Source organism: Acidobacteriota bacterium (assembly GCA_026707545.1).
In the GTDB taxonomy this organism is placed as follows: Bacteria; Acidobacteriota; Thermoanaerobaculia; order Multivoradales; family Multivoraceae; genus Multivorans.
Window position 1 is genome coordinate 344,728 of the sequence record JAPOWR010000002.1, and the last position, 56,776, is coordinate 401,503.

Here is a 56,776-nt window from a genome sequence, read left to right on the forward strand (position 1 = left end):
TGCTGTGGGTCTCGCGATCGCCGACGGGGTTCCAGCCGTGGTTGCGGAGGTCGAAGAGAACGACATCGAACCGGTCGGTGAGCCGCGACCAGAACGGGTAGTAGGCATCGGCGGCGAAGCCGTTGCAGTGACTGACGACGAGGCGTGGTCCGCTGGGGTTGCCATGCCGCCTGAGGATGATGCGGTTGCCATCGGCCATGCGGGCCTCGGCCGTCGCCAGGGGCGCTCCGTCGGTCATCGCGCCGGACTACCCGTCTCGCTGCGACTCTTGCCGCAGGAAGCTCCTCACCAGGCCGGTGGCCGCGGCCGCTCCCGCTACAACAGCAGCGAAGACGAAGAGCCAGGGGAAGGCGCTAGACGGATACTCCTCGACCAGTTCGACTGCCCCTCTGAGAAGGACGACCAGCATGGCAATCCCGCCCGGAATGCTGAACCACGGATCGACGAATGGCTGCTCCGCCCCGTGTTCGCTTCGCTCCGAGAGCCGTGGGTAGTTGCGCGAAGTCCGGCCCCAGTTCGGTTGAGGCCTCGAGATCGCGAGGAGAAGCGCGAGAACGGCCGCTGTTGCCACGGTCCAGAGCAGCCAGACTCCTGCCGCTGACTGGGGCGGTTCGGCCGCCAGGTCCGCTACCAGGTCGAGCACCAGAACGAACACACAGAAGACAGCCGGACCCTGAAACAGCGGATCGGTGAACGTACGGTAGACATGCCAGGCTGGCTCGGGACGGGCTTCCGGCTGTCCCGGAGCCTGCCTGTTGCCCCAGGTCCGCCCGAGCGAGATGGCGATGGATGCCACCATCACAACCAGACCGGCCAGATACGCCATGGCCAGGGCCGACGTGCGGATGGTCTCAGGCGTGAGCACACCCGAGCTGAAGCCGGCGATGAGGAGCAGCGCTACGAGCGACAGCTTGGCCCAGGGACCGCTTTCGTCCCTCTCTTCTTTCGCCTTTCGTTTACCGGTTTGCTTCATCGCCCGCGTCGCCGGCCGGCTGCTCCCGCTGATCGCGTCACGGCGACTCCGACCCCGAGCCGACGGCATCGACCGAGACGTCAGAGGCCCCCGGCTCTTGGGTGTTGTCCAGCTTCCGCCGTCGGTGGAGCTGATCGATTGACGGCATGATGGTGGCCATTGCCATCGCCGCGAGCGGCGCGATGAACCATAGCGTCGCCGCGATCGAAGAGGGGTCCTCTTCGATCGCCTCCATGCCGTACCTTGCGAGGTGGACAGCCCCGACCGCCATCGCAGGAAGGGTGAACCAGGGATCGCGGAACGTCTCCGCGACCGTCGGCTTTTCGCCGCGGCGCCGGCCAGGCACACCGTCCAGGTCGGCTCTCTCGAGGCTCACTCGTCTGCTGATGCTGAGCGGCAGGACGACGGACAGAAAGGCCACGAACACGAGGTACCACACGGTCCGTTCGGAAGCCGGCGGTTCGATGATCAGGTCCGTGATCAGTCGGACGATCAACACGAACGCGCAGTAGATGGCGGGAACCTGGTACCACGGGTCCGTGAAGAGTCTCGCCTCGTGCCAGACCGGCCCCGTCTGGACCTCCGGCGGAGCTTCAGCCGGATTCAGGTAGTTGCGGCCCTGGCGCAGCAGCGACATGACGACGCTCAGTGCCATTGCGACGAGAGCGACGACGTAGGACATCGCCAAAGCAGAGGTGCGCAGGTTGTCCATCGACAGCAGGCCGTCCAGCTCTCCGGACATCAGGAGGCCCATGAGCATGGTGAACCGGGCCGACAGCTTGGAGTCGTCGTACTTCTTGGCCAGGGAGGTCATGGATTCTCAAGGTCCCTGGGTGTGCCGCGGAACACCTGCTTCCGGTGCCAGCCGACGAAGTTTGGGTCTGGGCGTTGCCGGGCGCTTTGAGGGTTGCGAATCCGCTTACCGTGACAGTCGAGGAGTTGGTGAAACGCCGGACTCTGGCCGTTTGCCTCGTCCGACACGACGAGCCTATAGCCCTTGGTCGCCCGCTCCAGGCCGATTGCTCCGCGGTCAAAGGTCTGATGGTGGAGGATGCAAAGAGCGAGACCGTTGCGGACCTGGTCGGGCCCTCCGTGAGAGTGCCACCTGATGTGTGCCGCCTCCAACGCGACGAGTTCGTCGTTGAGTCGGACATCGAAGCCGCACACAACGCAGCGTCGTTCGTACGCTCGCAGGACGGCATGGCGGAAACTGCGATCGCGGGTGGTGGGAGCCTTCGGCTGAAGCACTTGCTCAACGGGCCTCGCGAGCCTGACCGCGTCGCGGATCGAGTCGTGCAAGGAGGGTGGAAAGTGCTTGCCGAGGAGCTTTCGCGCTGCCTGCTCGATGAGTTCGGGATCGGCTAAGAGCATCCGCTGATCGGCCTCTTTGAAGCCTCCGGCCGCCGCGTGGTCGACCAGCTGCCGATGACTGATCTCGCCCTTGCCCCTGATCCGATCCAGGTCAGTGTCGGCGATGACTTCCCACAGATCGTCTCCACGCAGCCGGGCAAATGGAGCCTCGAGGTGGACAACTACCGGCCGTGACCGGCCACCGTGGTTGATCGAGCGTTCATCCTGAGGGCGGCCAGCTGCTCTATCAGCCGAACGACCTGGGCTCGAAGTCCTCGGCGTTGAGAATGCTGGCGCTGCTGCCGGTGGCCCGGATGACGAAGAGTCCCTTGCGCTCCGCGTAGGTCGTCACGGCGCCGTCGCTCTTGAGGTAGGCCACGGCGCCCAGAACCCGTTTGCCCCGGTACTCGCGTGCGAAGTCGGTGAACTTCGACAGCTTGGCAAGGAACCGGGTCACGTCCTCTGATCGCAGGGTCGTCTTGACCTCGACCACCACGACCTCCCACCGGTTCACGGCCACGATGTCGAACTCGAAGTGCTCGCCGTTTCGTCGTCCCTCGCGCCGCTGGTGGGTGTGCTCGACGGCGATTCCCCTGCCGTTGAGCAGGGGCACGAGGTCGCCATCGACCAGGCTTTCCATCAGCTTTCCCCACTGGGACGTGAAGTAGCTCTCCGTCTTCTTGAGCTGGCGGCCGGTTTCGGCTATCTGGCGGTCCGTTGCCTCCTGCCTCTTTCGGAGTGCCTCCATCTCCCTCTCGGCCTTGGCTTCTCTCTTCTTGGCCGTGGCCTCGTGCTCGGCCATGAGCGCGGCGATCTCCCGGTTCTTTCGGCCCACGTCGGCGAAGATCTCCCGAATCTCGGCGAAGGTCGGCGGCTCGCTGGGCTTGGCTGTCTCTTGCGTCGTCATGTTCTACGCTTGTCTCCTTGTCGCGGCAGGAGTTTGGACGCGTCCGGAGCGGGGCAGGACGCCGAAGGCGCCGCCGTCAGGCGGCCGCCGGGCCGGGTCGGCAAGGGACTGCAAGCATACGCGAAGGGAGGTGGCCTTCCCTGCGCCCCGGATGAGGCCTCAGAACCGATACCGCAACCCCACCGACACACCCACATACCCGTTCCCATCGAATCCCAGGTCGCTCGTGAACGGGGTCGTCCCGTCCGCCTGGACGGGTTCGTGGCTCCGGACCACCTTCCACAGGTCGCTTCCGCCGAACTCCTCGAACCGGGCCCATCGCGCCTTGATCGTGAACGATGCGTTGTCGCCGAGGGTGTGGTCCAGACCGGCCAGGACCTGGTAGCCGGAGAGGGTGTCGCTGAACTCGCTGTCGAAGAGGCTGATCGTGCCGGCGCCCGCCGCCGGACGATCGGCGAGGGTAAGTGGCGGGTCGACGTCCTGGTAGCCCTGCGCGAGCGTCTTGCGCAGGAGGCGGGCGCCGTAGCGGAGGCTCACGCGGGCCTGGCCGACCCCCAGGCCGACGAAGGGGGTCCAGGACGTGGAGTTGTCGAAGTCCCAGTAGGCGTTGACGAAGAGCTCGCGCGAGTCGAAGTCCGAGACCGTCACGGTGGGAGGATCGACTGGACTCCACTCGGTCATCTTGTTGTCGAAGGTCGGGTCGCCGGTCGTCGACAGGAAGTGGATCGTGCCGCCGTCGTGCTGCCGGGCCGTGTGCTCCACTTCGACGCGCAACCTGCCCAGGTCGTAGCCGATACCGAGGCTGCCGGTGAAGCGGGAACCGAGGTCGAAACGATTGGTGACTTCGGGCGACGAACCCGGTCCGCTGCACGCGGGGTCTCCCGTCGGCGCCATGGCCGGATCTGCGTAGAGCAGGACGTCGCACCTCGTCGGATGGTCGGCGCCCGAGATGGCGGCCTCCAGGGTGGAGGCTTCCACGAGGCCGGCCTCGAAGGCGACGTAGAAGCCGCGGTCCTCGGCGCCCGCCCAGCCGGCGATGCCGAAGACGCAAACGCTGAGCGAAACGGCGAGGAATGGGCGGGTTCGCGAACGGTTCTTGGTCAAAGCTGTCCCTCCTGACGGTTGGGGACTATACGGGTCGTCCGGGAGGCGACGTCAGAGCGGAAACGAAGAAGCCGTCGGGGACCTCTGTTACCCGAGGGACGGACGCCGGCAGACGAACAATTCGTACTCCCCCGGTTCGATCTCCGAGTGGTCGCAGGGCACGGCTTCTGCCTCGAATCCCACGTCGGCCAGCAGGTCGAGCCAGTCGGTGCGGCGAAAGAGGCCCGTGACGTGCCGGTCGTGCACAACCTCGACGCTGCCGTCCTGTGAGCGGAGTACGAAGGCGTAGTCCGTGGTGATCATCGTGTCCGTGGGGTCGGGGTCCCAGGTGTTCTCGAGGTAGTGGGCGCTCCGGTCCTCTCCGTCGCAACCGCCGCAGTCGGTACTGGGCCGGAAGTTCTCGCGCAGGTGGTCGGGCGCGAAGAGAGCGGCGCCTCCGGGCCGGCAGTGGACCCATGCGGTCTCGATGGCGGCGCGGAGATCGTCGAGCGTCGTCATGTAGTCGATCGCGTCGTGGACGAAGACGCAGTCGAACGTCTGGTCGAGGCGGACTGTCCGCATATCGCCCTCGACGTGCCGGCACTCGGGGTTGAGCTGCCGGCTCATCGCCAGCATCCCGGGCGAGAGGTCGACCAAGGTCATCTCGAAATGCGCCTTGAGGTGGGAGGCGTTGTGGCCGCCACCGCTGCCGAGTTCGAGGACGGTCCGGGGGGTGACGTCGGCCTCTTCGAGCAGGTGCCGGAGGTAGATGCCGGCTTCCTCTTCGTACTCCTCGGGCGGCGAGATCAGCGGCCACCAGGGGGCGATCTCAGCGTAGAGCCTGGGCAAGGTCAGCCGGAGTTCGAGGAGGTCGAGGCGGCGATGATGGCGGGCATGACGGCAGCCGCGGCGATGGCGGCCTGCGCCGCTTCGACGGCGTTCGCGGTGGCGCGGCCGATGACGTCTCCCTTCACGAGGCTCTTCAGACGCTGCTTTCGGGGCCTCAGTTCCCCGCGGCCGAAGGTCGGGTTGAGCAGACCCACCGCGTGGGCGAGCGCGGTCAGGACGACCGTCCGCGGCTCGACCTCCCGGTCGTCAGTGAAGATCGCGGCCCGCAGGCGCTCGATGATCTCGCGTTCGGGGCCAGGGTCGATCTCCGGGAACACCCGCCGCTTGAAGATGAGCAGGATCTCCTGCTCATCCGCCCGCAGGATACTCCGCGCGCAGAGTTGTTCGGCGACCCGGTGGTGGAGCTTCCCCATGGAGGAGAAGCGTGTGATCCACGTCTGGACCGAGGCCCGCCGTTTGGCGGATCGGATTCTCTTCAGGCACTCGTTGAGGATGGCGTCGTCGGTTCGGCTGATGTCGCGGACCTCGACCAGCTTGCGCCAGCGGCGCGATTCGTCGATGCGGATGCGTTCCTGAAGCAGCAACTCGGCGGCGATCGCGCCGCCGAGTCCGATGGTCGTGTGGGCGCCGCCCAGGGTGCCCTTCGTGTCGTGCAGGGCGAGGAGCAGCAATTCCTCGTGGAGGTGGAGTCGGTCGGCGTTCATGAGTCGAGTCTAGAAGGCCTCGCTCCAGGGCCGGCTGAGCCGTAGCGCGGAGTTGATCAGGCCGACCATGGAGTAGGTCTGGGGGAAGTTGCCCCAGAGTTCGCCGGTCTCGGGATCGAGGTCCTCGGACAGCAGGCCGACCGGGTTGCGGTGATCGAGCATCTGTTCGAACAGCTCGCGGGCCTCCTCGCCGCGGCCGAGGGCGTTGATCGCGTCGATGTACCAGAAGCTGCAGACGGCGAAGGAGGTCGTGGGGGCGCCGAACTCGTCCTCGCGGTAGCGGAAGAAGTGGCCGCCGGAACGCAGCGGCTCGAGCGACTCGACCGTGGCCGCGAAGCAGGGGTCGGCGGCGTCGAGGAAGCCCAGATCGTGGAGCAGGAGCAGGCTGGCGTCGATGCCAACGCCGTCCAGGGTGGCGGCCAGGCCGCCGCCCTGGGTTTCGGCGTGCTGGAGGACGTGCGAGCGAATCGCTTCGGCCCGGTTCGTCCAGTGTCTCTGGCGATCGGTCAGGCGGAGCGCTCTCGCGATGCGAGCCAGACGGTCGCAGGCGGCCCAGCACATGACGCTCGAGAAGGTGTGGACGGCGCTGCGCTGCCGGAACTCCCAGAGGCCGGCATCCGGCTGGTCGAATAGCGCGACGGCCTGGCTGCCGAGTTGTTCCAGCCAGCCGAACACGCGCGGATTGCCGGGTTTGACGAGACGGCGGTCGAAGAAACTCTGGGTCACGGCGAGGATCGCGCTGCCATAGCTGTCGTTCTGGAGCTGGCGCCAGGCGTCGTTGCCGACTCGCACGGGCCCCATGCCGCGATAGCCGCCCAGTGCGTCGATCGTCCGCTCGGTCAGCTCCCGTTCGAACTTGATGCCATAGACCGGCTGCAGCACGCCGCCCTCGGCGGCCGCGGCGAGGTTCGTGATGTAGCCGAGGTAGCCCTCCATTGTCCGCGTTGCGCCCAACCGGTTGAGCGCCTGAACGACGAAGTGGGAATCCCGCAGCCAGCAGAAGCGGTAGTCCCAGTTGCGCCCGGTGCCCGGCGCTTCGGGGATCGAGGTCGTCATCGCCGCGAGCACCGCTCCGGTCTCCTCGAAGCTGCACAACTGAAGCGTGATCGCGGCCCGGATCACCGCTTCCTGCCACTCGAACGGTACGGCCAGGTGGCGCACGAACTCGCGCCAGTAGTTCTCCGTCCGGCTCTGGAACTCGCGTGCCACGGAGTCGACCGGCTCGGTCAGGCTCTCATCGGGTCCGAGCAGTAGCGTGAGGGGCTGCTCGAGGACGAACGAGATCTCATCGGTGACGAAGGAGACGGGGGCGTCCGTCGTCAGCCGCAGGGTCAGACCGGGGCCGACGTAGCGAATGTGGTTGCTGCCCCGGGTCACCTCGGGGCGGCGGGAGCCGTAGTCGAACCGCGGTCGCAGCCGAATGCGGATCCGCGGCTCGCCGGAGAGCCGCTCGACGGTGCGGGCGATCATCGTCGGCCGGAAGGAACGTCCGAACTGCTCGAACCGGGGCGCGAAGTCGGTGATCCGGATCGCGGCGCCATTCCCGTCGCGCAATGTCGTCAGCAGGATCGCCGTGTTCTCGAGGTAGTGCTGCTCACTCTCGCGGAACCCCTCGAGCAGGACGTCGAAGAAACCGCCGGCCTCCGGGTCCTGCTCGTCCGTACGACCCAGAAGCGAGTGGAACACGGGATCGCCGTCGAAGTGGGGCAGGCAGGTCCAGCAGATGCGGCCGCGCGGATCGATCAGGGCGCCAAAGCCGCAATTCCCGATCACGCCCCCGTCGAGCGGCCTGGACGCCCCGCCCGTCATCGGACTTCGAGACGTCTGCACAGAGCTTCCAGCCAGTGATGTAGCTCGGGCACGCCGCCGAGGCCGTATCTCGCGGCGCTGGTGCGGCCGCTCCCTTGGTCCAGGCCGACGACGATCGCGGCGCCCCCGGCCCTCTGCACGGCTTCGAATCCTTCCTCGTCGGTGATGTCGTCGCCGATGAACAGCGGCACCCGGCCGCGAAACGGCGCTTCGGTCATGAAGTCCTCGACCACGGTGCGCTTGTTCGGGCGATGGGGCTTGAGCTCCAGCACCATCTTGCCCTCCTGGACCCGGTAGCCGGAACCGAGCGCGGTGCGCACGTGTGCCATCGCCTCGCGCGCCGCGGCCTCGGCGCCGGCTGCACGCCGGTAGTGGAGCGCTAGGGTCGCCGACTTGTCCTCGAGCAGCGTGCCGGGGTGCCCGGCGACAAAGCGTTCCAGCTCTGTCCGTGCCGGCCCGAGTGCGGCCGAACCGTCGCTCCGGCTGACCTTGCCGGTTGCCGACCGCCGCTCCAGGCCGTGCAGCCCTGCCGCCGGCAGCAGGAGCGGTTCGAAAAAACGGTCGAGGACTTCGAGCGACCGCCCGCTGGCTAGAGCCAGGGCACCGTCGAGGCCCTCCCTGACGCGCGCCAGCAGGCTGCCGATCCCGTCGTCGACGTGGACCGCGTCGGGCGCCTCGGCGATCTCGATCAGAGTGCCGTCGACATCCAGGAACAGGGCCCAAGTGTGCGGCGGTGGCGCCTCAGCATCTGTATCCAGGAGGGCCCAGGCCGCGTGTGGAGGATGCGCTCTCTGCTTCACGTGGCCTCCACCGAGATCCCTTACGATACAGAAACCGATGGCCCTTCAGGACTTGCCGGCTGCTCGGCAGTCGGAGCTCGTGATCGTCGCGAACACCCTCCCGGTGCGTCGCGAGGAAGTCGACGGCGAACTGCGCTGGACGCAGAGTCCCGGCGGCCTGGTCAGCGCCCTGTCGCCGATCGTCCGTGAGGCCGGCGGCTGCTGGGTGGGTTGGACCGGCGGCGCCGACGACGCGCCGGAACCGTTCCGGCACGAGGACATCCTGAACGTGGCGGTGCCGGTGTCGGAGGCCGAAGTCTCCGGCTCCTACCAGGGGATGTGCAACTCGACCCTGTGGCCGCTCTACCACGACGCGGTGCGGCCGCCCGAGTACCACCGGCACTGGTGGAACCCGTACGTGGCGGTCAACCGGCGCTTCGCGGAAGAGGCCGCGCGCCGCACCGCGCCCGGTGGCCGGGTGTGGATCCAGGACTACCACCTGCAACTCGTGCCGCGGATGCTCCGCGAGTTGCGGCCGGACATCAGCTCCGGCTTCTTCCTGCACATCCCGTTCCCGCCAATCGAACTGTTCCTGCGCCTGCCGTGGCGGCGGGCGGTATTGGAGGGCCTGCTCGGCGCCGACGTGATCGGCTTCCAGACCCCGGCGGGCGCCTACAACTTCACGCGGCTCGCCGACCGGCTGATCGAGGCGGAGCCTCAAGGCGAGACGATCCGCTATCAGGGGCGCGACATCCGGGTCGGCGCCTTTCCGATCTCGATCGACACGGACCGTTACGCGAACGCCGCGCTTGCGCCCGAGATCCGTGAGCGGGCCGAACAGCTCCAGCAGCTTCGGCGCGGCCGGAAGATCATCCTCTCCGTCGACCGCCTCGACTACACGAAGGGCATCGACCTTCGGCTCAAGGCGTTCCTCGAGTGGCTGGGCCGCAAGGACCGGTCGATTCGCGATGCCGTGATGGTCCAGGTCGCGGTGCCGAGCCGGGAGCGCATCTCGGAGTACCAGATCCTGAGGCGCGACGTCGAGGAACTGGTCGGCCAGATCAATGGCGAGTACGGCGAGCTCGGCGTGGTCCCGGTCCAGTACTTCCGGCGCAGCCTGCCGTTCGAGGAACTGATCGCCTTCTACCTGGTCGCCGACGTGATGCTCGTGACGCCGCTCTGCGACGGCATGAATCTGGTCGCCAAGGAGTACGTCGCCACCCGGCTCGAGGACGACGGCGTGCTCGTGCTGAGCGAGTTCGCCGGTGCGGCGGCCGAGCTGCCGGACGCGCTGCTGGTCAATCCCCACGACGTGAATGCGATGGCGGCCACGATCGAACGGGCGATCACGCTCGACCCGGACGACGGGGCGCGGCGGATGAAGGCGATGCGCGAGGTCGTGCGGCGGCATTCCGTCCACGAATGGGCGGCGCAGTTCATCGAGGCCCTGGTCTGACGCGCATGGAACGCCCTGTCAGCGATGCCGAAGCGGGGTTCGAGGTAGGGGAGGACTTCGAGCGCTTCTCGCAGAAGGACGACGTCTTCTGCCGTTCGTTCTGGGATCCCGAGGTGAGGACCTCCCGCTCGGACATGTTCTATGAGACGTACCGCACCTCGGAGCTGCGCTGGCGCCCGGTCGAGGGGTTCACGCGGCGCGACTACGCGCTTCGCAACGCTTCCTGGCACGTCACCGATCTGTTCGCGGAGTTCCGGGAAGGCGCCGACCGTCGCGAGGGCTTCCTCGACCCCTACACGGTGCTCCGGGACGGTCCGGGTCCGCCGGACGAAAGCGACGAACCGGAGGAGGTCCTCGCCGCTCGACTCGCCGTCGACCTCAAGACGGCCGCCCGCGCACTGGGCGCCGACCTGATCGGCATCACCGGCTATGACGAGCGCTGGGTGTACACGCACGCCTACTCGAGGGAAACAGAGACGGAGAAGCCTCAGGAGCTTCCGGGCGAACTCGGCAACGTCGTCGTCATTGCGCAGGCGATGGACCGGAGGCTGGTACAGACCGTGCCGTCGGCCCTCAGCGGTACGGCAACGGGCGTCGGCTACAGCAGCGACACGGTCGTGCTGCTCGCGATCGCCCAGTACATCCGGAACATGGGCTACGAGGCGGTGCCGACGATGAACGACACGGCCCTGGCGATTCCTCTCGCGATCAAGGCCGGGCTGGGCGAGTACGGCCGTCACGGCCTGCTGATCACCAGGGAGTTCGGTCCCAGGGTGCGGCTCGGGAAGATCTTCACCGACATGCCCCTGGCTCACGACCGTCCGCGGCGCTTCGGCGTGCGCGAGACCTGCGAAGTGTGCCGCGCATGTTCCGATGCGTGCCCGCCGAAGGCCATCGCGATGGACGCGCCGTCGGACCGCATCTACAACATCTCCAACATCCGTGGCGTCAGGAAGTGGACGACGGACGCCGAGAAGTGCTTCCGGTTCTGGTCGAACCAGAACACCGACTGCTCGATCTGCGTCAGGGTCTGCCCCTACAACCGGGACTACTCCAGGCGCCTCAGCCGGATCTGGCGGTGGATGGCGGGCACCCCCTTGCGCCGGCTCGCCCTCTGGCTCGACCGCCTGAGCGGGCGCGGGCGGCGGATGGCGCCCCAGACGTGGTGGGGAGGTGCCCTGTCCGGCTGGTAGGCTTGAGCGTAGCGCCCGGCCGCGGAGCGCAGGAGAACAGGAGGAAGCTCCGAACGGAATAGCGACTCTGGCCGTCCCGTTCGGATCCAGCACGATGTGGATCAAGAAGTACGACCCCGCCCGCTACCTCCCGTCCGACGCCGGAGTACGGCTGCCGAGCCTCGAACCGACGCCGCGGGACGTCTACATGAACCGGCGCAAGTTCGTGGCCGCAGCCGCGGCCACAATCGGCATTGCCGGCGCGTCGCCTCTGGCATCCCAGTTCCGTCTCCGCCGGCAGGTGCCGGCGCCGCCACCGGCGCCGCCCATCGAGGAGATGCTCAAGCCGGCGCTCGAGCGGCCCGACGTCTACGGCGCCGAGCCGAGCGCAAGGCCGAAGCGCAACTCGAAGTTCGCGGGTCCGCCGGCGAGCGTCGGCGGCGAGCTGACTCCGCGCGAGGCGGCCGGCATCCACAACAACTTCTATGAGTTCTTCCCGGGCCGCGCCGGTCCGGTGTGGAAGTTCGCCGGCAAGTTCACCGTGGAGCCGTGGAAGGTGGAGGTCACGGGCCTGTGCGACAACCCGATGACGCTCGACCTCGACGACATCTTCGCCTTCGCCCATGAGGAGCGCTTCTACCACTTCCGCTGCGTCGAACGCTGGGCGATGAACGTGCCCTGGAGCGGTTTTCCGCTCAGCAAGTTGATCGAGAAGGCTGCGCCCAAGTCGTCGGCCAGGCATGTGCGCTTCTTCACGGCTCTCAAGAGGGATCAGATGCCGGGCGTCAGGGAGGCGCACTGGTACGGGTGGCCCTACTTCGAAGCCCTGCGGATGGATGAAGCGATGAACGAACTGGCCTTCGTCGCCACCGGCATTTACGGCGAGCCCTTGGTCAAGCAGCACGGTGCGCCGCTGCGCATCGTGGTGCCGTGGAAGTACGGTTACAAGAGCGCCAAGTCGATCGTGAAGATCGAGTTCGTGGCCGAGGAGCCGAAGATCTTCTGGCAGATCCAGCCCCACGAGTACGGCTACCTCTCGAACGTGAACCCGAACATTCCGCATCCACGCTGGAGCCAGGCGACCTCGCACTGGCTGCACAACAGCCAGCCGTTCGACACGCCGATCTTCAACGGCTACGGCGAGTACGTCGCCAAGCTCTATCCCGACGAGCCGACGACGATGCAGCGCGCGCTGCGGATGGGCCAGGTGGCTCGGTAGCCCTACGGCTCGTTACTAGCCGCCGCCCGTGCGGCTCCAGCTCCATGGCGCGCCGCCTGCACCGCGGCCGCGAACAGGCCGATCGCGACGCCGAAAGTGATCAGGCCGGCCAACTGGATCCAGCCGAACATGTCCGACGGCGTGGAAACCGAGAGCAGCGCGGATCCGAAACCGAAGTCGGCGAACTCGCCATCGCGTACCGCCTCCAGCGCGGCCAGACCCGTGAGCAGGAGGGCGCCTCCGGCCAGCGTGACAGTGCCGTACGTCAGGCCGTGGGCAGCGAGTTGCGCCGGCGACCGCGGCGGCAGCGGCTCCTGGCGGCGGACCTCGAACTTCGGCTCCCGCTCTCTGGGCCTGACAAAGCGGCTGAGCATGTAGAGGCCGGGCAGGCCAAGCGGGATCGTGAACAGGAAGAAGTTCGACCACCCCACGGAGTGGACCATGAAGCCGGCGATAGGCCCGGAGACGATCCGTCCCATACCGAAGAGGGTCGAGAACAGAGCGTATTGAGTTGCCGAGAAGCGCTTCTGCGTCATGCGCAGCAAGAGTACGGAGAAGGCGCCGGTACCAAGACCCTGACATAGGGATTCGAAGCCCATGGCGCCGTAGAGGAGGCTCGGCTGCATTGGCAGGTTCGCCAGCAGGATGTACCCGACGTTCGAGAAGATCTGGAGGAATCCGAAGATCCACAGCGCTCTGCCGAGGCCGATCACGTTGGTCCCCAGGCCGCCGGCGATCGAGCCGACGATCGTGGCGGTCGTGCCGACGGTTGCGAGAGCGACGCCGCGGTGGAACTCCGAGTACCCCATGTCGACGAGGAAGGGTCGGAGCAGGCCCTGTGCCAGGTTGTCGCCGAACTTGAAGAGAATGACGAAGGCGAGTATCTCGACAGCCCGGTGGCGGGAGAGAAAGCCCAGGAACGGTTGCCAGACGGCGTCCCGGAGCGTCTTCGGGCCGGGCGGCAGGTCCTTCGGTTCGGGCGCCAGGATCGTGACCGCCAGCATGGGCAGGTAGAGAGCCGCCAGACCGACACAGACGAGGGGCCAGGAGATGGCTCCGGCAACCGAGATCGCGGTTCCACCCGCAACGAGCATGGCAAGTCGATAGAGGCCGATCCGGGCGCCGACCGCCGCGCCCTGTTCCTCCTTGCGGAGCACGTCCACGGCGTAGGCGTCGACCGCGATGTCCTGGGACGCGGCCGCCATGGCGATCGCCAGGGTCAGGGCGAGGGCCAGCCAGGGGGTATCGGGGTGGTCGCCGACGCCGGACAGGCCGAGAGTGCCGAGGAGCAGACCGACCTGAGCGATCGCGGCCCATCCCCGTCGCCGACCGAGGAAGGGCGGCGGGAACCGGTCCATGAGGGGCGCCCAGACCACGTTGAACGTCCACGGCGCCTGGGCCAGGGTGAACAGACCGACAAGCCGGATGTCGATGCCGGCGTCGCGCATCCAGTCCGGAATCGCGATCCAGACCAGGCCCAGCGGCATGCCGGACGAGAACGAGAGCAGGACGACCGACAGGGTCCTCCAAGAGCGGACGGCCTGTGCAAGGCTCCGCAGCGTTCCGAGCCGTTCCGGAGCCTGCTCTTGCTCGGCCATCGGACTCATCCTATGCGTAACCGGCTATGAGTCGGCCGAAACTGGCGACCTGGAACCCAAGTCGTTCAGAATCCGTAGTTGAACGTGAGCAGTCTCTCTTGGAGGAACCGACCGTGACCGCGACCGCCACCCAATCCCGACCCCTTCATCGTTCCGCGTCCGACCGCCTGATCGGCGGCGTCTGCGGCGGCATCGCCGCCTGGCTGGGCTGGAACCCGACCGGTGTCCGTCTGCTCTACATTCTGGTCTCGATCCTCTCGGTCGCCTTCCCCGGGATCATCGTCTACATCCTGCTCTGGATCGTCATGCCGCTGGGCGACTGAGCCGCCGACGCCGCGCGAACTGCGGCGCCAGGTCCCGCCATTGGTAGGCTGACCGTTGATGGCTTCAGCCGACGCAACGAGCTTCCTCGGCGCCCTCACGCAGCGCCTCGGCTCCGACCGCGTCCTCACCGGTGCCGCCCCGATGGCGGCCTACGAGTCGGACGCCCTGACCGCGTTCCGGGCCCGTCCTCGGGCCGTCGTGCTGGTCGATTCGGCGGAAGAGGTCGTCGACGTGGTGCGGCTCTGCGCCGCCGCGAACGTGCCCTTCCTCGCGCGCGGAAGCGGTACCAGCCTGTCCGGCGGTTCGCTGCCGGTCCACGACGGCGTCGTCATCGCGATGAATCGGCTCAACCGGATCCTCGAAGTGGACCCGGTGCGGCGGACGGCGGTGGTCGAGCCCGGTGTGGTCAACCTGGCCGTGTCCGACGCCGCGGAGCCCTACGGCCTCTACTACTCGCCCGACCCGTCGAGCCAGTCCGTGTGCACGATCGGCGGCAACCTGGCCTTCAACTCCGGCGGCGCCCATTGTCTGAAGTACGGCATGACCAGCAACCACGTGCTCGGTCTCGAGGTGGTGCTGCCGGACGGCGAGGTGATCGAGATCGGCGGCGACAGCCTGGAGGGCGTCGGCCCCGACCTGGTCGGCCTGTTCGTCGGCTCCGAGGGTCTTTTCGGGATCGCCACGAAGATCACGCTCCGCCTGCTGCCGAAGCCCGAGACGTACTTCACCCTGCTGGCGGCCTACGATTCGCTGGCGGCGGCGGGTGAGGCGGTGGCGGCGGTCGTCGCTTCGGGCCTGCTGCCCGGAGCGATGGAGATCATGGACAACCTGGCGATCGAGGCCGCCGAGGCGGCGGTCGGTGCCGGCTATCCGCTGGACGCCGAGGGGCTCCTGATCGTCGAGCTGGAAGGGGAGAAGCAGCAGGTGGCGGCCGAGAGCGAGTTGCTGCTCGATGTCGTGCGGAAGTCGAAGCCCTACCTGGAGCACATCGCCAGCGACCCGGACGACCGGATGCGCATCTGGAAGGGCCGCAAGAGCGCCTTCTCGGCGGTTGGGCGGCTGAGTCCGGACTACATCGTGCAGGACGGCGTCGTGCCCCGGTCCCGCCTGGGCGAAGCGCTGACGAAGATCCAGCACCTGGGTGAGGAGCACGGCATCCGGGTGGCCAACGTCTTCCACGCCGGTGACGGCAACCTGCATCCGCTCATCCTCTTCGACGGCCGGGTCGAAGGCGAGCTGGAGAGGGCCGAAGAGCTGGCCGGCGAGATCCTCCGGCTCTGCATCGACCTCGGCGGTTCGATCACCGGCGAGCACGGCGTGGGGATGGAGAAGCGGCAGTACCTGGGCGAGATGTTCGATGAGGCCGACCTGGACGCGATGCGCCGGATTCGCCTGGCGATCGATCCCGGTGAACTTGCGAACCGGGGCAAGATGTTCCCGGACGCCGAGGCGCCGGCGCTGCTGAGCCACGGTCCGCATCCGCTAGAGGTAGCTGGCGTCATCTCGCGCGAATGAGGCGCGGCGGCGCGGTCAACAACGGAAAGCCAGGAGACTCGTGAGCGGCGTTGTTCATCGGCCGGCTTCGGCGGCCGAGGTTGCCGAAGCCGTACGCGGTGCGCAGCTGGTGGTGCCGCGTGGCGGCGGCACGAAGGCGGTGTTGTGGTCGGTGGACGGCGCCGACGTGCTCGACCTGTCGGTGCTCGACGGCATCACCGAGTACCTGCCGAGCGAGTACACAGTGACCGCTCTGGCCGGCACGCCGCTGGCCGACGTCGAGGCGCGGCTGGCCGCCGAGGGGCAGTACCTGCCGTTCGATCCACTGCTGGTCGAGGCCGGCGGCACCGTCGGAGGCGCGGTCGCCGCCGGTGCCAACGGTCCCGGCCGACTCCGCTACGGCGGGCTGCGCGACTTCCTGCTGGCGGTGACCTTTGTTGACGGCCGCGGCGAGATCGTCCGCGGCGGCGCCAAGGTCGTGAAGAACGCCGCCGGCTTCGACCTGCCGAAGCTGATGGTCGGCAGCCTGGGACGCCTGGGAGTCCTCACCGAGTGCACGTTCAAGGTGTTCCCGCACCCGGAGAGTTCCGCCACCCTGCGCCTCGCGGGCATGGCTCTCGACGAGGCCATCGAGGCCGCCGGCCGGGTCGGGGCCGGCGCGGTGGAGATCGAGTGCCTCGACCTGGTCCACGGCCTGGCCGGCTGGGACCTGGAGATTCGGATCGGAGGGCGCAGCTTCGCCCTGGACGCCCGTCTGAAGCGCGCCGCCGATCTTCTCGACACGGACGTGACCACTCTCTCGGGCGACGCCGACGCGAGCCTCTGGCACACCCGCCGCGAGTTCGGCTGGGCTTCGCCGGACGCCTCCGTGCTCAAGCTCCCCCTGACTCCGGCCACGGCCGGCGCCCTGGAACAGGTCCTTGCCGACCTCGACGCGTCCAGCGTAGCCAGGGTCTACAGCGCCGGCATCCAGCAGGCTTTCGTCGCCTGGCCCGCCGAACGCGTCGCCGACCTGCCGGCCCTTGACCGCGCCCTCACGCAGTCGAAGCTGACGGCGCTCGCGCTGCGCGCGCCAGCCGACGCCGCAAACGAGCCGATCCTCGGTTACCGCACCGGCGGCGAACTCCTGCGCCGCGTCGAGCAGGCGCTCGACCCGGCCGGCCGCTTCGGCCGGCTGGCCTGATCGGAGGCGCTTCGCGCCGGTTGCCGGCCAGAGGGCCGGCGCACCGACAAGCGGCCTCTAGCTCGCCTTCGGGAGCGCTCCCATCACGGCCTTGACCTCCAGGAACTCCTCGAAGCCGAAGTCGCCCCACTCGCGGCCGTTACCGGACTGCTTGTAGCCGCCGAAGGGGGCTCCGAAGTCGGCGGGGGCGCCGTTGATGTGGACGTTGCCGGCTCGGATGCGGGAGGCCACGTTGCGGGCGTGGTCGAGGTCGCCGGACTGGACGTAGCTCGACAGGCCGTAGACGGTGTCGTTGGCCACCTGGATCGCTTCCTCCTCCGTTTCGTAAGGGAGGATGGAGAGCACGGGGCCGAAGATCTCCTCGCGGGCGATCGTCATGTCGTTGCTGACGCCGCCGAACACGGTGGGGCGGACGTAGTAGCCGCTGTCCAGGCCCTCGGGGCGGTCGGTGCCGCCGGTGACGAGCTCGGCGCCTTCCTCGATGCCCTTGGCGATCAGGCCCTGGATCTTGTCGTACTGGACCTTGCTGACGACCGGACCGATGGCGACGCCTTCCTGGCCCGGAGGGCCGACGGCGGTCGCCTCGGCGGCGGCCTTGGCGACCTCGAGGGCTCGGGCGTGCGATGCGGCCGGCACCAGCATCCGCGTTGGCGCGTTGCATGACTGGCCGCTGTTCAGGAAGCACTGCCGCGTGCCGGCCTTGACTGCCTTGTCGATGTCCGCGTCCTCGAGGACGATGTTCGGTGACTTGCCGCCGAGCTCCTGCGAGACCCGCTTGATCGAGTCGGCGGCGGCCTTGGCGACCGCGCGGCCGGCCCGGGTGGAGCCAGTGAAGGACATCATGTCGATGCCGGGGTGGGCCGACATCGCGGCTCCGACCTCGGGTCCTTCGCCATTGATCAGGTTGAAGACGCCCGGCGGCACGCCTGCGTCGTGGAGGATCTCTGCGAGGAGGATCGCGTTGAGCGGCGCCACCTCGCTCGGCTTCAGGACCATCGTGCAGCCCGCGGCGAGCGCCGGAGCGACCTTGCAGGCGATCTGGTTGATCGGCCAGTTCCAGGGCGTGATCAGGCCGCAGACGCCGACCGGTTCCTTGACGATGTTCGTTGTGCCGCGGGTTTCTGTGAAGTCGTAGCCTTTCAGCACGTTCAGGGCGCCGGCGAAGTGGCCGAGGCCGGACGGAGCCTGCGCGGCCTTGGCGAGCCAGGCCGGGGCGCCCATCTCCATCGAGATCGTCTCCGCCATCTCGCCGATCCGGGCCTGGTAGCCCGCGACGATCCGGCCCAGGAGTTCGACGCGCTCTTCCTGGCTGGTTTGCGAGAAGGACTCGAAGGCGGCCCGCGCCGCGGCTACGGCCTTGTCGACGTCGGCCGCGCTGCCGAGGCTGATCCGGCCGATCGCTTCTTCCGTCGACGGATCGATGACGTCCATCGTCTTCGGGGTCACCGGGTCGACCCATTCACCGTTGATGTAGAACTGCAGCGCTTCCCTCATGGCGACATCTCTCCGCGTGTGTTGTTTGACGGGACCGGTGAGTGTAGCCCGGATGCCTGCCGAAAGGCAGGCTCTCGTGGGAATCGATCTACTGGCTGAGCACGTGGCGTGCCGCACGTTCGCCGCACTTGGCACCGACGGCGATTGCCCGGCTCAGGCCGATGCCGTAGAGCGCGTTGCCGGCGAGGTAAAAGCCCTCGGTCGGCTCCAGGGCGGCCTCGATCCTTGCCACGCGTTGCGGGTGGCCTGGAGCGTACTGGGGGATGGCGTGTGGCCATCGGGCAACGCTCGTGTAGGTCGGTGCGGCGTCGATGCCGACTGTCCGACGTAGCTCGAGGCGGGTCAGGTCGATCAGCGCGTCGTCGTCGAGGTCGGCTGCCTCCGGATCGACGCCGCCGCCGAACATCGAGCGGGTCAGGAACGTGCCATCCGGGCTGCGGCCGCGAAACGTCGCGGTCTCGAACTGGCAGCCAAGCATGCGAATGCCCTCGCCGCGGGCGACGAGGAAGCCGTAGGCCGGCTCCAGATGACCCGCGGCCGCGGCGTCGAAGGCCGTGTGGACGATCGCCATCGGGGGCGACTCGATCCGCCGGAGTTCGTCCGCGGCCGTTGCCGAGACGCCGTCGACCAGATCGGCCGCCGAGGGCAGGTCGGCCGCGACGACGACCGCATCGGCCGTGACTTCGCCGCCGGAGGAAGTGACCGTGAAGCGGTCACCGCGCCGCTTGATCGCGTTCGCGCGCCGGTTGCAGCGTATTTCGATCCCCGGCAGGGCTTCGACGGCGTGCGGCAGCGCCTGGACGCCGCGCCGAAGAGTCCGGTGCCCGGGAGGAGGACCGCCGCGCCGTCGGCCGGCGCGCATCGCCTTGAACAGCGAGCCGTAGGCTTCTTCCATCGCGACGAGGCGCGGGAACGCGGCCGCGGCCGAGAGCTTCCGCGCGTCGCCGGCGAAGATGCCTAGAACGACGGGCGAGATCAGGCGCCGGGCCGCCTGCCGACCCATGCGGCGGGCAGCGAAGTCGAAGAGCGACTCGTCGTCTGTGGCGGCGCCGATGCTCATCGAGCCCGCGCCCTCGGTGCGATCCGCACCGGTACGTCGGGCCGGTACGAGGGGCTCCATCGCCATGCGCGCCAGGCCGGTCGGCCCCAGCAGACCGCTGCGGACGAAGGCGGCCGGACTGCGCGACAGCTCCCGCAACCTGCCGCCCCGATAGATGTAACGGCGATTTGCCGCCGGTTCCGGCGCCAGCACCTCGTTCTTGAGACCGCAGGCCGCGATCATCTCCCGCACGACCGGCTGATCGTCGAGGAAGCCCTGCGGACCGGTCTCGATCAGGAAGTCGCCGGCCTGCTCTGTCCGGGCCTTGCCGCCGACCTGATCCTCCGCCTCGAGTACGACGATCTCCGGGGAAGCTCCCGCGCGATCCACCTCAGCAGACGCCTTCCACGCGGCGGCAAGTCCGGAAGGCCCGCCGCCGACGACAACCAGACGGCCGGCCGCCGGCGGTTCGCTCAAGCGTCCTCCGCCTCGGCGTGGACGGCCTCGACCAGAGTCTGCACCGCTTCCAGCGGGGTCTCCGGCAGCACGCCGTGGCCAAGGTTCGCGATGTGGCCGCGGCGGGGCAGGCTGGCGAGCAGGTGTACGGTCTCGCGCCGGATCGCCTCTTCGCCGGCGAGGAGAACGGTCGGGTCCAGGTTGCCCTGCAGACAGAGGTCCGGCCGGCGCCGGCGCAGCGCTCCGAGATCGGTTCGCCAGTCGACGCCGAGGACCTCGCAGGGCAGGTCGGCGTAGTCGTTCACCAACTGGGGCGCGGCATGCAGGAAGAGGATGCGGGGGACGCCTGCGTCGCCGAGCCGCCGGAGCAGTCGTTCGAGGTGGGGCCGCACCCGGCGGCGCCACTCGGCCCGGGGGAAGAGACCGGCCCAGGAATCGAAGACCTGGACCGCGTCCGCGCCGGCCTGGTGCTGGGCAATCAGGTAGCGGGCCGAGAGCCGGCCGAGTCGGTCGAGCAGGGCGTCGAAAGCCGCCGGATGTTCGTAGGCGAACGCCCGCAGCCGGGGAAAGTCGCGCACGCCGCGGCCTTCGACCAGGTAGGCGGCGAGGGTGAGGGGCGCGCCGGCGAAGCCGAGCAGCGCGGTCGCCGGGTTCAGTTCGCGGCGGACCAGCCGCTGCGCCGCCGTGACCTCGGGCGCGATCTCGGCGTCGTCGAGGCGGTCCGGGTCGGGCAGGGCCGCCACCGCCCCGGGATCGCGGAGGGGTGCGGCGATCACCGGGCCGGGGTCGAAGCGGAAGTCGACTCCCAGAGCCGGCAGCGGCGACATGATGTCGGCAAACGTGATCGCGGCGTCGAGCGGGAAGCGGCGAAGCGGCATCAGGGTGACTTCGGCCGCGAGCTCGGGATTCCGGGCCAGACCGGCGAAGCCGTGGCGTTCCTTGAGCGCCCGGTACTCGGGCAGGATGCGTCCCGCCTGCCGCATGATCCAGAGCGGTCGCCGCGGCGTGTCCTCGAAACGGAGCGTGCGAAGCAGCAGGTTGTTGTCGGCCGGTGGGTCGTTGGGCGATGCGGCCGCCGGACGGGCCGCGGACCCGGCGAAGGCGGTCACTTGGCGCCGTCCGCCGCGCGACGGCTCTCGAGCAGCTCCGGGGCCGCGGCGGCGAGGAAGGCGTCGACGCCGTCCTGGCCGATCTCGATCGCGACCGCGCGCAGGCCGACGACCGGGAGGTGGCTCAGGCGCTTCGCCATGACGGCGGTCCATTCCCTGAGCGCCGCTCGCTCGCCCTCGGAGATGTCCTTCAGGTCGCTCTGCAACAGACGGTCGAGGTTCGTGCCCAGTGAGTCCTGATACTTCGCGCCGATCGCCCGGATGGCGCCGGCGACCGACCGGGTCGCCATCGCCTCGCGGAACGCGTCGAGTTCCTCGTCGATCAGGACCCTGGCCTCGGCGGTGCGCTCGCGCCGGTCGCGCAGGGTCTGCTGAGCCAGTTCGTTGATCTGGTCCATGCCGATCCGGCGAAGACCGGCTGCACGAGCGTCGGCGGGGGCGACATCGGCCGGAATCGCCATGTCGACGACCAGCGGCGCGGCCCCGAGCTGTTCCTGGCCGGCGCGGGCAAGGGCGAAGAGACAGGGGCGATCGACCACGGGTTCGGGCGCGCCGGTCGAGAACAGCAACCCCGTTACGGCCGGCGGTCTGGCGCGGAACGCCTCCAGACCCATCGTCTCGATGGCCGGGGTGGCACTCCGGGAGGAAACCGCCTCAGCCGTTCGTCTGGCGAGGTCCTCGGCCTTCCCGGCGGTGCGGTTGACGAGAATCAGGGGCACGCCCCGGTCGTGGAGGCGCTCGGTGCAGGTCTCGGTCATCGCCGCCACGCCGACCAGGGCGACCGGCCCGGCGGAACGGGCCACTTGTTCGCTCAGCAGATCGGCCGCGATCTCGGACAGCGATGTGCGTCCGGCGCCCACACCCGTCTCGCGGTGGACGCGTTTGCCGGCACGGAGCGCGGATTCGATCACCCGCCTCAGGTCGGAGTCGACGGTCCCGGCGACGGTCGCCTCGTCGAGCGCGTCGCGCAGTTGTCCGCGGATCTCGCGTTCGCCCGGCTGAGCCGAGTCGAGGCCGGACGCGACGAGATAGAGATGCTCGACGGCGCCTTCGCCCTCCCAGGTCCTGAAGACGCGTCGCGCCGCACCGGCGCCCGCGACCAGGCGCAGCAACTCCCGGCGGCAGGAAGCGAGCGTGGTCCCCGGTTCGGCGGAGAAGATGAAGGCGACCCGGTTGCAGGTGGCGAGATAGACCAGCCCTTGAGCGCCGATTCTCTGCCTCAGCCGACGCATTTCGGCCACGCGACGGCTTGCCGGCAGCGTGTACTGAGCGATCTCCCCGGCGGAGGCGTAGCGCCAGGTCGCCGCGACGACGCAGCAGTTGTCCATCGGGCGATTCTGACCTAGTGCGACGCGTGGATTGTCACAGGCGTGTCAGTGTCAGCACCATTCGCGGGTGTTTCGGAGGATCAGATCCGTCAGGGCGTCCAGGTGATCGGGACGGTCGTTGAGACAGGGAATGTAGCGGAGGCGTTCGCCCCCGGCTTCCTCGAAGTAGCCGCGGTTCTCGACTTCGATCTCCTCGAGCGTCTCGATGCAGTCGGCGGAGAAGCCGGGGCAGGCGACGTCGACCCTAGTCAGGCCGGCCCGCGGCAGCTCACGCATCAGGGCGTCGGTCTTGGGGCCGATCCACAACTCGCGGCCGAATTGGGACTGGAACGTGCTGATCACGCGATCCTGGTCGATGCCGAGTTCGTGAACCAGCAGCCGCGTCGTCTCCAGGCACTGGCACTGGTAGGGGTCGCCGTTGTCGATGTAGCGCTGCGGTACGCCGTGGTAGGAGAGGACGAGCCGGTCGGGCTCTGTGTCGACCCAGGTCTCGCGGATGCTCGCGGCGAGTGACCGCAGGAAACCCGGGTCGTCGTAGTAGCTGTTGATCGTGCGCAGCTCGGGCACCCAGCGCCAGCGGCGGAGTTGCCGGGCGAGCATGTCGATCGTGGATGCCGTGGTGGCGGCCGCGTACTGCGGAAAGAGCGGGAAGAACAGGAGGCGGGTGCACCCCCTGTTGCGTAGTTCCAGGAGAGCGTTCCTGATCGACGGTTCGCCGTAGCGCATGCCGAGGGCGACGTGGAACTGTGGTCCCTTCTGGCCGGCCTGCTGCCGAAGCCTGGCGGCGATGCCCTCGACCTGACGGTTGCCGATGACGAGCAACGGCGACCCTTCCTCGGTCCAGATCTTCCCGTAGAGCCTGGCGACCCGTTGTGGCCGCGTCGTGAGCACGAAGAGATAGAGGATCGGCAGCCACTTCCAGCGCGGCACCTCGGCGATTCGGAGGTCGCTCAGGAACTGCCGGAGATAGCGGCGGAGGGCTTTCGCCGTCGGCGCCGCCGGGGTGCCGACATTGGCGAGCAGGACACCGATCGCGCGGCGATCCGCTTCCGCCGGAAGAGTAGGTTCCGGTTCGAAGAGAGAAGTGCCGGCCAACCCTGACCTCCGCGTCAGATCCAGTCGCGACGGACCAGGAAGTCGGAGACGAGACGCGCCTCCGGTGTGCCGTGCTCGGGTTCGTGGTCGTAGCGCCAGGCGGCGAGCGGCGGCAGCGACGCAAGGATGGACTCGGTGCGGGCCCTCGCCTGGAGTCCGTAGCGTGTGCCGCGGTCGTAGACCAGGTTGAACTCCACGTAGCGTCCTCTTCGGTAGAGCTGGAAATCGCGCTCGCGTTCTCCGTACGGAAGATCCTTGCGACGCTTCAGGATCGGCAGGTAAGCGGGCAGGAAGTGATCGCCGATGCTGCGGGCGAAGGCGAAGCAGCGTTCGAAGCGGTCGAGGTCCGGCGGGAGCTCGAGCCGGTTCAGATCGTCGAAGAAGAGACCGCCCACGCCGCGCATCTCCTGCCGGTGGGGGAGATAGAAGTAGTCGTCGCAGGCCGCCTTGTAGCTGCCGTAGAGATCACGGCCATACGGCGCGCAGGCCTCGGCGGCGGTACGGTGCCAATGAACGGCGTCTTCCTCGAAGCCGTAGTACGGGGTCAGATCGAAGCCGCCCCCGAACCACCAGCCTTCCTCGTCCGCCTGGGCCGCTCCGGCTGGCGGATGGGCGATGAAGAAGCGAATGTTCGCGTGACTGGTCGGCGCGTACGGGTTGCGGGGATGGACGATCAACGAGACCGAGGTCGCCTCGAAGGAACGTCCCGCCAGTTCCGGCCGTCGCTCGGTCGCGGCGAGGGGCAGGGAGTCGCCGCGCGAACGGCTGAAGTTCACGGCGGCCTTCTCGATCACTGGGCCGTCGGTGAGCACTCTGGGCCGAGCGCACCCACCCCGCTCGTTCGTCAGCTCGCGGGCGTCGAACGGGGTGCCGTCGATCTCGACCAGGGCGGCGCAGATGCGATCCTGGAGCCCGAGAAGGTACGAGGCGACCGCGCCGGCGTCGCCCTGCGCGTCCCCGGCCGCCGTCGTTTGGCCGGCGTCGGCAACTGGTGCGGGAGTCACGGTGCCGGGATCTCCGCCAGGGCTTCGCCCACGGCCGTCGCGAAACCAGCGAGCGCGTCCTCGTCGTGGGCGAGGGACAGGAAGCCGACTTCGTAGGCCGACGGGGCCAGCATGAAGCCGCGCTCGAGCAGCCCCCGGTGAAGCAGGCCGAAGATCTCCGCCGTGTTCGGGTGGAGGCGGTCGACCCGTCGCGGCAGTTCGCCATCTCCGTAGGCGAGCCAGAAGATCGAACCGCAGCGAACCGTCCGGTAGGGGTGGCCGCTCGATGCGAGCACCGGGCCGACTTCGCCTTCGAGGCGCGCTCCCAAGGCCTCCATCCGGTTCCAGCCGTCGTTTGCCGTGAGTTCGCGCAGGGTGGCGAGTCCGGCGGCGACCGCGAGCGGATTCCCGGACAGGGTCCCCGCCTGGTAGACCGGCCCCAGGGGCGAGAGCTGATCCATCAGCCGTGCCGGACCGCCGTACGCGCCGACCGGCAGGCCGCCCCCGATCACCTTTCCGAGGGTCCAGAGATCAGGCTCGATGCCGAGTTGTGCGCCGACCGTGATCCCGGGTACCCGAAAGCCGCTCAGCACCTCGTCGAGAATCAGCAGCGCTCCATGTTCGGTGCATCGGCGGCGGAGCCGCTTCAGGAATTCGGGGCGCTGCACCAGCAGGCCGTTGTTCGCGGGCAGAGGCTCGATGATCGCGGCCGCGAGTTTGCCGCCGTGACGGCGGAAGGCCTCGTCCAGCGCGTCCTCGTCGTCGAGTGGAAGCACGATCGTGTCGCGGGCGGTCGCCGCCGGGATGCCGGCACTCGATGCAATCCCGAACGTGGCGAGTCCGCTTCCAGCCTCGACGAGCAGCGCGTCGACGTGGCCGTGATAGCACCCCTCGAACTTCAGCACGAGGTCGCGGCCGGTGCAGCCTCGGGCGAGCCGGATCGCCGATTGGGTGGCCTCGGTGCCGGAGTTGACGAACCGGATCTTCTCGATGTCGGGGACGAGTTCCTTGACCATCCGCGCCAGGTCGACCTCTCCTTCGTGCGGCGCGGCGAAGGAGGTCCCGCGGGCGGCGGCTTCCCGCACTGCCTCGACGACCGCGGGATGGCTGTGTCCCAGCACCAGGGGCCCGAAGGAGCCAACGAAGTCGACGTAGCTCCTCCCGTCGACCGAGCGCATGACCGCTCCTTCGGCTTCGGCGATGAAGGGAGGCGTGCCGCCGACCGCCCGGTAGGCGCGCACCGGGCTGTTGACGCCGCCGACGAGGTGGCGCTGCGCCTCCGCCCAGAGATCCTCGCTGCTTCGTGCGGCGCTCATCCACTTTCCCTCGGGTCGCGATTCATGGCGCCCACTTCGTCGAGCCACAGGCGTTCGATGCCGGCGGCGGTCGGTTCCTGTGCGCACTTCACGTTGCCGGCTCCGGCGCTGCGGAGCGCCGCGGCTGTGGCGGCTCCGATCGCCCAGCAGCTTCCCGGCCAGTCCAGGCCGGAGGCTACAAAGGCGGAAACCGCCGATGGAGCGGTGAAGAGTACGCGGGCATGGGCCGCTTGCCAAGCTTGGGGCCAGTCGAGATCGTCGTTCGGATGCACGGTGTAGGCCTCCCAGGCCGTGACCTGGCGGCCCGCCGCCTCGAGCTCTTCGACGAGCGGCGCTCCGCCGCGGGCGGAGTGCGGCACGAACAGCGGGCAACGCGGGTCGAGCACTCTGGCCGCGTAGCGAGCGAAACCTCTGCCGCCTGAGGCCCGCGCGGCCAGGTTCGGCGGCACACCGGCCGCGAGCAGCGCGCGGGCGGTGCCTTCGCCGAGCGCGCACCACGGCAGCCGGCCCCAGGCAGGTTCGCGCAGGGCGCGCTTTGCTGTGACGCGCGCGGCGGTCGGCGAGGAGACGAGCAGCCACGGCCACTGGCGGCGGGGCCGGTTCAGGTCGATGCGGTCGGCCGGCCAGGGCGTGTCGAGGATCTCGACCGCGGTCGCCGGCAGAGCCGCCACCCGGACGGCAGGGCCGAGCCTCCTGGTGAGGCGGCGAACGGTCGTGGAACCCGAAGTCACAATGAGGTCCGGCATGCCGGCGCCCGTCTGGCCTCGTGGAAGCTCGACACTGACCGCGCCGGCGAGATCCCGTTCGATCCGCCCAGCCAGGGCATCGAGATCGACCTCGCCGTCCTCTACCGAGGCCTTGGCATGGACGGTTTCCGGCGGTTCGCCGGTACCCGCGCGTTCGCGCCAATCGTCCGCCGCAATCAAGGCATGGACCTCGTCCAGCACCGGCGCTCCCGGGCCGGTGGGGCGCGCGTCCGCCCAGGCGCCGAACGGTCGCAGACAGCCGCCGCCGAGCCGACCGAGTAGGGAGCGCTCGGCGAAGGCCGCGGCGCGGCTCGCGGGGTCGTCGAGCGCGGCCATTGCGGGGTGTCCGTCCAGCCGGCCTCCGCGCAGGATCTGCACCGCCAGGGCGCCCTGTCCGGGAGCGCAGGGCCAGGAGCGAAGGTCGAGGCGGTAGCCACGGATGGCGGCGGCGGCCGCGTCGAGTTCGCCGCTTCGCGCCAGGCGCAAGACGCCCGCCTCCGCCGCCAGCAGGGCGTCGATCGCACCGCTCAGCAGCCACTCGAGCCGGCGGCCGACGGAGCCGCGGACCGCGCAGCAGACGAGGTCAGGCCGGATCGCCAGCGCGCCAGCCTGACGCCGTGGGGACGACGTGCCCAGGCGCGCGCCCGAGGGCAGCGGCGCGAAGGCGTCGGCGGCCGCGGCGACGCTCCGGCCGGGAGCGTCCTCGCCGGCGTCGAGCAGTGTCGCGAGTCGGTGCGCCGGCCTTCTGGCCGGCTTCCGGGGCCTCTGTACCGATGCCGCGTCGCTCACTCTTCCTTCTCGAGCGGTTTCCCGGCCGGGCGCGAACAGGAGCAGATCGAACGGCCGCTCCCGCTCCGGCACCGCCGCGATCACCAGGTCGGGCTCGTCCTCGACCGGAAGGTCCTTGAGCGAGTGAACGACAAGGTCAACCGAGCCGTCGCGCAGGGCCGCGGCCAGCTCGCCGGTGAACACGCCCTTGGCCTGGGCGAAGCTGCCCCCGAGGCTGCGGTCGCCCTGGGAAGACATGGCTCGGACCGCCGTGTCCACGCCAAGTTCTGCGAGCCGCCGGGCGACCAGGTCGGCCTGAATCCGCGCCAGTGGCGTTGCCCTGGTGCCGATGACGATTGGGGCCATCGGACAAGGATTCTACGGAGCCGAAGTGCGGGGTGCCGGCCCGGACCCTGGAATAGAGTCGAGACGCGGTCCCGCTGTTTGATGCCTGGAACCGCTGGGGAGGACTCGCCATGTCGCTGACTTCGCTTCAAACTCGACTCCGCACCGTCTACCTGCCTCTGGCCGCTGCTGCTGCCGTCCCGTTTGCCGGCTGCGCGGGCGAAGCGCGGCCGTCCGCGGCCGAGTTCACGGCGGCGGCCGAGGAGACGATTCTCGAGCACTACTACGACGGCAGCCGCGCGTCCTGGGTGCAGTCGACGTACATCAACGAGGACACGAACGCCCTGGCCGCCCGTGCCGGAGCGGAGGCGCTGACCCGCGCGATCGACTTCGCGCAGGAGGCGGCGACCTACGACGCTGCGTCGGAGGCGGACGAGGTGGCGCGCAAGCTCAACCTGCTGCGGGGAGGGCTGACGATAGCCGCGCCGGCCGACGAGGTGAAGATCGAGGAACTGAGTCAGATCACGACCAGGATGGAAGCGGCCTACGGCGCTGGCCGGCACTGTCCGAGCGGGCCGGACTCCTGCCGGACGCTCGACGACCTGGAGGACGTGATCGACAACAGCCGGGACGCCGGCGCGCTGCTCGACGCCTGGGAGGGCTGGCGGACGATCTCGCCGCCGATGAAGGCGGACTACCAGCGCTTCGTCGAGCTCTCGAACGAGGGTGCTCGGGGCCTCGGCTACGACGACACGGGCGCGATGTGGCGGTCGGGCTACGACATGGCGCCCGACGACTTCGCCGCGGAGACGGATCGTCTCTGGGAGCAGGTCAAGCCGCTCTACGACGACCTGCACTGCCACGTCCGCGCCGAGCTCGCGGAGGAGTACGGTCCGGGCGTCGTGGATCCCGAGGGCCCGATCCCGGCTCACGTGCTGGGCAACATGTGGGCGCAGACATGGTCCAACGTGTTCGACCTCGCCGCGCCGGAGGCCGCCGATCCCGGATACGACCTGACGGAGATCCTCCAGGGGCGGCAGACGTCGGAGCGCGAGATGGTCGAGATCGCCGAGGGCTTCTTCACCTCGCTCGGGATGGAGGCACTCCCCGACACTTTCTGGCGGCGCTCCCAGTTCCTCCGGCCGCGGGACCGCGACGTCGTCTGTCATGCGAGCGCCTGGCAGCTCGACCTGGACGAAGACGTCCGGATCAAGATGTGCATCCAGATCAACGCCGAGGACTTCTCGACGATTCACCACGAACTGGGCCACACCTACTACCAGCTCGGCTACCGGGAACTGCCGCCCCTGTTCCGCGACAGCGCGAACGACGGGTTCCACGAGGCGCTGGGCGACACGATCTCCCTGTCCGTCACGCCGGGTTACCTCGTCGACATCGGTCTACTTGACGAGGAACCGCCGGCTGAGGCCGACCTCTCCCTGCTCATGCGGATGGCGCTGGACAAGATCGCCTTCCTGCCCTTCGGCCTGCTAGTCGACCGCTGGCGCTGGGGCGTGTTCTCCGGCGAGACGCCGCCGGAGGAGTACAACGCGGCCTGGTGGCGGTTGCGCGAGCAGTACCAGGGGGTGACCGCTCCATCGGCGCGAACGGAGGAGGACTTCGACCCCGGCGCCAAGTACCACGTGCCGGGCAACACGCCGTACACGCGCTACTTCCTGGCCCACATCCTCCAGTTCCAGTTCCACCGCGACCTATGCGCGGCGATGGGCTACGAGGGACCGCTTCACCGTTGCTCGATCTACGGCAACGAAGTGGCCGGCAGCCGGCTGCGCGACATGATGGCGATGGGACTCAGCCGCCCGTGGCCGGACGCGCTTGAGGCGATCGGCGGCAGCCGCGAGATGGACGCGACGGCCATCCTCGACTACTTCGCGCCGCTCGCCGACTGGCTCAAGGACCAGAACGAGGGTCGCACCTGCGGCTGGAGCTAGCGGCTTGCTGATCGCCACCTGGAACATCAACGGCCTGGGCGCACGCTTCGACTTCATCGTTCACTGGCTCAAGGCGCGGCAGCCCGATGTCGTCGGCCTCCAGGAACTCAAGGCGACCGCCGACAACGTCCCGATCGAGGGACTCCAGGACCTCGGTTACGACGCCGCGGTGTGCGGCCAGAAGGCGTGGAACGGCGTCGCCGTCCTCTCGCGGCACCCGATCGAGGAAGTCCAGTCAGGGCTCCCGGGCGAAGAAGAGGCCGGCGCGCGGCTATTGCGGGTAAAGACCGCGGGCCTCGACTTCACGACCGTGTACTGCCCCAACGGCAAGGACATCGACCACCTGGACTATCCGCGGAAGCTGGCGTGGTTCGACTCGCTTCGGGACTACTTCGGCGGTTCGGTCCGCGCGGACGAGCCGGCGGTTCTCTGCGGCGACTTCAATATCGCGCCGACCCGTCTGGACACCCACGACGAGGACCGCCTGGCTGGCGGCATCCACCACACGGAAGCGGAGCGGGATCGGTTCCAGGGCCTGCTCGACCTCGGCTTGTTCGACCTCTACCGGGAACTTCATCCCGACACGGTCAAGTTCTCGTGGTGGGACTACCGCTTCGGCGCCTTCCATCGCAACCTGGGGTTGCGGATCGACTTCCTGCTGGCGACCCGGAGAGTCCTGGAGCGAGTGGAGCAGGTGGAGACCGACCGCGACTATCGCAAGAAGAAGGAGGGGCTGATCGCCTCCGACCACGCACCAGTGATGGCGACGCTCGTGTCGTAGCCGGCTACTTGCCTGCCCGCTTTGGCGTCGAGAACCAGGCCAGCCTGCCGCGGTAGGGCTCGATCTCGCTCCACGAGTCGATGTCGAGATGGACGCAGGCAAGGGCCGCGGTGACGAAGCGGGGCGGATCGTCACCGGTCAGCCGGCGCACGAGTTCGCCGCACGTCGGTTGGTGGCCGACGAGAAGGACGGACATCGCGTCGTCTGCCTGCTCGCGCAGGAGATCGATCGCCGATCCGGGCGAGGCCAGGTAGAGCTCAGGCTCCAGGATGGCCGTCCGGTTCCAGTTGCCGGCCGCCACCGCCAACTCGATCGTCTGCCGGGTACGAACGGCGGACGAGCAGAGGATCCGGTCGGGCAACGCCATCCGTTCGGCGAGCAGACGGCCCATCGTCTTCGCGGCCGCGATGCCGCGCGGGTTCAGGGGCCGATCGTGGTCGATGCCGTAGGTTGCGCTCCAGTCCGACTTGGCGTGACGAAGAACGTACAGGATTCGCACGGTCGAGGTGACGGTAGCAGGATCGGGAAGTGCGATGCGCCTGTGTCATTCTCGGAGAATGCGGAACGGCGAAGACGTGCGGCGAGGGGCGGCGTTCGCGGTCTGCGGTTTGGTTCTCGCGGCTGCCGCCTGGGCGCAGGATGCCTCGCCTCCTTCCGAGACGGCTGCTCTGAACCTGGAGACGTTCGACTTCGCCTGGGAGAAGATCGCCGACACGTTCTGGGACTTTGAAGCGCCTGGCGTGGACTGGGATGCGGTACGCGAGGAGTTGCGGCCCCGCGCGCGGGATGCGGCCGACGCAGCCGAAGTGCGCCGCGTGCTGCAGATCATGCTCTCGAGGTTGGGCCAGTCCCACTTCGGCGTGCTGCCGGGGCCCGGATCGATGAGGAGTGGATCGCGCGCGGATGGGGCGGGCACCTGCACCGGGGCGTTGATGCGGTCCGTGTCCGGCGACGGCGGCTCCGCCGCGGCGGACGCGGGACCGGGGTTCGATGTCCGGTTCATCGACTCGATGCCTGTGGTCAGCCGGGTCGAGGCTGGATCGCCGGCGGATCGTCAGGGGCTTGTCACCGGCCTGGAGGTTGTGCGGGTAGAGGAGCAGGATCTGGCCGCGCTTACCCGTTGTCTCGGACTGGATGCCCTCGATACGCGGGTTGCGGACATGGTGCGGTTGCGGGCGGTCGAAGGCCTGCTGTACGGAGACGCGGGCGATTCTGTGACGGTGGAGTTCGCGGATGCCGCGGGTGATCGGTCCACGCTCGAGTTCGAGCGGGCCCACCATCCCGACGCGGTCGAGATCGGCTTCGGCAACCTGCCGCCGATGCGCTACCTGTTCGAATCCGAAGCGTTCGAAACCGCCGCCGGCCGGATTCTGGCGGTGCGCTTCAACGTCTGGCTGATGCCCGTCGTGGACGCGTTCGAGGCGGCTCTCTACAGCGAACCCGCGGAAGGTTCGCCGCAGGTTGATGGCGTGCTGATCGATCTGCGCGGGAATCCGGGTGGCGTCGCCGGTACCGCGGTGGGCGTCGCCAGTTACCTGCTGGAGGAGCAGGCTGCGCTGGGGAGGATGAAGAATCGGAACACCGACCTGAACCTGATGGTGTTCCCGCGCCGGGTCTCCAGCAACTCGAACCTGAAGATCGAGAGGTTCACAGGTCCGGTGGCGGTGCTGATCGATGGCGGTAGCGCCAGTACCAGCGAGATCTTCGCTGCTGGGCTGAAGGACCATGGTCGAGTGCGACTGTTCGGCGAGCCGAGTGCGGCGGCGGCGCTTCCGTCGGTGATCGAGGAGATGCCGAACGGCGACCTGCTGATGCATGCGATCGCGGACTTCATCCGCCCCAGTGGTGAACGGATCGAGGGCAGGCCGGTCCAGCCCGAGTCCCCGGTTCCACTGACCCGCGAGGGGCTTCTGGCCGGGAGGGACGAGCCGCGTGAGGAGGCGCTTCGCTGGATCGTCACGGAACTCGAACGATGAACATCGGCTTGTGGAGTGAAGGAGTGAGTTTCGGCCGCTTCGGCGCCGAGGGCGCTCTCGGACCGCCCTGGCTTTGGGTCGTGGCTGGATTGCTCCTGCTCTTGCTGGGCCGGCAGCTCTACACCGCGTTGCTGGGGTTGCTCGGCTTCTTCGTCAGCTACGGCCTGCTCTCCGACGTGGCGACGCTTCCGAGCGACATGCGCCTGATGGTCTCGGTGGGCATCGGAGTCGTCAGTGCGCTGCTCGCGTTCGTCGTGCGCAAGGTCGCCGTGGCCGTAGCGGGCGCGATGCTGGGCGCCGGCGCCGCGTTGTGGGCGTCGGGCTTCTACGGTCTGAAGGTGGAGGTGCTCTGGTGGGTGGTGACCGCCGCCGCGGCGCTGCTGGGAGCCTGGCTCCTGCGCCAGGTCTTCGAGACGGCGCTGATCGTCGTTTCGTCGTTCATCGGCGCGCTGCTCATCGTGGGGGCCGTGGGGCTGGACGGACTGCCGGCGCACGCCGCCGTCGCGGTGCTGATCGTGGTCGGGGTCGCGTTCCAGATGCGGCGTCGCCGCGGCGACGAACGGCGCGCGAGGAAGGCATCGGCGGACTGAGGAACTCGGCCATGCGGGATCTTCCCGGTCAGCCACGTTCGTGGCATGGCGCCTGTCTTCGGGCCGTGCTGTTGTTTGCCCTTCTGGCCGCACTATCGGGAACCGGGACCGCGGAAGGAAGCGATTCGAGCGCGCAACCCTGTGTCGCCAGCACCACCACCCTGTGCCTGAACGACGACCGATTCCGCGTAGCGGTCGGCTGGGAGACCGAGGACGACTCAGGCGAGGGTCAGGCCGTGGAACTCACCGGCGACACCGGGTACTTCTGGTTCTTCAGCGAGAACAACGTCGAAGTCGTGATCAAGGTGCTGAACGGCTGCGCGATCGGCGACGGCGCGTACTGGGTCTTCATTGGCGGTCTGACCGACGTACGCGTCGAAGTCGAGGTCGCAGACGTCGAGGCCGACGAGTCGAAGACCTACATCAGCGAGGCCGGAACGCTGTTCAAGCCGGTCACGGACACGGCGGCGTTCGCTACCTGCGATTGAGCCTGCGGCGTCGGAAGCAGGGACGTCGGACGCCGGGGGTGTCGGACGCAGGGCGTCGGACGCAGGGGCGTCGGACGCACCCGCCCGTCTTGGGGCAGGAGGTCGGTGCCCTGATGCAGTGCACCGACCTGCGCCGCTCGCAGCGGCGTCATGACATCCGCATGTAGAGAACCCCGCCGCGCCGGGGTCGCTCTCTGGGTGCGCGGACCTGTCATCCGTGCGCCCGCGGACGGGCCCACGGACTGGTTCACGGGTGGCGCGGATCACGCCACCCGGGTCCTGGTCCGCATCAGGCGCGATGCCGCGAAGCGGCGAGCCCGAAAGAGGACCAGCTGGGCCCAGTGGTTCGACATCGTCAGGGCGAGAGTTCTGGGGGTTCAGTTGTTCGACGTCGTCATGGCGAGCGTTCCCCGACGAGTCGCGGTGACGGCTGTGGCAGCGGCGGGCAGGAAGAGAGCTTGGCCGGGCCGTAGGTTCTTTGAGCCAGAGGTGTACCGGACCTCGACCGCTCCTTCGAGCGCCAGAACGATCCGGGCACGGCCGTCGGGACCGAGGGGCGCTTCGCCCTCGTCGACGAGATGCAGAACGTCCAGCCGAAAATCGTCGACCGGCGGCTGGAAGCGGAACTGCGTGCCCCAGGGCTCTTCGTCGACAAGGGGCTCGATCAGGGGTGCCTCAGCGGCCTCGTAGACCAGGATGTCGAGGAGTTCTGCGGCATCGACATGCTTCGAGGTCAGGCCGAGGCGGAGCACGTTGTCGGAGTTCGCCATGACTTCGACGGCGGAGCCTTCCAGGTAGCTGTGGGGGACGCCGGCTCCGGTGAACAGGGCCTCACCGGGGTCGAGGCGAATCAGACGCAGGAAGAGGGGCGCGATGACCAGGGGGTCGTCCGAGTGGTGGGCGGCGATGCGGACGACCCAGCGCATGGCCTCACGACAGTTCGGGTCGTCCGTGGTTGAGGCGCGGCGGGCCGCGTGGACGGTGGCGGCGGCAAGATCGGTCCCGGTGTGCCGGTGGAGCTGTTCGAGCAGCGGGCGGTAGCCGGCGGTGCCTTCCGATTCGAGCCGGTGGATACTCGGCCTGAGTCGTTCGAGGCCGAGGGCGGACAGAAGCTGGGTGGCTTCGGCGGCGGGGCGGAAGCCGGACAGAGCGGAGAACGGCGTCAGGGCGTAGAGCAGCTCCGGCTTGGGGTTCGGATCCCGGTAGTTGCGGTCCCCGGAGGTGACCGGACGCGTACCGGTTTCCGCGGCGAAACCGCGAACGGCCTGCTCGCGGCTGGGGTGGGCCTGGATGGACAGCGGCCGGGCCGCGGAGAGGATCTTGGTCAGGAAGGAGAGTTCGGTGCCGGTCGAACCCGAACCGAGGACCTCGACGCGGTGCTCGGCGATCAGCCGGTTGAGGGGAATCGAGTCTCGATGCGGGCGGGATGCCCGTGTTGCCTCTGGGTCCGACTCCAGGACGACGCCCGCCGGTGCGTCAGGATGCGCGCCGAACCACAGTTCCGCTTCGGGCAGGTCGCCGGGCTCGCGCCCGCAGAGGCGCGGGATGAAGTCCCGGGTTCCCCAGTCGTAGTGGCGGACCTGAGGCACGAGCCGCAAAGGGCGGTCGAGCCCGGTGTTCATGGCCGCGCCGCCTCCCGGGTCCACGAACGAGCTTCGGCTTCCGTATCGACATCCTCGAGCGGCGCCGGTGAATCGAGTTCCACTTCCTGGATGTGCTCGGCCAGGGAGGCGAGCAGCGGTCGGGCGCCGTGGTCGCCGCGCAGGCTCTCGAGGCGGGGGAACCAGAGGCGCCCGAAGGTGACGGGCGCGCCGCGGTGGCCACGGAAGGTCGGCACGACGATCGAGGCGTGACCGCGGAACGCGTCGAGCAGCCGGTCGATCACGGCGGTGTCGAGCCCCGGCTGGTCAACGGCGAGGAACATCGCGCCGTCGGCGGCAGCCGGGACCGCTGTCAGTCCCCGGCGGACCGACCCGCTCTGGCCGTCTTCGTAGCGCGGGTTGTGGACGACCCGCAGGTCGAGGTCGGCGACCTCGGCAGCTATCCGCCGCTGGGCGTGGCCGGTAACCAGGATGAGCTCCGCCAGGTGGGAGGCGAGTGCCACTCGGCAGACGCGCCGGACGAGCGTCTCGCCGTCGATGCGGTAGAGCTGCTTCGGCTTGCCCGGATCGGCCTGGGCCTCGAACCGCGTGGAGAGCCCGGCGGCGAGCACGACGCCGCAAACCGAGCCGGTCATTGGCCCGAGGCCGCGCTGCCGTTTCGGACCGCGACCAGCTCGGCGGCGATGGCGAGGGCGATCTCCTCGGGCTTGCGGCCGCCGAGGTCGAGGCCGATCGGCGCGTGGATGCGATCGATCAGTTCGGCCGACAGGCCGGCTTCACGGAGCGCCGTGACTCGTTTGCCGTGAGTTCGCCTGGAACCGAGAGCGCCGACGTACCGAACACCGGCTTCGAGGACGACCTGGAGCGCCGGGTTGTCGAGCTTCTCGTCGTGGGTCAGGAAGACGCAGAAGGTATTCCCGTGCAGCGGCAGGCGCGACAGGTAGTCGGCCGGCCACTCGACGACGAGTTCGTCCGCGTGGGGGAAGCGCTCGGCGGTGGCGAAGGCGGAACGCGCGTCGACGACCACCGTGCGGAACCCGAGCCGGCGCGCGAAGTGGACGAGGTGGATCGCGACGTGGACCGCGCCGACGATGAACAACTGCGGCAACGGCTCGAAGGTCTCGATGAAGACCTCAGCGCCTGCGATCTCGCGAAGACCCGTTGCGGGAAGGGGGCCGGTGGTGGTGAGGGCGGCGGCTGCCTGGTCGAGCTCGGGGTCGGTGAGCGTGCCTTCGGACCTCCCATCGTCCGGCCACACGAGCAGGCGAGCACCGAGCTGGGCATCGGCGCGAGTGAACGCGACGACCCGCTCGCCCGCGAGCAGGGACTGGCGGAGGGACTCGAAACCCATTTGGGGGCGAGCCTCGGGCCTCAGCCGCCGATGCGTTCGACCAGCACCTCGACCTCGCCGCCGCAGGTGAGCCCCACGGCCCACGCCTGCTCGTCGGAGATGCCGTAGCGGAGCCGCTTCGGCCGGCCGTCCGCGAGGACCGACTGCGCCTCCTCGAAGACGGCGCCTTCGATGCAGCCGCCGCTCACCGAACCGGCGATCCCGCCGGCTTCGGAGACGGCCATCTTCGAACCGAGCGGCCGCGGCGAGGAGCCGACGGTGCGGATCACGGTGGCGACGGCAACCTTCAGCCCGGCGCCGTGCCAGCGGTCGATGTCGGGAAGCACGTCCAGCACGGGAGGGATTCTACCGGCGCCCGGCCGACCGTGGGAGCTATAGTGACCGCGGGAGGTAGTTGACCATGACGATGCGGCGGTCCTGGACCTGTGTTGTCGGAGCGGCTGGGAGCCTGCTGGCGGTGCTTCTGGCCGGTTGTGCCGCACCCGAGGCGGAACCGGTCGAAGCGGAGGCCGCGCCGGTCACCGCCCGGAATCAGCCGGGCACCGGGATGGGGCTCTACGAGCCGGAGCAGCACGAACTGTACGACGGCCGGTTCGTGATCACCGGCACGAACGTCCACCAGGTGGGAAGTCTGGACGACGAATCGCCCTGGGACCACATGGGCGACGATGCCAGCAACGTCGCCCCGGTGGGCGGCGAGATCACGATCGATGTCGACGAGATCGCGAATACCGGTACGTTCCGCGCCGAGCTGCAGCTTCCGGAGGGGGATTACGTCGTGGAACTCGACCGGTTCCACGAGTTCTCGGAGTGCCAGGACGGCGGCATCGCGGCCTACCTGTTCGAGCACGGCGACGCGGGTTGCGGCGACTCGAACTGGCCCAAGAGCCTGCTCTATGTCGCGGGTTGGGGCTACGGCCGGGCGACGCTCGACGGCGAGGAGCTGTACAGCGACTACCAGATCCACTTCATGGTCACCCAGGGGATGCGCGACCGCGAGACGCTGCAGGTTCAGCTCGAGCCGACCGAGGGACCTGCCGGGGCTGTGAACCCTGCCGCCCAGCAGTTGGACTTCTACATCCGCAGCCCCGAGAACAACGACGCGAACCACCCCAACCGCGAAGTCTTCGACCACTTCTTCGCGATGGCAGTGACCTGGCATTAGGGCCTCCGGACTGCTCGCGGCCTCCTGAGGCCGCTTCGGTTGGATACTGCGTGAACCGTCTCGCTCTGCCCATCGCGCTCGTTGCGATCGTCCTCGCCGCCGGCGCGGCAGCGGAAGTCCGGCGCCTCGATTCCCCGGCTGCCGAGGGGAGCCGCAGCTACTCCCTGGCCGCCGGCGGCGACGGTGCTGTCTTCCTGAGCTGGGTCGAACGCGGGGAGGACGGCGGCCACGTTCTGCGGTTCGCTGAACTGCGCGGCGACGAGTGGGGTGCCGCCGCGACGGTTGCGTCGGGGGAAGACTGGTTCGTCAACTGGATCGATCATTCGGCGGTGGCGCCGCTCGGCGGCGACCGGCTGGCAGCGCACTGGCTGGTTCACGACGAGGACCGGCAGGGCGACTACGGCTACGGCATCCGGCTGGTGTTCTCGGACGACCGGGGCGCCTCATGGCGGCCGGCGTTCGAAGCTCGGGGAGAGGGCAAAGACGGCTACGCGGGCTTCGTCGCATACGCCGCGGTCGCCGGCGGCTTCGACGTGGCCTACTTGTCGTCGGTCCCCGACGAAGCGGAGGTCGAAGGGGTCGGCGAGGTGTCGCCGGACAGGAATGGAGCGGTGGAACACGGCGAGGTGGAGCCGCGGATGACCCTCCGCTCGGCCCGGTTCGATGCCGCCGGCGACCTGCTTGGCGACCGGGTGGTGGATGCCGACGTGTGCAGTTGCTGCACGACCGCGATGGCGGCGGATGCGGCGGGAGTCTTCGTGGCCTTCCGCGACCGCCGCTCCGGCGAGTACCGGGACATCTCGTACGCCCTTCTCGAAGGAGAGCGATGGACGGATCCAGAGCTCGTCCACCGCGACGGCTGGCTCATCCGGGGCTGCCCGACGAACGGACCCGCGGTCGCGTCCGGCGGGCTCGGGCCAGCGGTGGCCTGGTTCACCGCCGCCGGCGGCGAGTCGAGAGTACTGGCGGCTTTCTGGGACCGGACGAAACAGCGCTTCGGAGCCCCGATCCGCGTCGACGGCGGTTCACCGCGGGGTTGGGCCGGTGTCGCGATGCTCGAGGACGGCAGCGCGGCGGTCAGTTGGGTGGAGCGCCGGCAGGGTGGCTCCAGTGATCTGCGAGTTCGCCGGGTTGGCCGCGACGGCAGCACGGGGCGGGCGCTCACCGTCGCCCCGGCGCCGCCGGGTCGCAGCGCCATCGGCGTTCCCAAGCTCGTGCGCAGCGGCGACCGGCTGGTCTTCGCTTGGCGCGACGGGAGTGTTCGTGCCGCGGCCCTGCGGCTGGCCGACTTCGAGTAGGTCCCGACCCGCTCCCCGCTACAGCCCCAGCTCCTTCATCAGCTCCGCCTCCGTGACCCGCGGCCGGTCGTCGGCGAAGTCATAGCGGTCGGGCTTGGCGTCGCTGTAGATGTGACGGTCGAGCGCGAACTCGCCGCCGTCGTCGAGCGCGTCGACGCTGACGATCAGCATGCCTTCGGGCTGCTCAGCCAGCCGCCAGAACAGGCTCGATCCACACCTGGAGCAGAACCCGCGCTGAGCCCAGGGCGTTCCCTGGTACCAGGTCAGGCCCTCGTTGTTCAGCCACTCGGTGTCGGGCTCGGGGCAGTGGACGGACATCAGCGGGCCGCCGGACCAGCGGCGGCACAGGCCGCAATGGCAGACGCTGTAGGTGCGCTCGGGGACGTCGACTTCGAATTCGACGGCGCCGCACAGGCACTGGCCGCGGATTCGGTCGGCGGTTGCTTCGGATTCACTCATCGACTTCTCCGGTCATGGGCGGGGCGATTCGGAACGGGACGGATGCCATCTGCCGGTCCCAGAGGATCGCCAGGCGGCCGCCTTCCGGGGTCACGTCGAGGAACTGCCAGGACAACTGCTCGAAGGACATGGGCAGCGGCTGGAGCGTCATGTCGGTGCGCAGCATGTCCTTGTCCGGGGTGTAGCCGTAGGCGCCGAACAGCGCTTCCCGGTCGTGGTAGTCGTATCGCTCCTGCGCCGGCCACTTCGAGATGATCAGGATCCACCGCTCCGGGCCGAGCTGGATGAACATCGTGTACTCGCCCGGCTCGAGGCGGGTCCCGTCGATGACCAGCGGCAGCTCCGTGATCAGCCGGGTCGTGAGGTTCGCGCCCGCGCGCCACACCGGCGCGCCGTCGTTCAGGAAGGCGATGAAGTCGGGCGGCCCGAAGATGTCCCGACCGCGGCGCAGCGGGCGCCCGTACCTGACTTCGATCCAGCCGCCGTTGACGTAGCCGGAGCGGGGATCGAAGGTGCCGCCGATCTGGGTCGCGGCAGCGCCCGCCGGGCTGGCCGGCCGGTCCTGGGCGGTGGCGAACCCGCCGCCCACAAGCAGTTCGGCGCCCGCGACCAGAAGGACAACGGACGCCGCGATTCCGAACCGGTTCGAAGCCACCGGGCCGGGGCTACTTGACGGCGTCGAGCGGGATCTCGAACGTCTGGCCGGTGGGCGTCTCGACCGAGATGACGAACTTGTCGTCGGCGGGGCGGCTGTAGCTGAGCTTGGCCAGAACTGCTGCTCCTTCGCCCGTGTTCTCGAAGCTGATCATCCGGTCCTTCGACTCGACGACCTTCATTACCAGGAAGCCGTCGTAGCGCGGCTTCATGCCGGGGTCCCACTGCTTGAGGCGCAGCACCAGGGAGTCGTTCTCTTCCTCGATCGAGATCAGCTCGATCATGTTCGTCGTGCCGTCGGGCGAGAAGCCGCGGACCCGGGCCACCATCGAGCCGTTCTTGGGTATGGCCCAGTTCTCTTCCAGCGCCGGGCCGCTCCATGTCCCGGTCATCCAGGCCAGGTCTTCGACCCTGGGCCCGTGGTTATCGGCTGCGGCGGCAGTCACGGCCAGAAGACCGACGATCAGCAGAACGAACAGGGTGCGGCGCATGGGTTGTCCTCCAGGGAGTTGAGCGGCCGACCATACCAGCCGGCGGCGCTACTCGGAGCCTCCGCCGCCGGTGGAGGCGGCGTCGCCTTCGAGGGCTTCCTCCTCGAGCAGCCGGGCGCCGCGGAGGATGCCGCCAAGGGCGTAGTTGCCTTCGTGACAGGCGTACTCGAAGACCTTGTTCGCGCTGGCGGGCCACGGGTACTCGCCGCTCCAGGGCTCGGTCCAGGTGTTCGGGTCGTCGACGGTGAAGCCGTAGAGCAGAGTGTCCTCGTCGATGCGGCTGAAGCGCTCGGTGATCACCATCTCCTTCGAGCCCTGGGTGAAGCTGTAGTCGTCGCCGAAGTTCTTCGTCGTCACGACCAGGGTGTCGTCTTCCCAGCGGCCCACCGACTCGCCGAGCCAGCTCTCGACGTTGTCGTCGTGCGCTGAGTCGATGGGGATGATCCGCGCGTCATGGTTCATCTCGACCAGGATCATCAGGTGGGTGTCGGTCTGCACGATCCGCTTCATGTTGTTGTACATGACGGGCAGCGCCGGCGGTCCGGCGGTGGAGCCGAAGCCCAGCAGGCAGCGCTCGGCGTGCGGGCGAAGCTCCGGATCGTCGTACGGGCCGAACTCGCGGTCGATCCACCAGGCGGTGCCGGTGTTCTCGTGGCGGAAGAGCGCCGACTCGGCGAACCGCTTCCTGGCGCCGTCGGTGAGCGCCGGCATCCGGCCGTTCGCGGGCTCGGTGATGATTGACGTGCGGTACTCGCCATCGAGCTGGAAGTTGCCGTCGCCGATGTCGACGTAGAAGGCGTTGTAGCCGCCGACCTTGCCCGCGGCGCCCGTGAACTCGGGCGCGTAGATGCCGGTACCTCCCTCCGGCGGCGCCTCGCGATTCGGGTCGCTCGGCGCGTAGTCCTTCTCGAAGTTCTTCCGCCAGTGGTCGGCGATCGCCTGCGCCTGTTCCGGGGTCAGGGTCAGGTTGTCGCCGTACTGCTCGGGCCGCTGCAGCGGCGTCAGGGTGGCGATGTCGTAGGTGCCGGAGAGATCGGGCTTGCCGTCGTGTCGCCGTGGAATGTCGTCGGACGCGACGATGGCGCCGGCGGCCGCGAAGGCGAGCAGGGTCGTGAGAATGAGAGTGCGTCGTGCCATGTGCGGCGTCCTCCGGGTTCTGGTTGCGGACTGTGCTGCGGATTGTAGCTGGAAACTGGCTGGCCGGTCAGGATTCTTCCGCTTCGAGAATCCGGTCGGTCGTCGTGTCGCGCCGGATCTCGATCCAGCGCCGGCAACCGTGGGCATGAAACCAGCGCTCGGCGACGACGCCTTCCTCGTTGTCGTGGTGGAAGGCGAAGTCCAGATCGCGCTCGTCCGGGTCGGTCAGGTGGTCCGGTACTCGCCGGATCTCACCGTGGACGAACTCGTGCACGGCGCGGCCTCCACAGTTGGGGCAGGGGATGCGCAGGCTCATGGCTAATGCGTCCCCGCCGACCCGCGGTCCGCCATCGTGCGGTCGCGGGCGAAGCGATCGAGCCCGAACGGCGCGATCAGCTCGGGTAGGGCGCCGGTCGCGATGAGTTCGGCCATCTGCTCGCCGCCGGCCGGGATCGCCTTGAAGCCCCAGGTGCCCCAGCCGGTCGTGATGAAGAAGCCGGGCACGCCGGTTTGCCCCATGATCGGCGAGTAGTCGGGGCTCATGTCGCAGACGCCGGTCCACTGCCGAAGCACCCGCAGGTTCGCCATGAAGGGCAGCAGGCTGAGCGAGCGCCGGCACACGTCCTGGACGAAGTCGTGGCTCGAGCGGTAGGAGAAGCTGGGTTGCGGGTCGATCTCGGCGCCCAGCAGCATCTCGCCGCGGGCGGTTTGCGAGGCGTAGAAGAAGAGCTCGGAAGAGGCGACGATCGGCCCGAACTGCTGCCGGTAGTGGTTCGTGACGAAGGCCTGCAGGCGGTGGGTGCGGATGGGCAGCCGGAGACCCGCCATGGCCGCGATGCGGCTGACGTGGCCGCCGACCGCCGAGACGACGGCGCCGGCGGCGACATCGCCGTGCGGGGTCTTGACGCCGGTGACGCGCTCGCCGTCGAGGATCAGACCTTCCACCGGCGTGTTCTGGTGAACATGGGCGCCGCGCTCCATCGCGCCTTCGGCGAGCGCCCAGACCACGCGGTCGTGGCGGGCGGTGGCCCCCTGTGGGTGGTAGGAGGCGCCCAGCACCGGCCAGCGGCCTCCGCCCTCGATGTCGAGCTGCGGGCAGAGCTCCTGGACCTGCCGTGGCCCGACGAACTCGGTTTCGGCGCCGAACTCGGTGTTCAGCTTCGCCCGCATCCGCTCGGCCCGCACGGCGGCTTCCGAGTGGGCCATCCACAGAAGCCCCTTGGCCTGATGCATGAGCCAGCGGTCCGTTTCCTCTTCCAGGCCCCGATAGAGGTCGACGCTCCGCTGGTAGAAACGGACGGCGGCCGGGATGCCGTAGTTGGCGCGGATGATCGTCGTGTTCCGTCCCGAGTTGCCGGCGCCGATGTAGCCGCGCTCGAAGACGGCGACGTTCGTGATCCCGTGGCGGGTCGTCAGGTAGTAGGCGGTGGCCAGCCCGTGTCCACCGGCGCCGACGATCACGACGTCGTAGCTCTTCTTCGGCGGCCGCCAGGTCAGCTTCATCTGGCGCTCGACGAACTCGTTCATGGGGTGGCCCCGTCGATCTCGGCGAGCGAGCCGGTCAGTCGGCGCAGGAAGGCGGCGGCGAACGGGGCCGGCGCAAGGATCAGGGTCCGCCCGACCTCGAACCAGAGCTTGGCCGGGATGCCGGCGACCTCGCCCTGGGCGAGGGCCGGCCTCGCTTCGGGCCGACGCCACTCGCACTCGCGGTCGAGGAAGCGCTTGGCGGTGGCTTCGTCGAGCCAGACGTAGCTGAACGCGGTCTCGCGTTCGACGATCGCATGCGGGTCGCCGGCGACCTCGAAGTCCGGCGTCGCCGTCACCAGGAGTTCGTCGGGAGCGGTGCGGAAGGCGAGCCCGCCGGCGCCCCAGGGCGGCCGCTCGACCAGGGTGTCGAGGGCCGCGGGCGTAGCCGACACGCGGGTCGCTTCGAGCCGGCGCAGCCGCGGCGGCTCGGATGGGGCTTCGGCGGCGAGGTCGGTTGCCTCCGGACGCGCAACCGGGAACTCACTGAGGTTCTGCGGCGACTCGCTCGCGAGGTCGACCGCTGCTCGAGCCCGTGTTCCCTCCGGGTCGTAGGTCGGGCCGTCGACGCGCCGGGCCGCTCGGCCGTCCACCGTGACCTCACGGGGCAGGTTGCCCTCGGCGTCCAGATAGAGCCAGCCGAGCATCGGGGCGCCGCCTGCCGTCGTGCCGGCGTCGGACGTCACATAGCCGGCGTAGCGCTCGCCGTCATGGATCGCCGCGCCCTCGGCGGACGGATCTGCGGCGGCTCCCAGCGGCGGCGGATCGTCCGCCCGGAGCGTGACCAGCCGCTTGTCGAGCGGCTGCTTGTTCGTTCGCAGGATGGCCCGGCGGCCAACGAAGTCGCCCTTGTTCAGGTTGACCGCCCACTCGTGGGCGAGACGTCGCGGGGTCGAGTCGTAGTCCGTGTCCTGGCCGATGACGATGTGTCCCTTCTCGAGCCGCAGGCGGAGCAGGGTCTCGAGCCCGTGGGGCTGGACGTGGAAATCTGCACCCGCGGCCAGCAGCCGCCGCCACAGCTTGCGGGCGTCAGCGGCCGGATGGTGGAGCTCATAGGAGAGTTCGCCGGTGAAGCTCAGGCGAACGACCCGGCAGTCGACGCCGGCGACACGCACCTGGCGATGCCGGCCGAACGCGGGAAGCTCCCGGGCGCCGGCACGCGCCAGTAGTCGGGCCGCCTGTGGGCCGGTGACGTTGATCGCCGCCAGCGACGCGTTCTGGTTCAGGATCCGGACATCGCAGCCGAAGGCCTCGGCCCAGTCGCGCAGCCACAGCTCGAAGAAGCCGGACCCGCCGGAGGTCGAGGTCAGGAAGAAGCGGTCGCCGGCGCCCTGGTCCGCTTCCCGGCAGAGCATCCCGTCGTCCAGCAGGTAAGCCCGTTCGTCCAGCATCAGGACGTAGCGGCAGCGGCCGGGACGGATCGTCGCGACCCTAGTGGGAACGATTCGCTCCAGGAACGCTTCGGCGTCCGGCCCCGAGATCGCCATCTTGCCGAGCGAACTCACGTCGCCGAGCGAGACGCGCTCGCGCACGGAGCGGTACTCGTCCTCCTCCCGGCCGTAGGTCCAGGGCCGCCACCAGCCGCCGGCACGGTCCATCCTCGCGCCGAGGCTCAGGTGTTCGTCGTGGAGGGGCGAGCGGGCGGTCACGGCGGTGTGCGCACCGGCGGCCAGCTCGCGTACGGTCAGTTGCCGGTTGAGCGGCCGTGCGGTGAAGGCGGGCTGAAGCCGGCCGCCGCGCTCCAGGAGGAAGCTGCGCAGGTAGGGCAGGCACACGCCGCCCTGGCAGGTGCCGGTGCCGGCTAGCGTCGCCCGTTTCAGCAGCTCCATCTCGTGGAAACCGCGCTCCCAGACAGCGTCGAGGTCGGCGACGGTGACGCCGCTGCAGGGGCATACCGTTCCCTCGCGCGGACAGGAAGGGAGTTGGGGTTCGGCCGCGGCGCTGCCGATCACGCGTACCGGGAAGTCGGAGGCCATCCGGGCCAGCGCGTTGCGTGGGTTGCGGCCGAGGCCCAGGACCGCCGTATCGCATTCGATCCGCTCTTCGCTGGCGCCGGCGTCGCCGTTCGGGCGAACGACTACCGCCTCGATGCGACCGTCGCCGTCGAAGCGGACGAGTTCCCAACCACCTTCGCCGACCGGGACGTGCCTGGCGAGCATCCCGGCCGGTAGACCTGCCGGCCGCTCACCCACGGCGACGGCGCGGCCCAGGTCGATCCCTGCCGCGACAAGCTTCGCGGCTGCCCGCGCGGTGACCAGTCCCTCCAGCTCGCTGCCGGGAACGACCGGCTGGATCTCCGCGGCGCCGGTGGAGACGACGATCTCCCGCCGCGGATGAACGTGGAGCACGCGCCCCGCCTGGTCGGAGGCGACGACCAGCGGTCCGGGATAGACCCCGGTGACGTGCTGCCCCTCGCGGGCGTCCAGGGTAATGACGGAGAGACCCGCCTCCCTGGCCTTCCGCGCCGCCTTGTGTCCCGACTCGCCCTGGCCGATGACGACCGTGTCGCAGTGGACATGATGGACCGGCGCCGCCTTCCCGGCCGACGTCGACTCGTCGGACAGCAGGGCCGGCTCCTCGCCCCTGAGGTGGGCGCGCGTCACCTTCATGCCGGCTGATGCCCGCACCTGGCAACTGCGCGTGTAGGCGATGCCATCTACCGTCACGAGACAGTTCGGGCAATCCCCGCCGAGGCACAGGCATCCGCCGCCGGTCGGGTGTAGCCCGGTCCGTAGCATCGCGACGAGCAGACTGTCGCCTGCCTGGGCCTCGACTCGCTGCCCGTCCACCAGAAGAGTCGCCATCCGGACGAGATGGTACGACGGATCCGGAAGTCACCAGCAACGCCCTCCTGACCTGAAGGACGGGCGGTTGCGTCCGACGGCGCTACGATTGCGGCCGGCCCATGACTGCCTCCCTCTCCGGCCAAGTGGTCCTCGTTACCGGTTCGACCCGCGGTATCGGCCGTGCGACCGCCGAGGCGGCCGCCGCGCTCGGCGCGACGGTCGCCGTGCACGGGCGCGACCTGACCCAGGTCGAGGCGGTGTGCGCGGAGCTCGGCACGGACAACGTCTTCCCGCTCGCCGCCAACTTCGACGACCCGGACAACGCGGCTGGCCTGGTCGACCAGGTGGTTGAGCGGTGCGGTCGGATCGACGGTCTGGTCAACAACGCGGGCGGCGGTCGCCCGGTCTCGCTCCGCGGTCTCGATCTCGACTCCTGGCGCGCGACCCAGCGCGTGAACCTGGAGGCGACGTTCGCGGCTTCGCGGGCCGCCTACAAGGTCATGCGCAAAGCCGGGAACGGCAGCATCGTGAACATGGCTTCGCTCGCGGCCCACGGCCCTGGGGCCTGGATGGGCGCCGACTACGCCGCGTCGAAGGCGGGCATGGTGAGTCTCACCCGCAGCCTCGCCCTGGAGGCCGCGCGCTTCGGCGTCCGCTGCAACGCGGTGTCGCCGGGCTTCATCGAAACCGACATGACGGTCGAACTGACCGATGACCAGCGGCAGAGGCTCCGCGTTCCGCTCGGACGGCTGGGGACGCCGGCTGAGGTCGCCGCCTGCGTCACCTTCCTGCTGTCGTCCGAGTCGTCGTACGTGACCGGCCAGGTGCTGCACGTCAACGGCGGCTTGTCGATGTATGGCTAGGCGGGTCGCCGTCACCGGCCTCGGTGTCGCCTGCGCGATCGGCGCGGACGTCGAGTCCTTCTGGACGAACCTGGTCGCCGGCCGCGGCGCCATCGGCCCGCTTCAGTCGCTCGACACCTCGGCGTTCAAGGTCGGCATCGGCGCGGAGGTCGACGCCGAAGTCGTGCGTGCCGGTCTGAAGCGGCTGCGCCGCCGACCCACCGACCGCGCCGTCGACCTGGGTCTGGTCGCCGCGGCCGACGCACTTGAGGAGGCTGGCCTGATCGACGGGGCGCCGCCGTACGAAGTACAGCCTGTGGCGGTCATTCTCGGTACGGGCGCAGGGTCGGCCGAGAGCCACACGACCGGGCATGCCCGTTTCCACGAGCGCGGGGTGCGGGGACTGCGTCCGTCGACGGTGCCGCGCTGCATGTACAACTCGATCTCAGCGGGAATCTCGATTCACTTCAAGCTGACCGGCATCAACTACGTCGTCGTTTCGGCGTGCACCTCGGCGACCAACGCGATCGGCATGGCCTGCCGCATGGTGCGCGACGGCTACGCGGACACCGTGCTTTGTGGCGGGGCGGACGGCTTCTTCGACCCGTTCTACTTCGGCATCTGGAACAACCTGGGCGTCATGTCGCGACATCCCGACCCCGCGCGCGCCTGCCGCCCCTTCGACGCCGACCGTGACGGCACGGTGTTTGGCGAAGGCGCCGGCATGCTGGTCGTCGAGTCGTGGGAGCGGGCTCGCGGGCGCGGTGCGCGGATCCGCGGCGAGGTCGTCGGCTACGGCGAGTCTTCCGACGCCAGCCACCTGACCAGCCCGAGCGCCGAAGGACAGGCGGTGGCGATGCGGGATGCGCTGGCCTCGGCGGGCGCTCGCCCCGACGAACTCGGCGCCGTGAACGCACACGGCACGGCGACGCGCGCCAACGACCAGTGCGAGAGCGAGTCGATTCGCGCGGTCCTCGGCGATGCGGTGGATAACGCCCCGGTCTCGGCGAACAAGTCCTATTTCGGCCACACGCTCGGGGCATCCGGGGCGATCGAAGCGATCGCGGCGCTGCTCAGCATCGAACACGGCGTGCTGCCGCCGAATCTCAACCTGGAGAACCCGGACCCGGAGTGCCGCGTGCGTCTGGTGGGCGGCGAACCGGAGCCGCTCGAGCGGCCGTTGGTGATGAAGAACAGCTTCGGCTTCGGCGGCAGCAACGGCGTGCTCGTGTTGGGACCGGGATAGTTCCGGCGTTGGCCTTGTGGAGGCCGCCCAACTCTCGTCAAAGTAGAGTCGCACTTCTGTCGCGTTCTCGCGACGGAAGATCTCGTTTTCCTTCCATTCTCTCTGTAGAGTTCCGTTCCGTCGTGATCGGAGGCCGCTTGCCGGACCACGGAGTGCTGCTGCGGGCCCACTTGCGCTGGTAGCGGAGATGGCCGGTTCGGCTTGCTGTCGACCCAGTTGCTCATTCGTTAGCATGTCGGACTCGCAAGAGGACAGGCGTTGAGAGGTGTACGACTGGTGTATGGCAACGAACCCGAGGTTGTAACTACCGGCGGGTCGAAGGTGGCGCCCGAGACTCGATGAGAGTGCCGTCGGCGTACTCGGAGTCGTACCCACGGGTTCGGCCTTCCGATCCGGAGGGTGTGGACAACTACATCCGCCACACGACGATCGGCGACCCCGAACTCGACCCGGTCCTCGAGGAGCTCTCCGATCTGCCGCCAGCGGATCTGCACCGTTACATTCGCGCCATCATCGAGTGGGAGGGCGAGACGTTGTGCAGAGCGCCTCGGGTGCTCCGCGACTTCTTCGACACCCTCGAAGAACCGACTTGGCTGAAATGGGACGGCCTGGAGCCGGGAATTCGCACGTTCTACAAGAACGCGGATCTCATGCTGGGCGCGTTCGTCACCGGCGTGCTGGTCGAAGGCTTCTCGACCTTGATCGCCAAGTCTTTCGCCATCACGGGGAGGGTGAGCCACACCACCAGGCGCCTCAAGCAGAACAACCGGCAGTTGCTGGACATCTTCTTCCCGAACGGCCTGTACAGGAACGGCGAGGGTTGGAAGCTGTCAGTCCGCGTCCGCTTCGTGCACGGGCGGATGAGAAGTCTGCTCGCGAAATCCGCGGACTGGGACCACGAGGCCTGGGGCACTCCGTTGAGCGCCGCGCACCTGGGCTATGCGATCTCCGTGTTCTCGAAACGCCTGCTCGACTACTCGACGCTCCTGGGCGCCAGATTCTCGGAGGAAGAGCGCAAGGGCGTCATGGACGTCTGGCGCTACTCCGGCTTCCTCATGGGCATTCCGGAGAGCATCCTGTACGCCTCCGAGGAAGAGGCCACGCGCGTGTACGAGATGGCTTACCTCTGCGAACCGCCACCGAGCGCCGAGTCGGCTTACCTGGCGAACACGCTGATCCAGTCGATACCTTCCGTTGCGCAGATCAAGGACACGGCCGAACAGAAGAAGATCGTGCGACTGGGGTACCGCCTTTCGCGAGCGCTCATCGGCAAGGAACTCGCCGACGGCTTCGGGTACCCGAAGCGACGACCCTGGCACGTCGGAACGCTCGCACTGTTTCGGGCCAAGCAACGCCTGCAGCGGCGCTGGTCCGGTTCCGGGGCTCTCCGGGCCAGCAACATCACCCAGCTCCTGCAGATCTCCATGTACGACGAGGAGGGCATCAGCTACAAGATGCCCGACCGCGTCAAGGCCGAGAAACAGGACCCCTGGTAGAAGCGCTTCGTCGGCGCGATCAGGCCACGCCCGCCTGACGCTCCGCCCTGCCGGCTCCCGTCGCGATGCGTAGCCGGGCCTGAACCCTCACGTGCAGCATCGCCAGGGCCGGAACGACCAGCATGAGCAGAGGCGTCGCGATCAGGATGCCGAAGCCGAGCGCCGCCGCCAGCGGAACCAGGTGCACGGTCGCGGGATCCCTCTCGAAGACGAGCGGAGCGACGCCGACGAACGTGGTGACCGAGGTCAGGAGGATCGACCGGACGCGGGCCTTGGCGCCGGCGATGATCGCCTCCTGCGCCCCCAGGCCGGCGCCTCTCCTCTCGTTGATGAAGGTGACCATCACCAGCGAGTCGTTCACGACGACTCCGGTACAGCCGACCAGGCCCTGCACCGACATGAAGCCGAAACTGAGGCCCAGCAGCAAATGGCCCGCCACGGCGCCGACCAGGCCCAGGGGAATGGCGGCCATGATGATGAGCGGCTGAGACCAGGATCCAAACGGGATGGCGATCAGGGCGAAGATGATGATGAAGACGAACAGCATCGCGCCCGACAGGGCGCCGATGATCTCTCTCTGCTGCCTCTGCTCGCCGCCGACTCCGTAGCCGAAACCCGGGTGCTCGGCCGCGAGCGGGGCCAGAATGTCTCGCTCCAGAGCGGGCGTGATCAACTGGCCGGTCACGACATCCGGGTCCACGTTCGCCGTGACCGTCACGACGCGGCGACCGTCGACCTTGTGAATCGCGGTTGACGATCGTACGAACTCCGCGGAAGCGACGTGCTTCAACGGCACTTCCGATCCGCCGGGCGTACGCACGACGAACCGTTCGAGGTCAGCGATCGAACTGCGCTCCTGCTCCGGCAGTCGGAGATACACCCGCATGTCCTCGCGACCGCGCAGCACCCTGAGGGCCTCAGAGCCGAAGAAGGCGGAACGGGTTTGACGCGCCAGGTCCTCCAGCGTCAATCCCAACGTGCGGGCCGGCGGCTTGAGTTCCAGTTGAATCTCCCTGAATCCGTCGTCCTGATTCGTACGGATGTCGAACACGCCGTCGACCTGCTGTAGCTCCTCCACGAACGCCTGAGCGATGGTCTCCAGCTCGACGGGGTCGGGATGCGAGAGCTCCAGGTAGACGGGCGGCGGGAGTTCGAGCGCCCCCGACGAGAAGACGAGGTGTCTCAGCCCCTGCACCGTGCCGGTCTCCTCCCGCCACAGGCGCTCGAACTCGCTGGCTGGAACCGCGGCGTCCTCCGGAAGCGCGAACTGGACCGCGCCGACGTGGCTGCGGGGAACCGACGCCCGGTCGCCACGCAGCGGATTGAAGAGCTCCGCGGGCTCGCCGACGGTGATGGCGCTGTTCCAATCGTCCGCAGCGGCGCTGCCTGGATGCTCGCTCGCCAGCCGCTCCGCCACCCGGCGCCCCGTTTGCTCCACCAGCTCCCCGACCGCCGCGGTACGGTCCGCCGGCGATCCGGTGGGCAGCTCGAAGTTCGCCGCGATGACGTCGCCCTCCACCTGCGGCAGGAACTCCACTCTGACCAACCCCGAACCGATCAGGACGGTCACGAGCAGGACCGCGCCCGCGGCTGTCGCCAGCACGATCGGCGGATGGTTCGTGGCGAGACGAAGGCCCCGGTCCAGCGGGCCGTCGATCAGCCACTGCAGACCCCGGTCCACGGCGCGCTGAATCCGCAACAACCGGCGGCCGGCCCACGTCGACGCGGTTCGTCCGGGCGGCGGCAGATGCGAAAGATGACGGGGAAGAATCAGCAGCGACTCCACCAGCGAAATCATCAGGATGATGATGACCACGAGCGGCACGCTTCTCATGATCTTGCCGGTGGAGCCCGGGACGGTCAGCAGGGCGCAGAAGGCCGTCACGGTAGTCAGCACGGAGAAGATGACCGGAGCGCTCATCCGCTGCGCGCCCCGAATCGCCGTCGTCAGCCCGTCGCGGTCCCGTCTTCGTCCCGCGAAGATGTTCTCGCCCACCACGATCGCGTCGTCCACGACGATCCCGAGCGCGAGCACCAGGGCCATCATCGAGAACATGTTGATGGAGACGCCCAGCATTTGCATGCCCCACAGCGTTCCCACCAGCGCGACGGCCAGCCCCGCGGCCACCCATAGCGCGAGGCGGATCTCCAGGAAGAACGTCAGGGCGAGAAAGACGAGAAGGAGCCCCAGGACGCCGTTCTCGATCAGGACCGACAGGCTGCCGGCGACCAGCGTCGAGTCGTCCCGCCATATCTCGACGCCGACGCCGGCCGGAAGAGCGGGGATCACTTCCGTCACCAGATAGGCCTTGACGGCTTCCGAGATCTCGAACACCTGTTCGTCCGCGGTGCGGGTGACGTCGACGCGAATGGCCCGGTTGCCGTTGAAGCGGGTGATCAGGTCGGTGTCCGCGAAACCGTCGCGCAGGTCGGCGATGTCGCCCAGGCGAAGCGACGTGCCGTCCGGACGGGACAGGACGATGATGTCCTCGAAGTCGTACTGCTCGTAGTTCTGGCCGATCGTCCGGACCCGAATCTCCTCCCCGCCCGTCGAGAGGCTGCCCGCTGATAGGTCCATCGAGCCCCGCCGCACGGCAACGGCGATGTCACTCAGGGTCAGCCCCAGGGCCCGGAGCCGGTGCGATGGGACCTCGATCGAAATCTCGTACTCGCGGAAGCCGCTGGTGTCCACGTAGGACACCGCGGGAAGCGCCGCGATGCCATCCTCGATGTCGTAGGCCAGTTCCTTGAGCGTCCGTTCCGGCACGTCGCCGTGAACCAGGAGGCGAATGACGCTTTGCCGGCTCGTCACCTCGCGCACTTCAGGGCGTTCCGCTCCCGCGGGAAAGCTGGGAATGCGGTCCACCCGCGCCTTGGCCTCGTTCAGAGCGCGGTCGATGTCGGTGCCGCTCTTGAATTCGGCGGTGACCGTTCCGAGCCCCTCGGAGGCGGAGGCTTCGATCCGCTTGACGCCGTCCAGGGACCCGAGCTCCTCCTCGATCTTGCGGACGATTGCCTCGTCGACCTCCTGCGGGGCGGCGCCCGGGTACGGAACCATGACCTGAACGCGATCCAGCGACGCGTCCGGGAGCATCTCCTGGACGAGTTGGCCCGCCGCCAGCAGCCCGGCGAACAGCAGGAAGACCATGAGGAGGTTGGCGGCAATCGGGTTGCTCGCCATGAAGGCGATCGGACCGCCACGGACTGTCGGGTCGCCGGCCTCGCTCATCGGTCGCTCAGCCGGGAACCTCCGCCGCCTGCGCCTTCTGGAACGCCGGCCTGGCCATGCAGCGGTCGCCGTAGGCCTCGAGCACCGGCGACTCGGGGAGCATCCCGAACATGCGCAGGAAGACGGCGCTGCTGCCGAGCATCACGTCCGCGGCGCTGAACTCCTCGCCCAGGATCCAGGGGCCATCGCCAAGGCCCTCCTCCCAAACCTCGATCGTCTTCGCGAAACTGCCCCAGCCCAGCCGGCCGGGATTGAACGCTTCCGCCTGGTGTTCCTCGGGCACGACGGTCCGGAGGCCCGACTCGAACATCGCCGGCTCGATCATCGCCGGCGAGTAGATCAGCCAGTGCACGAAGCGGGCGCGTAGCGGATCGTCCAGCGCCGGCGCCAGACGTCCGGACGCGTAGCGGTCAGCGACGTAGAGGCAGATCGCCGCCGAGTCCCACATCTTCACGTCGCCGTCCTCGAGCGCCGGCACCTTGCCCATCGGACTCGCGGCCAGGTGTTCCTGAGTCCGCTCCGGCTTCGTGACGTCGACATACACAAGCTCGTAGTCGACGCCCGCCTCCTCAAGCATCCAGACGGCGCGGCTGGACCGCGTCTGCGGGCACCAGTAGAGCTTCATTCGTAGGCCTCCGAGTCCAGGTGTTCGGTACCTGCCGGCGCCCGGCCGATCTCCCTCATGTTCGTGAAGAAGCCGCGCACGTCGAGTTCGATGGTGACCGGCGAGTCGCTCTCGTTGAGCCAGAACCAGCCGTGGTTGCCGGAGTAGCCCGCGGTCAGGCCGCCCCGGCCGCCCGTGACGTCGAATTCCTCGGCGTAGCGGACCGGCTCGTCGTCGAGGTCGTTGAAGGGGTCGGCATGGAAATCCGAGTAGAGCGTTCCGCCGTCCGTCCGCCAGGAGTAGACGATCGTCATCCCCTCGATCATCTGCAGCTTGTACTCCATCTGTTCGTTGGCGCCGATCTCGATCGTGACCGTCTCGGCCCGGAGTTCACGATTGCCGGTCATCTGGGCCAGGAGCCCTTCCTCGGCCTCCGCCATCGGCTCGGTGCCGGCCGCCTCGTAGAGCCGATCGAGGCCCAGGAGGCCGCCGATGCGGGTCGGATCGATGCCGTACTCGGCCGGCAGAATGACGACGACGAAGACGAACGCGGCGGCGGCGAGCGTGATCGCCACGGTCTTGAGCAGCTTGCGAAGCGGTGGCGTTCCGAGATCGCCGCCCGGAGCGGGAGTGGTTTCCGTCATGACAAGAAGTACCCCGTCAACTGGTAGGCGACCAGCAGGAAGCCGACCGTCATCAGCACCGCGTTCGCGGCGTAGCCGTGAGACTGGAAGCGGCCGCTGACTCGCCAGAGGTTGAAGCTCAGCAGGATGATGGCGAGGGCGGCGAACTGCCCGAGTTCGACGCCCACGTTGAAGGAGACGATGTTGCCGACCAGACCGCTGCCAGAGATCTCCACCGGCTGCAGCTTCGTCGCCAGGCCGAAGCCGTGGAACAGGCCGAACACGAGCACGGCCGCGCGCGTATCGATCTTGACCCCCAGTGCCCGGAACCCTCCCAGGTTCTCGAACGCCTTGTACGCCACCGACAGGCCGACGATCGCGTCGATGAGAAACGGATTCGCGTGGATGCCGCCGAGCACGCCGACCAGCAGGGTGACGCTGTGACCGACCGCGAACAGGGTCACGTAGAGCGCGACGTCGCGGAAGCGGTAGAGGAAGAAGATGACCCCCGCCAGGAACGCCAGGTGGTCGTACCCGGTGACCATGTGCTTGGCGCCGAGGTACATGTAGGGCCCGACCGCCAGACCCTCGTTATTGGTCAGGAAGAGCTCGTCCTGGTCGGCGACACCGTGCGCCCACAGGCCAGACGAGAGGAACAGCGCGGCCAGCGCTAACAGCGCCGCCCTGGTCATGGTCCGACGACGGCTCATGCGACTAACCGAACGAAACGGTTACTGCCGCGCCGCTTGACAGGCGACGAATTCCTCGCCGAGGTCCGGCAGCTCCTCTTCCACGAGCGGCAGGGACGCGATGTCCGGCCCGCTCGCGTACCGCGCGTCGCCGAGCTGCGGACCGAAGTTCGTGAAGGTCTCCATCATCGCGTTCATGGCGCCCCGGTTGGCGAGCATCCGTCCAAGACCGCCGGGGACTTGCGGGTCGCTGACCGTGTCCTGGACGACCTTGACTGTCCCCTCTTCGTCGCCCGGGGTCAGGATCCACCTCAAGTACATGCAGAGCACGCGCCTGCCCTCGAACTCGGGCGTCAGATCATCCGCGCCGGCTACGTCGTTGATCACGCGGCCGTCGCTCGTGCGCAACCAGCGCGAGCGGACGATCGTCACGCGCCTCGAGAGTCCGGAGCCGGAGATGCGGTTCCGCAGGGACTGAAACGGCTGCTCCAGAGACGTCGCACGTTCCTCTTCGCAGATCCCCTGCCACTCGGGACATGCGTCGGCATCCTCGAGCATCGCGATCGCCGACGAAATCGACCCCTGCACGACCACTTCGGCCCGCAGCAGGCGGAACTCGGTCCCGTCGATGTCGCAGGATTCGATCGTTACCGGGCCTTCGGCTCTCTCAGGCTTGCAGTCTTCCGCCGTACCGGGTTGCGCGGCGAATGCCCCGAGAGCGAAAGCAAGGGCCAGCACCCTGCCCGTCACTGAACGACCGTCCTTCTCGCGCACCGGCGGCAGACTATCAGCAGCGTGCGGGCGCCATTCGGCTCTGGTCTCCGCCTTCAGAGTCGAAACCGCAGCGACGCGCGGAACGCCCGCGGCTCGGCCGGGCTCAGGAAGCGCGGATCCTCGTAGTCGTCGCCAAGCACCTCGTCCGGTTCACCCAGTGCGCCGAAGGTCTCGTACTCGCGGTCCGTCACGTTGGACACCTCGAGATCGAGGTCGAGCGAGGGGGTGAGTTCGATGCGGCTCCAGAGGTCGCCCCGCCACGCCGAGCCGACCGGCTCCAGCAGGTTCGCCTCGTCGCCTCGCAGGTAGCGGGTGGAGTCGCCGAGCAGCCGCGCCCCCAGCACCACGCGGCCGCCCAAGGTCAGGTCGGCGCCGGCCCGGAACTGACGGCGCGGCACGCCGGGCAGGAAGTCGCCCGGCTCGACCTCGATCTCCCCGTCCTCGGCCAACGGATGCGGCGGACTCGACAGGGTCAGGCGATCCTGGAACGTCGCGTCGAGCAGGGTGTAGGAGGCATCCCAGTTCAGCCGGTCGTGGCTGCCGCGCAGCCACAGTTCGAGCCCCTGCCGGCGGGTCGCGTCGACGTTCGTGAAGTAGCCGGCGCTGGTGCCGGCGCCGCTGGAGACGAAGATGATGTCGTCCCGACTCTCGCTGTGGAACAGGGCGGCGCTCCACCGCAGCGAAGGGCCACCTCCGCGCAGGCCGAACTCGGCGCTGGTCGTCACCACCTGGTCAAGCGGCGGGTCGGCGACGAAGGCGTTCGGCAGACGGCACGGGTCGTCCGGATCGGCGCAGGTCAACTCGACCGGCGTCGGCACGCGGGACGACTGCGAGACGTTCCCGAACAGGAGCATCGACGAACTTCCGTTTCCTCGCAACTCCCGGACGAAGCCGGCCGAAGGCACGAGGCGAGAGAAGCTGTGATCGCCGTCGAGCGCCGTGCCCAACCGGTCATTGAGCTCGATCCGGCTGTCGTTGTAGCGGGCCTGGAGGGTCCAGGTCAGCCGGTCGCCGGCAGTCGTCCAGTGCCGCAGCGCCCACAGGCCGGCGTGCCCGGTGTCGGCTCTCAGTCCGACTTCGGAACCGGGAAGCAGCATGCCGCTGCCGATCGTCGTCCTGGTGCCGGTGAGCGAGGCGAGTTCCGTCTCGAAGGCGAAGTCGGCGCGCCCGCCGTCCCACGAGGCGCCGGCGAGCCAACGGCCCGAACCAGTCAGACCGGAGATCTGGATCGAAGCGCCCAGTCCTTCCTGCTCGGTGCGGCTCTGGTTGTTGACGGCGTCGAACTCGTCGTCGTGGTCGTCATCGCCTTCGTGGTCGTCGTGATCGTGGTCGTCGTCGTGGCCGTGGTCATCGTCATCGTCGTCGTCACCCTCGAACGCGTCCGCGTTGTAGGTGTCGACGTCGTTGCCACGAAGGTAGACCTGCGCTTCGAGTTCGAGCT

53 protein-coding genes (2 of these 53 running past the window's edge) are annotated in these 56,776 nt (G+C 68.7%); 17 read left to right on the top strand and 36 right to left on the bottom strand.

Annotated features, from left to right (window positions below; all coding sequences use genetic code 11):
• The 3 genes in view from OXG83_13720 to OXG83_13730 are tightly spaced (at most 37 nt apart) and all read right to left on the bottom strand, a layout consistent with a single transcriptional unit that may run on beyond the window.
• Window positions 1-238, bottom strand: the beginning of a protein-coding gene (locus OXG83_13720; GenBank protein MCY3966088.1) for an alpha/beta hydrolase. 668 nt of this gene lie to the left of the window's left edge; the window shows 238 of its 906 coding nt (coding positions 1-238); it begins with the start codon at window positions 236-238; its stop codon lies beyond the left edge, outside the window.
• A 9-nt stretch (window positions 239-247) separates the two neighbouring features.
• Window positions 248-973, bottom strand: a complete 726-nt coding sequence (locus OXG83_13725) for a hypothetical protein (protein MCY3966089.1) — start codon at window positions 971-973, stop codon at window positions 248-250.
• Between the two features lie 37 nt (window positions 974-1,010).
• The gene (locus OXG83_13730; GenBank protein ID MCY3966090.1) at window positions 1,011-1,787 is read right to left on the bottom strand and encodes a hypothetical protein; all 777 of its coding nucleotides are present in this window, start codon (window positions 1,785-1,787) and stop codon (window positions 1,011-1,013) included.
• Between the two features lie 44 nt (window positions 1,788-1,831).
• On the opposite strand from OXG83_13730, the gene OXG83_13735 reads away from it, so the two are divergent.
• Complete coding sequence (locus OXG83_13735) at window positions 1,832-2,338, top strand: hypothetical protein (GenBank protein ID MCY3966091.1); 507 nt, start codon at window positions 1,832-1,834, stop codon at window positions 2,336-2,338.
• Window positions 2,339-2,570: 232 nt separating this feature from the next.
• On the opposite strand, the gene OXG83_13740 is transcribed toward OXG83_13735, so the two are convergent.
• The 6 genes from OXG83_13740 to otsB form a co-directional block, all read right to left on the bottom strand.
• Window positions 2,571-3,230 carry a hypothetical protein gene (locus tag OXG83_13740; GenBank protein MCY3966092.1) on the bottom strand — a complete coding sequence of 220 codons (660 nt, stop codon included), beginning with the start codon at window positions 3,228-3,230 and terminating at the stop codon, window positions 2,571-2,573.
• Between the two features lie 159 nt (window positions 3,231-3,389).
• On the bottom strand, window positions 3,390-4,334 hold the full coding sequence (locus OXG83_13745; GenBank protein ID MCY3966093.1) for an outer membrane beta-barrel protein: 945 nt from the start codon (window positions 4,332-4,334) through the stop codon (window positions 3,390-3,392).
• Between the two features lie 87 nt (window positions 4,335-4,421).
• Entirely contained in the window at window positions 4,422-5,162 is a 741-nt protein-coding gene (locus OXG83_13750) for a class I SAM-dependent methyltransferase (protein ID MCY3966094.1), read from the bottom strand.
• Between the two features lie 2 nt (window positions 5,163-5,164).
• Window positions 5,165-5,866 carry a GPP34 family phosphoprotein gene (locus OXG83_13755; protein MCY3966095.1) on the bottom strand — a complete coding sequence of 234 codons (702 nt, stop codon included), beginning with the start codon at window positions 5,864-5,866 and terminating at the stop codon, window positions 5,165-5,167.
• A 9-nt stretch (window positions 5,867-5,875) separates the two neighbouring features.
• Entirely contained in the window at window positions 5,876-7,675 is a 1,800-nt protein-coding gene (locus OXG83_13760; protein ID MCY3966096.1) for a glycoside hydrolase family 15 protein, read from the bottom strand.
• On the bottom strand, window positions 7,672-8,475 hold the full coding sequence (otsB, locus tag OXG83_13765; protein ID MCY3966097.1) for a trehalose-phosphatase: 804 nt from the start codon (window positions 8,473-8,475) through the stop codon (window positions 7,672-7,674). The genes OXG83_13760 and otsB overlap by 4 nt, the downstream gene beginning before the upstream one ends.
• A gap of 37 nt (window positions 8,476-8,512) precedes the next feature.
• Between otsB and OXG83_13770 the strand changes: the two genes are divergently transcribed.
• The 3 genes from OXG83_13770 (at window position 8,513) to msrP (ending at window position 12,301) form a co-directional block, all read left to right on the top strand.
• Window positions 8,513-9,910, top strand: a complete 1,398-nt coding sequence (locus OXG83_13770; protein MCY3966098.1) for a trehalose-6-phosphate synthase — start codon at window positions 8,513-8,515, stop codon at window positions 9,908-9,910.
• Window positions 9,911-9,915: 5 nt separating this feature from the next.
• Window positions 9,916-11,103: a 4Fe-4S dicluster domain-containing protein gene (locus OXG83_13775; protein ID MCY3966099.1), complete on the top strand. Its 1,188-nt coding sequence runs from the start codon at window positions 9,916-9,918 to the stop codon at window positions 11,101-11,103.
• Window positions 11,104-11,197: 94 nt separating this feature from the next.
• Complete coding sequence (gene msrP / locus OXG83_13780; GenBank protein MCY3966100.1) at window positions 11,198-12,301, top strand: protein-methionine-sulfoxide reductase catalytic subunit MsrP; 1,104 nt, start codon at window positions 11,198-11,200, stop codon at window positions 12,299-12,301.
• 2 nt (window positions 12,302-12,303) lie between these two features.
• Here msrP and OXG83_13785 read toward each other — a convergent pair whose 3' ends face one another.
• Complete coding sequence (locus OXG83_13785; GenBank protein ID MCY3966101.1) at window positions 12,304-13,899, bottom strand: MFS transporter; 1,596 nt, start codon at window positions 13,897-13,899, stop codon at window positions 12,304-12,306.
• Between the two features lie 113 nt (window positions 13,900-14,012).
• On the opposite strand from OXG83_13785, the gene OXG83_13790 reads away from it, so the two are divergent.
• Genes OXG83_13790 through OXG83_13800 form a run of 3 tightly spaced genes read left to right on the top strand, consistent with a single transcriptional unit; the run spans window position 14,013 to window position 16,900 of the window.
• Complete coding sequence (locus tag OXG83_13790; protein MCY3966102.1) at window positions 14,013-14,222, top strand: PspC domain-containing protein; 210 nt, start codon at window positions 14,013-14,015, stop codon at window positions 14,220-14,222.
• A 58-nt stretch (window positions 14,223-14,280) separates the two neighbouring features.
• Window positions 14,281-15,738: an FAD-binding protein gene (locus tag OXG83_13795; GenBank protein MCY3966103.1), complete on the top strand. Its 1,458-nt coding sequence runs from the start codon at window positions 14,281-14,283 to the stop codon at window positions 15,736-15,738.
• A 40-nt stretch (window positions 15,739-15,778) separates the two neighbouring features.
• Complete coding sequence (locus OXG83_13800; protein ID MCY3966104.1) at window positions 15,779-16,900, top strand: FAD-binding protein; 1,122 nt, start codon at window positions 15,779-15,781, stop codon at window positions 16,898-16,900.
• Between the two features lie 57 nt (window positions 16,901-16,957).
• Here the strand turns inward: OXG83_13800 and OXG83_13805 are convergent, their stop codons facing one another.
• The 8 genes from OXG83_13805 to OXG83_13840 form a co-directional block, all read right to left on the bottom strand.
• Window positions 16,958-18,394: an aldehyde dehydrogenase family protein gene (locus tag OXG83_13805; protein MCY3966105.1), complete on the bottom strand. Its 1,437-nt coding sequence runs from the start codon at window positions 18,392-18,394 to the stop codon at window positions 16,958-16,960.
• A gap of 88 nt (window positions 18,395-18,482) precedes the next feature.
• Window positions 18,483-19,910, bottom strand: coding sequence for a protoporphyrinogen oxidase (gene hemG / locus OXG83_13810; protein ID MCY3966106.1), 1,428 nt, complete (start codon window positions 19,908-19,910; stop codon window positions 18,483-18,485).
• Window positions 19,907-20,998, bottom strand: coding sequence for a uroporphyrinogen decarboxylase (gene hemE, locus OXG83_13815; GenBank protein ID MCY3966107.1), 1,092 nt, complete (start codon window positions 20,996-20,998; stop codon window positions 19,907-19,909). The genes hemG and hemE overlap by 4 nt, the downstream gene beginning before the upstream one ends.
• The gene (locus OXG83_13820) at window positions 20,995-22,326 is read right to left on the bottom strand and encodes a hypothetical protein (protein MCY3966108.1); all 1,332 of its coding nucleotides are present in this window, start codon (window positions 22,324-22,326) and stop codon (window positions 20,995-20,997) included. Before OXG83_13820 ends, hemE begins: the two co-directional genes overlap by 4 nt.
• A gap of 51 nt (window positions 22,327-22,377) precedes the next feature.
• Window positions 22,378-23,421 (bottom strand): ferrochelatase, encoded by a 1,044-nt coding sequence (hemH, locus tag OXG83_13825; GenBank protein ID MCY3966109.1) that lies wholly within the window; start codon window positions 23,419-23,421, stop codon window positions 22,378-22,380.
• 14 nt (window positions 23,422-23,435) lie between these two features.
• Window positions 23,436-24,425: an oxygen-dependent coproporphyrinogen oxidase gene (gene hemF, locus OXG83_13830; protein ID MCY3966110.1), complete on the bottom strand. Its 990-nt coding sequence runs from the start codon at window positions 24,423-24,425 to the stop codon at window positions 23,436-23,438.
• Window positions 24,422-25,720, bottom strand: coding sequence for a glutamate-1-semialdehyde 2,1-aminomutase (locus OXG83_13835; GenBank protein MCY3966111.1), 1,299 nt, complete (start codon window positions 25,718-25,720; stop codon window positions 24,422-24,424). Before OXG83_13835 ends, hemF begins: the two co-directional genes overlap by 4 nt.
• Window positions 25,717-27,600: a uroporphyrinogen-III synthase gene (locus OXG83_13840; GenBank protein ID MCY3966112.1), complete on the bottom strand. Its 1,884-nt coding sequence runs from the start codon at window positions 27,598-27,600 to the stop codon at window positions 25,717-25,719. The genes OXG83_13835 and OXG83_13840 overlap by 4 nt, the downstream gene beginning before the upstream one ends.
• Window positions 27,601-27,710: 110 nt before the next feature.
• Between OXG83_13840 and OXG83_13845 the strand changes: the two genes are divergently transcribed.
• Both OXG83_13845 and OXG83_13850 read left to right on the top strand, forming a co-directional pair.
• Complete coding sequence (locus OXG83_13845) at window positions 27,711-29,531, top strand: M2 family metallopeptidase (protein ID MCY3966113.1); 1,821 nt, start codon at window positions 27,711-27,713, stop codon at window positions 29,529-29,531.
• 4 nt (window positions 29,532-29,535) lie between these two features.
• On the top strand, window positions 29,536-30,312 hold the full coding sequence (locus OXG83_13850; protein MCY3966114.1) for an exodeoxyribonuclease III: 777 nt from the start codon (window positions 29,536-29,538) through the stop codon (window positions 30,310-30,312).
• Window positions 30,313-30,316: 4 nt separating this feature from the next.
• Here the strand turns inward: OXG83_13850 and OXG83_13855 are convergent, their stop codons facing one another.
• Window positions 30,317-30,811: a histidine phosphatase family protein gene (locus OXG83_13855; protein MCY3966115.1), complete on the bottom strand. Its 495-nt coding sequence runs from the start codon at window positions 30,809-30,811 to the stop codon at window positions 30,317-30,319.
• Window positions 30,812-30,869: 58 nt separating this feature from the next.
• Here OXG83_13855 and OXG83_13860 point away from each other — a divergent pair, with 58 nt between their 5' ends.
• From OXG83_13860 to OXG83_13870, 3 genes are read left to right on the top strand one after another with little or no spacing between them, the layout of a single operon-like run.
• Window positions 30,870-32,288, top strand: coding sequence for a S41 family peptidase (locus tag OXG83_13860; protein MCY3966116.1), 1,419 nt, complete (start codon window positions 30,870-30,872; stop codon window positions 32,286-32,288).
• Window positions 32,285-32,878, top strand: a complete 594-nt coding sequence (locus OXG83_13865; protein ID MCY3966117.1) for a hypothetical protein — start codon at window positions 32,285-32,287, stop codon at window positions 32,876-32,878. The genes OXG83_13860 and OXG83_13865 overlap by 4 nt, the downstream gene beginning before the upstream one ends.
• An 11-nt stretch (window positions 32,879-32,889) precedes the next feature.
• Window positions 32,890-33,366: a hypothetical protein gene (locus OXG83_13870; GenBank protein MCY3966118.1), complete on the top strand. Its 477-nt coding sequence runs from the start codon at window positions 32,890-32,892 to the stop codon at window positions 33,364-33,366.
• Window positions 33,367-33,743: 377 nt separating this feature from the next.
• On the opposite strand, the gene manA is transcribed toward OXG83_13870, so the two are convergent.
• From manA to OXG83_13890, 4 genes are read right to left on the bottom strand one after another with little or no spacing between them, the layout of a single operon-like run.
• Entirely contained in the window at window positions 33,744-34,988 is a 1,245-nt protein-coding gene (gene manA / locus OXG83_13875) for a mannose-6-phosphate isomerase, class I (GenBank protein MCY3966119.1), read from the bottom strand.
• A complete protein-coding gene (locus tag OXG83_13880) occupies window positions 34,985-35,602 on the bottom strand; it encodes a nucleotidyltransferase family protein (GenBank protein ID MCY3966120.1) in 618 nt (205 codons plus the stop codon). The genes manA and OXG83_13880 overlap by 4 nt, the downstream gene beginning before the upstream one ends.
• Window positions 35,599-36,318, bottom strand: a complete 720-nt coding sequence (locus tag OXG83_13885; protein ID MCY3966121.1) for an XdhC family protein — start codon at window positions 36,316-36,318, stop codon at window positions 35,599-35,601. The genes OXG83_13880 and OXG83_13885 overlap by 4 nt, the downstream gene beginning before the upstream one ends.
• A gap of 20 nt (window positions 36,319-36,338) precedes the next feature.
• On the bottom strand, window positions 36,339-36,653 hold the full coding sequence (locus OXG83_13890) for an XdhC family protein (protein ID MCY3966122.1): 315 nt from the start codon (window positions 36,651-36,653) through the stop codon (window positions 36,339-36,341).
• Between the two features lie 65 nt (window positions 36,654-36,718).
• Between OXG83_13890 and OXG83_13895 the strand changes: the two genes are divergently transcribed.
• Complete coding sequence (locus tag OXG83_13895) at window positions 36,719-37,483, top strand: hypothetical protein (protein MCY3966123.1); 765 nt, start codon at window positions 36,719-36,721, stop codon at window positions 37,481-37,483.
• Between the two features lie 50 nt (window positions 37,484-37,533).
• Complete coding sequence (locus OXG83_13900) at window positions 37,534-38,781, top strand: hypothetical protein (GenBank protein ID MCY3966124.1); 1,248 nt, start codon at window positions 37,534-37,536, stop codon at window positions 38,779-38,781.
• Between the two features lie 18 nt (window positions 38,782-38,799).
• Here OXG83_13900 and OXG83_13905 read toward each other — a convergent pair whose 3' ends face one another.
• From OXG83_13905 to OXG83_13935, 7 genes are all read right to left on the bottom strand, one after another.
• Complete coding sequence (locus OXG83_13905) at window positions 38,800-39,240, bottom strand: GFA family protein (protein MCY3966125.1); 441 nt, start codon at window positions 39,238-39,240, stop codon at window positions 38,800-38,802.
• Window positions 39,233-39,895, bottom strand: a complete 663-nt coding sequence (locus tag OXG83_13910; protein ID MCY3966126.1) for a DUF2911 domain-containing protein — start codon at window positions 39,893-39,895, stop codon at window positions 39,233-39,235. The genes OXG83_13905 and OXG83_13910 overlap by 8 nt, the downstream gene beginning before the upstream one ends.
• A gap of 10 nt (window positions 39,896-39,905) precedes the next feature.
• A complete protein-coding gene (locus OXG83_13915) occupies window positions 39,906-40,385 on the bottom strand; it encodes a DUF6265 family protein (protein ID MCY3966127.1) in 480 nt (159 codons plus the stop codon).
• A 48-nt stretch (window positions 40,386-40,433) separates the two neighbouring features.
• Window positions 40,434-41,522: a hypothetical protein gene (locus OXG83_13920; protein ID MCY3966128.1), complete on the bottom strand. Its 1,089-nt coding sequence runs from the start codon at window positions 41,520-41,522 to the stop codon at window positions 40,434-40,436.
• Between the two features lie 67 nt (window positions 41,523-41,589).
• The gene (locus OXG83_13925; protein MCY3966129.1) at window positions 41,590-41,838 is read right to left on the bottom strand and encodes a sarcosine oxidase subunit delta; all 249 of its coding nucleotides are present in this window, start codon (window positions 41,836-41,838) and stop codon (window positions 41,590-41,592) included.
• Window positions 41,839-41,840: 2 nt separating this feature from the next.
• Entirely contained in the window at window positions 41,841-43,049 is a 1,209-nt protein-coding gene (locus tag OXG83_13930) for an FAD-dependent oxidoreductase (protein MCY3966130.1), read from the bottom strand.
• Window positions 43,046-45,850 carry a 2Fe-2S iron-sulfur cluster-binding protein gene (locus OXG83_13935; protein ID MCY3966131.1) on the bottom strand — a complete coding sequence of 935 codons (2,805 nt, stop codon included), beginning with the start codon at window positions 45,848-45,850 and terminating at the stop codon, window positions 43,046-43,048. Before OXG83_13935 ends, OXG83_13930 begins: the two co-directional genes overlap by 4 nt.
• Before the next feature lie 101 nt (window positions 45,851-45,951).
• Between OXG83_13935 and OXG83_13940 the strand changes: the two genes are divergently transcribed.
• The 3 genes from OXG83_13940 to OXG83_13950 all read left to right on the top strand — a co-directional run bounded on the left by OXG83_13940 (window position 45,952) and on the right by OXG83_13950 (window position 49,416).
• A complete protein-coding gene (locus OXG83_13940; GenBank protein MCY3966132.1) occupies window positions 45,952-46,695 on the top strand; it encodes an SDR family NAD(P)-dependent oxidoreductase in 744 nt (247 codons plus the stop codon).
• A complete protein-coding gene (locus OXG83_13945) occupies window positions 46,688-47,920 on the top strand; it encodes a beta-ketoacyl-[acyl-carrier-protein] synthase family protein (protein MCY3966133.1) in 1,233 nt (410 codons plus the stop codon). The genes OXG83_13940 and OXG83_13945 overlap by 8 nt, the downstream gene beginning before the upstream one ends.
• 338 nt (window positions 47,921-48,258) lie before the next feature.
• The gene (locus OXG83_13950) at window positions 48,259-49,416 is read left to right on the top strand and encodes an oxygenase MpaB family protein (GenBank protein MCY3966134.1); all 1,158 of its coding nucleotides are present in this window, start codon (window positions 48,259-48,261) and stop codon (window positions 49,414-49,416) included.
• 19 nt (window positions 49,417-49,435) lie between these two features.
• Here the strand turns inward: OXG83_13950 and OXG83_13955 are convergent, their stop codons facing one another.
• The 6 genes in view from OXG83_13955 to OXG83_13980 are tightly spaced (at most 53 nt apart) and all read right to left on the bottom strand, a layout consistent with a single transcriptional unit that may run on beyond the window.
• A complete protein-coding gene (locus tag OXG83_13955) occupies window positions 49,436-52,645 on the bottom strand; it encodes an efflux RND transporter permease subunit (GenBank protein MCY3966135.1) in 3,210 nt (1,069 codons plus the stop codon).
• A gap of 7 nt (window positions 52,646-52,652) precedes the next feature.
• Window positions 52,653-53,270, bottom strand: a complete 618-nt coding sequence (locus OXG83_13960; GenBank protein ID MCY3966136.1) for a glutathione S-transferase family protein — start codon at window positions 53,268-53,270, stop codon at window positions 52,653-52,655.
• Window positions 53,267-53,893: a hypothetical protein gene (locus OXG83_13965; protein MCY3966137.1), complete on the bottom strand. Its 627-nt coding sequence runs from the start codon at window positions 53,891-53,893 to the stop codon at window positions 53,267-53,269. Before OXG83_13965 ends, OXG83_13960 begins: the two co-directional genes overlap by 4 nt.
• Window positions 53,890-54,564 carry a HupE/UreJ family protein gene (locus OXG83_13970; protein ID MCY3966138.1) on the bottom strand — a complete coding sequence of 225 codons (675 nt, stop codon included), beginning with the start codon at window positions 54,562-54,564 and terminating at the stop codon, window positions 53,890-53,892. Before OXG83_13970 ends, OXG83_13965 begins: the two co-directional genes overlap by 4 nt.
• A 39-nt stretch (window positions 54,565-54,603) precedes the next feature.
• Entirely contained in the window at window positions 54,604-55,335 is a 732-nt protein-coding gene (locus OXG83_13975; GenBank protein ID MCY3966139.1) for a hypothetical protein, read from the bottom strand.
• A 53-nt stretch (window positions 55,336-55,388) separates the two neighbouring features.
• Window positions 55,389-56,776, bottom strand: the 3' portion of a protein-coding gene (locus tag OXG83_13980; protein MCY3966140.1) for a TonB-dependent receptor. 922 nt of this gene lie beyond the right edge of the window; the window shows 1,388 of its 2,310 coding nt (coding positions 923-2,310); its start codon lies off the right edge, out of view; its stop codon occupies window positions 55,389-55,391.

Excerpts from the sequence above, each read along its gene's own strand:
- OXG83_13725 (MCY3966089.1), bottom strand. The coding sequence starts at position 973 with ATGAAGCAAACCGGTAAACGAAAGGCGAAAGAAGAGAGGGACGAAAGC.
- OXG83_13730 (MCY3966090.1), bottom strand. The coding sequence starts at position 1,787 with ATGACCTCCCTGGCCAAGAAGTACGACGACTCCAAGCTGTCGGCCCGG.
- OXG83_13740 (MCY3966092.1), bottom strand. The coding sequence starts at position 3,230 with ATGACGACGCAAGAGACAGCCAAGCCCAGCGAGCCGCCGACCTTCGCC.
- OXG83_13755 (MCY3966095.1), bottom strand. The coding sequence starts at position 5,866 with ATGAACGCCGACCGACTCCACCTCCACGAGGAATTGCTGCTCCTCGCC.
- OXG83_13760 (MCY3966096.1), bottom strand. The coding sequence starts at position 7,675 with ATGACGGGCGGGGCGTCCAGGCCGCTCGACGGGGGCGTGATCGGGAAT.
- OXG83_13770 (MCY3966098.1), top strand. The coding sequence starts at position 8,513 with ATGGCCCTTCAGGACTTGCCGGCTGCTCGGCAGTCGGAGCTCGTGATC.
- OXG83_13775 (MCY3966099.1), top strand. The coding sequence starts at position 9,916 with ATGGAACGCCCTGTCAGCGATGCCGAAGCGGGGTTCGAGGTAGGGGAG.
- msrP (MCY3966100.1), top strand. The coding sequence starts at position 11,198 with ATGTGGATCAAGAAGTACGACCCCGCCCGCTACCTCCCGTCCGACGCC.
- OXG83_13785 (MCY3966101.1), bottom strand. The coding sequence starts at position 13,899 with ATGGCCGAGCAAGAGCAGGCTCCGGAACGGCTCGGAACGCTGCGGAGC.
- OXG83_13795 (MCY3966103.1), top strand. The coding sequence starts at position 14,281 with ATGGCTTCAGCCGACGCAACGAGCTTCCTCGGCGCCCTCACGCAGCGC.
- OXG83_13805 (MCY3966105.1), bottom strand. The coding sequence starts at position 18,394 with ATGAGGGAAGCGCTGCAGTTCTACATCAACGGTGAATGGGTCGACCCG.
- OXG83_13820 (MCY3966108.1), bottom strand. The coding sequence starts at position 22,326 with ATGGACAACTGCTGCGTCGTCGCGGCGACCTGGCGCTACGCCTCCGCC.
- OXG83_13835 (MCY3966111.1), bottom strand. The coding sequence starts at position 25,720 with ATGAGCGCCGCACGAAGCAGCGAGGATCTCTGGGCGGAGGCGCAGCGC.
- OXG83_13840 (MCY3966112.1), bottom strand. The coding sequence starts at position 27,600 with ATGGCCCCAATCGTCATCGGCACCAGGGCAACGCCACTGGCGCGGATT.
- OXG83_13845 (MCY3966113.1), top strand. The coding sequence starts at position 27,711 with ATGTCGCTGACTTCGCTTCAAACTCGACTCCGCACCGTCTACCTGCCT.
- OXG83_13860 (MCY3966116.1), top strand. The coding sequence starts at position 30,870 with ATGCGGAACGGCGAAGACGTGCGGCGAGGGGCGGCGTTCGCGGTCTGC.
- OXG83_13865 (MCY3966117.1), top strand. The coding sequence starts at position 32,285 with ATGAACATCGGCTTGTGGAGTGAAGGAGTGAGTTTCGGCCGCTTCGGC.
- OXG83_13870 (MCY3966118.1), top strand. The coding sequence starts at position 32,890 with ATGCGGGATCTTCCCGGTCAGCCACGTTCGTGGCATGGCGCCTGTCTT.
- manA (MCY3966119.1), bottom strand. The coding sequence starts at position 34,988 with ATGAACACCGGGCTCGACCGCCCTTTGCGGCTCGTGCCTCAGGTCCGC.
- OXG83_13880 (MCY3966120.1), bottom strand. The coding sequence starts at position 35,602 with ATGACCGGCTCGGTTTGCGGCGTCGTGCTCGCCGCCGGGCTCTCCACG.
- OXG83_13885 (MCY3966121.1), bottom strand. The coding sequence starts at position 36,318 with ATGGGTTTCGAGTCCCTCCGCCAGTCCCTGCTCGCGGGCGAGCGGGTC.
- OXG83_13895 (MCY3966123.1), top strand. The coding sequence starts at position 36,719 with ATGACGATGCGGCGGTCCTGGACCTGTGTTGTCGGAGCGGCTGGGAGC.
- OXG83_13905 (MCY3966125.1), bottom strand. The coding sequence starts at position 39,240 with ATGAGTGAATCCGAAGCAACCGCCGACCGAATCCGCGGCCAGTGCCTG.
- OXG83_13915 (MCY3966127.1), bottom strand. The coding sequence starts at position 40,385 with ATGCGCCGCACCCTGTTCGTTCTGCTGATCGTCGGTCTTCTGGCCGTG.
- OXG83_13920 (MCY3966128.1), bottom strand. The coding sequence starts at position 41,522 with ATGGCACGACGCACTCTCATTCTCACGACCCTGCTCGCCTTCGCGGCC.
- OXG83_13925 (MCY3966129.1), bottom strand. The coding sequence starts at position 41,838 with ATGAGCCTGCGCATCCCCTGCCCCAACTGTGGAGGCCGCGCCGTGCAC.
- OXG83_13930 (MCY3966130.1), bottom strand. The coding sequence starts at position 43,049 with ATGAACGAGTTCGTCGAGCGCCAGATGAAGCTGACCTGGCGGCCGCCG.
- OXG83_13935 (MCY3966131.1), bottom strand. The coding sequence starts at position 45,850 with ATGGCGACTCTTCTGGTGGACGGGCAGCGAGTCGAGGCCCAGGCAGGC.
- OXG83_13940 (MCY3966132.1), top strand. The coding sequence starts at position 45,952 with ATGACTGCCTCCCTCTCCGGCCAAGTGGTCCTCGTTACCGGTTCGACC.
- OXG83_13945 (MCY3966133.1), top strand. The coding sequence starts at position 46,688 with ATGGCTAGGCGGGTCGCCGTCACCGGCCTCGGTGTCGCCTGCGCGATC.
- OXG83_13950 (MCY3966134.1), top strand. The coding sequence starts at position 48,259 with ATGAGAGTGCCGTCGGCGTACTCGGAGTCGTACCCACGGGTTCGGCCT.
- OXG83_13955 (MCY3966135.1), bottom strand. The coding sequence starts at position 52,645 with ATGAGCGAGGCCGGCGACCCGACAGTCCGTGGCGGTCCGATCGCCTTC.
- OXG83_13960 (MCY3966136.1), bottom strand. The coding sequence starts at position 53,270 with ATGAAGCTCTACTGGTGCCCGCAGACGCGGTCCAGCCGCGCCGTCTGG.
- OXG83_13965 (MCY3966137.1), bottom strand. The coding sequence starts at position 53,893 with ATGACGGAAACCACTCCCGCTCCGGGCGGCGATCTCGGAACGCCACCG.
- OXG83_13970 (MCY3966138.1), bottom strand. The coding sequence starts at position 54,564 with ATGACCAGGGCGGCGCTGTTAGCGCTGGCCGCGCTGTTCCTCTCGTCT.